We start from the raw sequence: 57671 nt of genomic DNA, 5'->3' as shown, positions 1-57671 counted from the left end.
CGGACGCTTTACGCGTTCCTCACTGAGCCTCGGCTGATCGCCTGAACGGAGCTTACCCGCGATGAAACTTGCCAAGCCCTTGTTCGCACCGCATACGTCGATGGTTGAACGCGTGTGGTATTTCGCGCTGCGCGCGCTTGCCGTGCTCACGCTGCTGTATCTGATCCTGCCGGTGCTGGCGATTGTGCCGTTGTCGTTTTCGTCGAGCACGTTTCTGGTGTATCCGATTCCGGGATGGTCGCTGCGCTGGTATCAGAACCTGATTGCGTCCGACGAATGGCGTATGGCGGCGAAGAATAGCTTTATCGTGGCGCCGTCGGCGACGGTGGTCGCGACGGTGCTCGGCACGTTGGCCGCGATTGGCTTGACCAAAGCGAACTTCCGCGGCAAGGCACTGCTAATGGCGATTCTGATTTCGCCGATGATCGTGCCAGTGGTAGTGGTCGGCGTCGGCATGTATCTGTTCTTTGCGCCGCTTGGATTGGCGAATACGTATATCGGGCTGATTCTTGCGCACGCGTCGCTGGGCGTGCCGTTTGTTGTGACGACGGTGGCAGCGACGTTGCAAGGCTTCAACTACAACCTCGTGCGCGCCAGTTTGTCGTTGGGTGCGAATCCGGTAAAGACGTTCTTTCGCATCACGTTGCCGGTGATTGCGCCGGGTGTGATATCGGGTGCGTTGTTTGCGTTCGCGACATCGTTCGATGAAGTGGTCGTGACGCTCTTCCTGGCAGGAGCGGATCAGACGACGTTGCCGCGTCAGATGTTTACCGGTATTCGCGAGAACATCAGCCCGACGATTGCGGCGCTGGCGACGATTCTGATCGTATTTTCCACCAGCCTGTTGCTGGCGCTCGAGTGGCTGCGAGGCAGGAATGCGGCGCGGGCGGTGAAGGCGTGACTTTCGCACCGGATGACAGCCGTTATGCCACCTGAATGTCAACGCGTAGATTTTCCGACATGATTCTAAGAATGTTCCCATTCCGTCACCGTCTGCGTCTCTTCATACTCAGAGCCTTCTCAAAGAAGATGCGCTCGGCGCAGAAAAGCAATGAAATTTCAGCTAACGGTGCTAGCGATTGCCCTGGCCTTGTCATGCTGCGCGGACCACGCCGCGCGTGAGCGTCTCGGTATTGAAGATGCCACGGTCTTGAAAACGGGAATCGGGGCATCGCAGGACGAAGCAGCAGGCGCGGCAAACGCGCAATGGGTCGGCGCCTACGCGCCGATCGTCAGTAGTGGCACTGCGCTGGTATCGTTGCAACAGCGGCTCGATCAATTGCCGGGCGACAAGGCTGGCTACTTTCAAGCAAAGGCCCAGTGCTGGATCGACGCCGGTCAGCAGGCACGGCAGGCTAACGATCACTGGGGCTTCGTTGAAGAAGCGATCGGCCAGGCTGCGATGATCACAATGAGTCTCGAAAACTGCACGCCGTTGTCCGCTGCTAACCCGGTTTTGCGAACCGTGTCGACGGTGCGTCCTGATCTGTGGGAAATCGTCAATACCATCAAGGCCGATCCTGCCACCGCTCAATGTCCTTAGGCGCAACAGCCTCTCGCGTGTGCCGAAGTCGAACTGATTCAGGCCGGGCACGAGGCATGGGCGCGTAGTTTCACCTCTGCTGAAAAGCGTTTGCCAGAAATCCAGGGGAAATTGCGCAAGTCGGCAGAAACGGCGTTGCAATGCGTGCAAGCGCCTGGTCAACAAGTCGCTGGTGATATGGGCCGACGAAGGTTGCGGCGACCAGACACGCACGAAAAAAAGCCCGGCCAAAGCCGGGCTTCAAATCGGCTGCGTCCTTCCACAAGGACGCAGCACCTGCAAAACTACATTCGCGTCTGCTTAACGCATCAAGCCTTAACTTAAGCAGCCAGCAGCGAACGCAGCACGAACGGCAGAATCCCGCCGTGCTTGTAGTAGTCCACTTCGATCGGCGTATCGATACGCAGCAGCACGGCGACACGCTTCTCCTTGCCGTCCTTGCCGCGAATCACCAGCGTCACTTCTTGCTGCGGCTTGAAGTCAGCGCCAAGGCCTTCGATGTCGAACGTTTCTTCGCCGGTAATACCGAGCGATTGCACGCTATCCGAGCCCTTGAACTGCAGCGGCAGCACGCCCATGCCGACCAGGTTCGAACGGTGAATCCGCTCGAAGCTGCGTGCGACCACGGCCTTCACGCCCAGCAGTTGCGTACCCTTCGCAGCCCAGTCACGCGACGAGCCCGTACCGTACTCTTCACCAGCAAACACAACAGTCGGCGTGCCGGCGTCGATGTACTTCATCGCTGCGTCATAGATCGACTCTTGTTCGCCGCTCGGCTGGTGAATCGTCAGGCCGCCTTCCACGCGCGAGCCGTCTGCCTTCGCCGGGATCATCAGGTTCTTGATCCGGACGTTGGCGAACGTGCCGCGCATCATCACGTCGTGGTTGCCGCGGCGCGAGCCGTAGCTGTTGAAGTCGGCCTTCTGCACGCCGTTTGCCTTCAGCCACTTGCCTGCCGGCGAATCTTCCTTGATCGAGCCTGCCGGGCTGATGTGGTCGGTCGTGACCGAGTCACCGAAGATGCCCAGTGCGCGTGCGTCCTTCACAGCCGCGATGCTGTCGGCCGGCGTCATCGAGAAGTCCTTGCCGAAGAACGGCGGCTCTGCGATGTAGGTCGACTTCGGCCAGTCGTAGACTTGACCTTCTTCGCCTTCGATCTTGCTCCACAGGTCGCCCTTCTTGGTCAGCGACGAGTAGTTCTTGCGGAACGCATCTGCGTCCAGCGCGAACTTGAGCAGGGCGTCGACTTCTTCGCTGGTCGGCCAGATGTCGCCCAGGTAGATGTCCTTGCCGCCCTTACCCTTGCCGACCGGTTCGGTCATCAGGTCGCGCGTGATGTTGCCGGCGATCGCGTAAGCCACAACCAGCGGCGGCGAAGCCAGGAAGTTCGCGCGGATGTTCGGGTGAATACGCGCTTCGAAGTTACGGTTGCCCGACAGAACCGCTGCCGCGACGATGTCGTTCTTCGTAATCGCTTCGTTCAGTTCCGGCGTCAGGTCGCCTGCGTTACCGATACAGGTCGTGCAACCGTAAGCGGCCAGCGTGAAACCGAGCTTGTCGAGGTACTTCATCAAGTCGGTCTTCGTCAGGTATTCCGTGACGATACGCGATCCCGGAGCCAGCGACGTCTTGATGTGCGGAGCGACCGTCAGACCGGCTTCCACCGCCTTCTTGGCCAGCAGGCCGGCGGCCAGTAGCACGCTCGGGTTCGACGTGTTCGTGCACGACGTGATGGCGGCGATCAGGATGTCGCCGTTCTTCACGTCGACGCCGTTGCTCGTCGTGTATTGCGCGTCCAGATCGGCTTCCTTCTTCGCAAAGCCGTTTTCTGCAACCGGCTTCGAGAACAGGTCGCTGAAGGTCGACTTCACGTGACCGATTTCGATACGGTCTTGCGGGCGCTTCGGACCTGCCAGCGACGGCGTCACCGTGCCGAGATCCAGCGTGACGACCTTTGTGTAGTCGATCTGGCCAGCCTTCGGAATACCGAACAGACCCTGCGCTTTGAAGTAGTTTTCGAAGGCGGAGATTTCTGCGTCAGTGCGGCCTGTGCCCTTGAAGTAGTCGATGGTTTTTTCGTCGACCGGGAAGAAGCCCATGGTTGCGCCGTATTCCGGCGCCATGTTGCCGATCGTTGCGCGATCCGGCAGCGACAGCGACTTCGTGCCTTCGCCGAAGAACTCAACGAACTTGCCGACAACCTTTTCCTTGCGCAGCAGTTCGGTCACCGTCAGAACCAGGTCGGTCGCAGTCAGACCTTCGCGCAGCTTGCCCTTCAGTTCAACGCCCACCACGTCCGGCGTCAGGAAGTACACCGGCTGGCCGAGCATGCCGGCTTCAGCTTCAATACCGCCCACGCCCCAGCCCACCACGCCAATACCGTTAATCATCGTGGTGTGGCTGTCGGTGCCGACCAGCGAATCCGGGTAGTAGACCGTGTCCGAGCCTTCGGCCTTCTTGTGCACGCCGCGTGCGAGATATTCCAGGTTCACCTGGTGAACGATACCGACGCCCGGCGGCACGACCTTGAACGTGTCGAATGCCTGCATGCCCCACTTCATGAACTGGTAGCGCTCGTTGTTGCGCTGGAATTCCAGTTTCATGTTCAGATCGAGCGCGTTCTTTTCACGGAAGTGATCGATCTGCACCGAGTGGTCGACCACGAGATCGACCGGGACCAGCGGTTCGATCGACTTCGGATCCTTGCCCATGTGTTTCGCGACACCGCGCATTGCAGCGATGTCGGCGAGCAGCGGCACGCCGGTAAAGTCTTGCAGCACGACGCGCGACACGACGAACGGGATTTCGTCGACGCGTGCAGCCGTCGGCTTCCAGTTCGCGAGTTGCTCGATGTGTTCTTCGGCGATCTTCTTGCCGTCGTAGTTACGCAGCACCGATTCCAGCACGATACGGATCGAAACCGGCAGGCGGTCGATCTTGATGTTCAGTGCCTTGCCGAGTTGCGGCAGGGAGTAGAACTTGCCTTTGCCGGAACCGCTGTCGAATTCCTTGAGCGTTTTGTGGAGGTTGTGGGCCATGGTGTTTTCCTTGGTTTGATCGCGGAACTACAGTACTTAACTTGACTAGATGACGTACAGATCGACGTATTCATTGACCGGCATGGCTTCAAGCCTTGCCTGATCCAGCGACACGTCGAGAATCGCCAGTTGTTGCTTGACCGGAAAGCGGCGCGCGAGGTTGGTCTTGAACTTCTCGACCAGCAACGGAATCCCGTCTTCGCGACGACGCTTGTGACCGATCGGGTATTCGACTACAACTTCGTCGAACTTCGAGCCGTCGTTGAATTCGATCGTCAGTGCATTGGCGATCGAACGCTTCTCCGGATCGTGGTAATCCTTCGTGAACCGCGCGTCTTCGACACATGCCATTTTGGCGCGCAGCACATCGATACGCGCGTCCTGCGCGATCGAATCTTCATAATCCATGGCCGTCAGACGGCCATGGATCAACGGCACGGCGATCATGTACTGGATGCAATGATCGCGGTCGGCCGGATTGTTCAGGGGGCCTTTCTTGTCGATGATGCGGAGCGCGGCTTCGTGGGTGCGGATCGTGATCTTGCTGATGTCTTCGACGCGCTTGCCTTGAGCGGCGAGCTGCGCGTGCAGCTTCATGGCCGCTTCCACCGCCGTTTGCGCATGGAATTCTGCCGGAAACGAAATTTTGAAGAGCACGTTTTCCATCACGTACGAGCCGTACGGACGCTGAAACTTGAACGCATTGCCCTTGAACAGGACATCGTAAAAGCCCCACGTCTTCGCGGTGAGCACCGACGGATAGCCCATCTCGCCGGTCCTCGCGATAAGCGCGAGCCGCACCGCGCGCGAAGTTGCATCGCCCGCCGCCCACGACTTGCGCGAGCCGGTATTCGGTGCGTGACGATACGTGCGCAACGCATGCCCATCGACAAACGCCTGCGATACCGCATTGATCAACTCGTCGCGGGTCAAACCAATCAGCTGGCCGACCACGGCGGTGGAAGCCAGCTTCACCAGCAGCACGTGATCGAGCCCGACCTTGTTGAACGAGTTTTCGAGCGCGATACAGCCTTGAATTTCGTGCGCCTTGATCATGGCGATCAACACGTCTTTCATCGTCAGCGGCTGTTTGCCCGCTGCGATGGCACTGCGCGAGAGCCAGTCGGCCGTTGCCAGAATCCCGCCGAGGTTATCCGACGGATGACCCCATTCGGCGGCCAGCCAGGTGTCGTTGAAGTCCAGCCAGCGGATCATCGCGCCGATGTTGAAGGCGGCCTGAACCGGGTCCAGCTGGAACGACGTGCCCGGCACCTTCGCGCCGTTGGGGACGATCGTGCCAGGCACGATCGGTCCCATCAGCTTGGTGCAGGCCGGGTAGGTGAGCGCCTCGAGTCCGCAACCGAGCGTATCGATCATGCAGTTACGCGCGGTGTCCAGCGCGAGCGTGCTGTCGATCGGGAAATCCAGCACGTAATCGACGATATCGACCAGGACTGGGTCCGGATCGGGTCGTACGTTGGAAATCGGAGCGGACATCGGGGTGCTTTCCTGATGTAACGGATTAGTTGGTCTTGTTGATCGCGTTCGATTGCGTCGGAGCCGGTGCGCCTTGAGTCATGGCGGCCGTCTTGCATTCGTCGGCCAGACGCGAGCTGTCCTTATCCGAGAACAACATTGCCTTCGTCGGGATCACGACCAGGTCCATACCCGATGCGGCGTCGTGGAAACGGTCTGCGCCCGTGGTGGTCGCTTCGCGCGGCAGATTGTAGTTTTTGTTCGCCCAGTGAACCGTGACGATCTGGTCACGCTTCATGTCGCCCTTCAGGTCGAATGCCAGACCTTCGTTGCACGACCACTTTTCCGAGCCTTCCGGCACCGGATCGACCTTCGCTTCCTTGGCCGGATTCGCCTTGCGCTTGATCAGGCGCTTCGGTTGCGGGCGCTTCGCCACAGCCTTGGTAGCGGGCTTTGCGGTGGTGGTCGCCGTTTGTGCGACTGCGTCAGTCGCGACGGACAGCATCGTCGTGGACAGGGCGCCAATCACGGCGGCGATCATCAGCTTCTTCATGGTGGAGAACCTTTCTATCTAATTTCAGTGAACAGCACGCGGGCTACCGGTCCTGGCAACCGCGAGGGTTGAACTGCACGCGCTTCGAAAGCGCACAGCGACCGCTATTTTCTCCTATTTAGCGGCACGAACTTCAAATTCTCGGGACCGGTGTAATTTGCGCTCGGACGAATGATCTTGTTGTCGATCCGCTGCTCGATAATGTGCGCGCTCCAGCCAGCCGTGCGGGCGATCACGAACAACGGCGTGAACATCGCCGTCGGCACGCCCATCATGTGATACGAAACCGCGCTGAACCAGTCGAGATTTGGAAACATCTTTTTCACATCTGCCATCACTGTTTCAAGTCGTTCGGCGATGTTGAACAGCTTCAGGTTGCCCGCTTCCTTCGAGAGCTGCTTCGCGACGTCCTTGATGACCTTGTTGCGCGGGTCCGAAATCGTGTACACCGGGTGACCGAAACCGATCACCACGTCCTTGTTTTCAACGCGACGGCGGATGTCGGCTTCAGCCTCATCTGGCGTCTGATAACGCGACTGGATCTCGAACGCGGCTTCGTTCGCGCCGCCGTGCTTCGGGCCGCGCAACGCGCCGATCGCGCCGGTGATCGCCGAGTAGATGTCCGAGCCCGTGCCCGCGATCACGCGGCCGGTGAACGTCGAAGCGTTGAATTCATGCTCGGCGTACAGGTTCAGCGACACATGCATCGCGTCGACCCATGCTTTCGACGGCGCCACACCGTGCAGCAGGTGCAGGAAGTGGCCGCCGATCGAGTCGTCGTCGGTTTCGACTTCGATGCGCTTGCCGTTGTGCGAATAGTGGTACCAGTACAGCAGCATCGAGCCGAGCGAGGCCATCAGCTTGTCGGCGATGTCGCGTGCGCCCGCCAGGTTGTGGTCGTCCTTCTCCGGCAGCACGGTGCCGAGCACCGATACGCCGGTACGCATCACATCCATCGGGTGAGCGGCGGCCGGAATCCATTCCAGCGCGGCCTTGACGTTCGCGGGCAGGCCGCGCAGCGCCTTGAGCTTCGTCTTGTAGGCCGTCAGTTCGGCTTGCGTGGGCAGCTTTTCGTGGACCAGCAGATACGCGATCTCTTCGAATTCGCATGCACCGGCGATGTCGAGAATGTCGTAGCCGCGGTAGTGCAGGTCGTTGCCGGTCTTGCCGACCGTGCAGAGCGCAGTGTTGCCCGCCGTCACGCCGGACAGCGCAACGGATTTCTTCGGTTTGAAGCCGCTTTTAAGTTCGTTCTCGCCTTGTGCACCGGCGGTTTGCGTCGTCTCGCTCATCTCCCGCAATCTCCTTTGTGCCTGCTCATTGCTTCTGACTGAACCGTGCATTCAACGTCTGTTTCCTGCGCACGACGCCACACGTGGGCACCGGCCAGCGCTGCCACACCGGCTGCTGCGTTAGCTTTCGCGCTCATGATGCGGCTTGCCCGTTAGCGCCCACTTTCGTGAAGAGCGGCGCGGCGTCTTGCGGGACGGCGCGGCCAGTGGATTGCGCGCGACGCAACACTGACCAGTAATAGCGATAGCTTGCCCGGTCGTGCAACGTGTCGTGATGGCGCGTCGGTCCCCATTGCGCCGACTGCGCAGCCAGCAGAATTTCAGTAGCGGTGGCGATTTCTTCGTCGCGCGGGGCAAACGCGGCCACGATCGCCTCGATCTGCGCCGGATGGATGCTCCACATGCGCGTGTAGCCAAACTCGTTGCGGGCGCGCGCCGCGTCGCTCGCGACCACGCTCATGTCGCGCACTTCCGTGCTGACGTTATGCGAGGGCACCTTGCCGTGCGCGTGACAGGCCGCGGAGATCTCGAGCTTCGCGCGCCGCACCAGCGGGTGATCGAACTGACCGGGCGAGCGCATGGCGGTATCAGGAATCGCGCCGTCGTGCGCGGAAACGAAGTCCATCAGGCCGAAGCTCAGCGCCTCGACGCCGGGCAGCGCGGCCAGATCGAAAGCATGCGCCAACGCGCCATGCGTTTCGACCAGCAGTTGCACCGGCACCGGCTGTGCGATGCCGAGTTCGCGTCTCGTAGCCTCGATGAACGCGACCATCTCGGCGGCATCGGGGACGTTGCGGATCTTCGGCAAGGTGATGTAAGCGGGTGCTCGCTTCGCGGCCCGCAGAATGAGACGGACATCGTCACGCCAGTGCGCGTGATCGAAGTCGTGAATCCGCACGCCGACGCGGCCGAAGCGGTCATGCTCGCTGCCCAGCAGCGAGGCGACCAGCTCCGCGTGTTCGGCTTCCCGGCCGACCTGCGCGCCGTCTTCGCAATCGAGTGTGACGTCGAACACCGGGCCGAGTTGCTGCTGCAAGGCCAGTGATTTCAGCATCAGCTTCTCGCTGCCGGCGTAGTGGTCGCAGGCAGGCAGCACAGCGGGCGGCACTTCGCCGTCAAACAGCACTTCGGCGGGTGTGAGGGCGCGCATCTTCGGCGTCAGGAGCGTGGGTGGTCGTTAGGGGAATCTGATGCGGATGCGCTCTATTCGGCCATCGTCAGGCAGCCGCACAAAACGCGTTCGGATCAGATGCGAATGCTGGCATTCGCATGCAAATTCGCACGTAAAAAACCGGAACCCGCCGCGATACTGCTTCGGAGTTCCGGTTTGTTTGCATCTAGCCGCTTAGCCGAGCAGGTGTTGAACGCCTTCGCGTTCTTCGAGCAGCTCGTTCAGCGTGCCGTCCATCTTTTCGCGCGAGAACGCGTCGATTGCCAGACCTTCAACGCGCTTGTACTCGCCGTTTTCGCACGTAACCGGCACACCGTAGATGATGTCTTCCGGAATGCCATACGAACCGTCCGACGGAATACCCATCGTGACCCACTTGCCGTTCGTGCCGAGCACCCAGTCACGCACGTGGTCGATTGCAGCGTTAGCCGCCGACGCTGCCGACGAGAGGCCGCGCGCTTCGATGATCGCGGCGCCGCGCTTGCCGACCGTCGGGATGAACGTGTTGCGATTCCATTCTTCGTCGTTGATCAGCTTGGTCAGGTCTTGACCTTCTGCCGTTGCAACGCGGAAATCCGGGTACATAGTCGGCGAGTGGTTGCCCCACACTGCCAGCTTTTCGATCGAAGCAACCGGCTTGCCCGACTTGGCGGCCAGTTGCGACAGCGCGCGGTTGTGGTCCAGGCGCAGCATGGCGGTGAAGTTCTTCTTCGGCAGATCCGGTGCCGACTTCATGGCGATGTAGGCATTCGTGTTGGCCGGGTTGCCGACCACCAGCACCTTCACGTCGCGGCTTGCGACTTCGTTCAGCGCCTTGCCCTGAACCGTGAAGATTTCAGCGTTTGCCGACAGCAGGTCCTTGCGCTCCATGCCTTTCGAACGCGGGCGTGCGCCGACCAGCAGGGCAACGTCTGCATCCTTGAATGCAACCTTCGGGTCGTCGGTGATCACGACACCCGACAGCAGCGGGAATGCGCAATCATCCAGTTCCATCACGACGCCTTTGACGGCGCCTTGCGCTTGCGGCAGGTCGAGCAGTTGCAGGATGACCGGTTGATCCTTGCCGAGCAGATCGCCATTGGCGATGCGGAACAGCAGGGAGTAAGCGATTTGACCTGCGGCGCCGGTGACGGCAACGCGCTTTGCGGGCTTAGCCATTGAGAAATCTCCAGGACGATGCGTTAGACGCTAGGGAAAACGCCATTCTATATGCGCGTTCAGCGAAGCGTTGTGAAACACGGCGGAATTCACTGTTCGCGTACGGCCTCGGAATGTGCCGAGGCTGCGCGGCGCGTTGCGGCAAAACCGCCATGCCGGAAACCTGTACTGCCGAGCGGGGAGCGGAACACCAGGCGCCGGGTAGCCACTGCACGGTGCGGGCTCCTGCAAACAGCGCGTTTCGGCAAGCGTCTGACCAGACAATGGCGGCGAATCGAAACCTGGACTGCGTGGGAACAGCATGGTGCAGAGTGGCTGCCGGTGCGTGGCGACGCTGTACAACACAGTGAAAAACAGCCGTCGAAAAACCTGCAAACCCTTGCTCGACAAGGAGTGTAGGAGTCAGCTGGCACAAAGTCAACATTATCTTATGTCTTATATAAGACATATCTATTGAGGGGAAAATCCTAGACGCGGCCCAGCCCTTTATGATGAAATGCGCGGATGAATTCGAACCCGGCGAACACCACGAATCCGAGCGGCCAAACGGCTGCGGGAGAGGGTGTATCCGCTGCCGCTCCCTCTGCGTCGCCTACTTTCAGTCCTTTGTATCAGCAGATCAAGGGCTTGATTACGCAGAGTCTGGAAAATGGCGAATGGAAACCTGGCGAGATCATTCCTAGTGAAGTCGAATTGGCGGCAAGATACAAGGTCAGTCAGGGCACGGTGCGCAAAGCGATCGACGAACTTGCCGCTGACAACCTGCTGGTGCGTCGCCAGGGCAAGGGCACGTTTGTTGCAACGCACAATGAAGACCGCGCCCAGTTTCGCTTCCTCAGATTACTGGCCGATGACGGCGCGGAGCATCCGCACGTCAGCCGCCTGCTTGAATGCCGGCGCTTGCGCGCTTCGGCGGACATCGCCCGGCAACTCGATCTCAAGCCCGCCGATCCGGTGGTGCTGATCAAGCGTTTGCTGCAGTTCGACGGCGAAGTCACCGTACTCGACGAAATCTGGTTACCCGGCGCGGTGTTCCGCGGGCTCACGCTGGAGCGGCTGTCGGAGTATAAAGGTCCCCTTTACGCCATGTTCGAGACTGAATTCGGCACACGCATGATCCGCGCAACGGAGAAGATCCGGGCGGTTGCGGCTGAGCCTTCAGTGGCTGACCTGCTGAATGTGCCGGCGGGATTTCCACTGCTCTCGGTCGAGCGCGTGTCCTATACATATGGAGACCGGCCGGTCGAGGTGCGCCGCGGTTGGTATGTCACAACCGGGTATTACTATCAGAACGATCTGAGCTGAATCAGGATGAAAGAAGGCGCCGCGTCCCACGCGTGCGCCTGTTTGAAGGCGTCTTTATCGCGCGTGCTGTAACGGACCTGTCGTCGTTTTCGCTGCAGCGCGATATAAAAAGGCGCTAAAATCGCGGATTAGTGTGACTACATAGTAGGGGTCTAGCATGGCTGAAGCCGTAAAAAAACCGAGGCCGGAATTCCGGAACATCGGTATCGGGCAGATTTTGACGGCATACCGTCTCCCGCTAGCGGGGCGTGTGTCGATCTTGCACCGCTTAAGCGGTGGGCTGCTTTTTGTTTTTCTTCCGTTCCTGCTGTACCTCTTCGATCAGAGCCTGACTTCCGAACTGAGTTTCGAAGTCTTCAAGGGCTTCCTCTCCAACATCATTGTCAAGCTCATCACGCTCGTTCTCGCGTGGGCCTTCCTGTTCCACTTCTGTGCAGGCGTGCGTCACCTGTTCATGGACACAAGCCACGGCCTCACGACTAAAGAGAAGGGCAAGCAAACCTCCATCGTGGTGCTGGTCGTTTCGTCGCTTCTGACGATTGCCTTTGCGCTCAAACTCTTCGGAGCATTCTAAAAAAATGGCAGCTAATAACCGAATCGGTCCGAAGCGTCTCGTCGTCGGCGCTCACTACGGTCTGCGCGACTGGCTCGCCCAGCGCATTACCGCCTGCATCATGGCGGTCTACACGGTCATCCTGCTCGCCTGGTTCTTCGGCGCGCGCGATTTCTCGTATGACGGCTGGGCCTCGATCTTCGCCACGCAATGGATGAAGCTCGCCACGTTTGTCACGCTGCTCTCGCTGTTCTATCACGCGTGGGTTGGTATCCGCGATATCTGGATGGACTATGTGAAGCCCGTTGGCATGCGCCTGTTTCTTCAGGCACTGACGATCGTCTGGCTGCTCGCATGTGCGGGCTACGCTGCGCAGATTCTCTGGAGAGTGTAAAAGAATGGCTGCAATCAAGAATTCTCTGCCGCGTCGCAAATTTGACGTGGTTATCGTCGGCGCAGGCGGCTCGGGGATGCGCGCTTCGCTGCAACTCGCGCGCGCCGGTCTGTCGGTTTGCGTGCTGTCCAAGGTGTTCCCGACGCGTTCGCACACGGTTGCTGCCCAGGGCGGCATCGGCGCATCGCTCGGTAACATGAGCGAAGACAATTGGCACTATCACTTCTACGACACGATCAAGGGTTCCGACTGGCTCGGCGACCAGGATGCGATCGAATTCATGTGCCGTGAAGCACCACATGCTGTCTACGAACTCGAACACATGGGCATGCCGTTCGACCGTAACGCTGACGGCACGATTTACCAACGCCCGTTCGGCGGCCACACGGCCAACTACGGCGAGAAGCCGGTGCAACGCGCTTGCGCGGCGGCTGACCGTACCGGTCACGCGCTGCTGCACACGCTGTACCAGCAAAACGTGGCGGCCAAGACGCAGTTCTTCGTCGAATGGATGGCGCTGGATCTGATCCGCGACGCCGACGGCGACGTGCTCGGCGTGACCGCGCTGGAAATGGAAACCGGCGACGTTTATATCCTCGAAGGCAAGACCACGCTGTTCGCTACGGGCGGCGCGGGCCGGATCTTCGCGGCATCCACGAACGCGTTCATCAACACCGGTGACGGCCTGGGCATGGCGGCGCGTTCGGGTATCGCGCTGCAAGACATGGAATTCTGGCAATTCCACCCCACCGGCGTGGCCGGCGCGGGCGTGCTGATTACCGAAGGCGTGCGCGGCGAAGGCGGTATTCTGCGTAACTCGAACGGCGAGCGTTTCATGGAACGCTACGCGCCGACGCTGAAGGATCTGGCGCCGCGCGACTTCGTTTCGCGTTCGATGGACCAGGAAATCAAGGAAGGCCGCGGCGTGGGTCCGAACAAGGATCACGTGCTGCTCGACCTGTCGCACATCGGCGCCGAGACGATCATGAAGCGTCTGCCGTCGATCCGCGAAATCGCAATGAAGTTCGCGAACGTCGATTGCATTAAAGAGCCGATTCCGGTTGTGCCGACCATCCACTACCAGATGGGTGGCATCCCGACGAACATCAACGGCCAGGTCGTTGGCACGTCGAGGGATCACAAGGAAGCCGTCAACGGTTTCTACGCAGTGGGCGAATGCTCGTGCGTGTCGGTGCACGGCGCAAACCGTCTCGGCACGAACTCGCTGCTCGACCTGGTGGTGTTCGGCCGCGCGGCCGGTAACCACATCGTCAAGCACGTGAAGGAAGTCAAGGAACACAAGCCGCTGCCGGCCGACGCGGGTGATTTCTCGCTGGCTCGTCTGAACAAGCTGGACAAATCCACCTCGGGCGAATATTCGCAAACCGTCGCGGGCGACATCCGCTCCACGATGCAGGCCCACGCCGGCGTGTTCCGCACGTCGAAGCTGCTGGCAGAAGGCGTCGAGCGGATTCGCGAAGTGGCCGAACGGGTCGGCAACATCTACCTGAAAGACAAGTCGAAGGTGTTCAACACGGCACGTATTGAAGCGCTGGAAGTGGAGAACCTGATCGAAGTGGCACGCGCCACGATGATTTCCGCTGAAGCGCGCAAGGAAAGCCGCGGCGCGCATGCGCAAAACGACTTCGAACATCGCGACGACGAAAACTGGCTGCGCCATACGCTGTGGTTCAGCGAAGGCGATCGCCTCGACTACAAGCCGGTTCAGATGCAACCGCTGACCGTCGAATCGGTGCCGCCGAAAGCGCGTACCTTCTAAGGCACAAGTCAAAGGAATTCAGAAATGGCCAAGCGTACATTTGAAATTTACCGCTACGACCCGGATAAGGACGCGGCACCGCGCATGCAAACGTACGAGATCGAAATCGACTCGCACGAACGCATGCTGCTCGACGCGCTGCTCAAGCTGAAAGCGATGGACGAAACCTTGTCGTTCCGCCGTTCGTGCCGCGAAGGCGTGTGCGGTTCGGACGCCATGAACATCAACGGCAAGAACGGTCTGGCCTGCTTGCAGAACATGAACGACCTGCCGCAAAAGATCGTGCTGCGTCCGCTGCCGGGCCTGCCGGTCGTGCGCGACCTGATCTGCGACTTCACGCAGTTCTTCAACCAGTATCACTCGATCAAGCCGTACCTGATCAACGATACGCCGCCGCCGGAAAAGGAACGTCTGCAGTCGCCGGAAGAACGCGACGAGCTCGACGGCCTGTACGAATGTATTCTGTGCGCTAGCTGCTCCACGTCGTGCCCGAGCTTCTGGTGGAATCCGGACAAGTTCGTCGGCCCGGCTGGCCTGTTGCAAGCCTATCGTTTCATCGCGGACAGCCGTGATGAAGCGACGGGTGAACGCCTCGACAACCTGGAAGATCCGTACCGTCTGTTCCGTTGCCATACCATCATGAATTGCGTCGACGTCTGCCCGAAGGGCTTGAACCCGACCAAGGCGATTGGCAAGATCAAGGAATTGATGGTTCGCCGCGCGGTTTGAGATGGACGCAACACTGCATCAGTCCGACCCTCTTCGCCGCGCGCGCCTTCGCTGGCGCGCGCGGCGCGGCTTGCTGGAAAACGATCTGATCTTTGAACGTTTTTTCAGCCGATATGAGCATGACCTCAGCGATGCCGATGTGGGCGCTCTCACGCGCCTGCTCGAGCTGAGCGATAACGACCTGATGGACTTGCTGCTTGTCCGCAAGGAACCAGCAGGCGACCTTGCCGACCCGGATGTGATCCGGGTGCTGGAGCTGTTGCGCAACGCTTGAGCGTCGCAAACGCTTTGCGGCGCCGCTTGTCCGTTGCTCCCAGGCGTGCAAATTATCGAAACCCTGTTTCCATACTTCGATTGAGGATGTGCTATGACCCCGTCAGATGTTAAAGCCACGCTATCGTTCAGCGACAATTCGCCGAGCGTTGAAATGCCGATTTACAAGGGCACTCTCGGCCCGGACGTGATCGACATCCGCAAACTGTACGGCCAGACTGGCAAGTTCACGTACGACCCGGGCTTCATGTCGACGGCGGCGTGCAATTCGGCGATCACCTACATCGACGGCGACAAGGGCGAGTTGCTGTATCGCGGCTACCCGATCGACGACCTCGCGCAAAACGCCGACTTCCTCGAAACCTGCTATCTGCTGCTGAAGGGCGAACTGCCGAACGCACAGCAGAACGAAGAGTTCGTGAACACCGTCACGAAGCACACGATGGTGCATGAGCAAATGCACTTCTTCTTCCGTGGCTTCCGCCGTGACGCGCACCCGATGGCGATTCTGGTCGCGGCGGTCGGCGCTCTGTCGGCGTTCTATCACGACTCGCTCGACATCAACAATCCGCGTCACCGTGAAGTGTCGGCCATTCGCATGATCGCGAAGCTGCCCACGCTGGTCGCGATGGCGTACAAGTACAGCATCGGCCAGCCGTTTGCTTACCCGAAGAACGACCTGTCGTACAGCGCGAACTTCATGCGCATGATGTTCTCGAACCCGTGCGAAGAGTACAAGGTCAACGACGTGCTGGTTCGCGCACTCGACCGTATCCTGATCCTGCATGCTGACCACGAGCAGAATGCCTCGACCTCGACGGTTCGTCTGGCGGGTTCGTCGGGCGCTAACCCGTTCGCATGTATCGCGGCTGGTATCGCTTGCTTGTGGGGCCCGGCGCACGGTGGTGCGAACGAAGCCGCGCTGAACATGCTGGAAGAAATCGGCTCGGTCGACAACATTCCTGAGTTCATCAAGCAGGTGAAGGACAAGAACTCGGGCGTGAAGCTGATGGGCTTCGGTCACCGCGTCTACAAGAACTACGATCCGCGTGCGAAGCTGATGCGCGAAACCTGCCACGAAGTGCTGGAAGAGCTGGGCCTGCACGACGACCCGCTGTTCAAGCTGGCCATGGCACTGGAAAAGATCGCGCTGGAAGACGAGTACTTCGTGTCGCGCAAGCTGTACCCGAATGTCGACTTCTACTCGGGCATCGTGCAGCGCGCGCTGGGCATCCCGACGTCGATGTTCACGTGTATCTTCGCGATGGCACGTACGGTCGGCTGGATTGCACAGTGGAACGAAATGATTGCGGATCCGGAACAGAAGATTGGCCGTCCGCGTCAGCTGTTTGTTGGCGATACGCCGCGTGATGCGAAGCCGATTGGGCAACGTTGATTGGGTTTGAGTCCGAGTTGTTCGCAATAGCTGGTTACGTTGCGGGCTAGCGCGGAGTCTGACTGGTAAGAAATGCCCCAACGGGTTCTCCGTCGGGGCATTTTGTTTTTGGCTTCGATCGCGTGCGCCGAGCATGCAGTCACGCGGCGGTGCAGCAAGTGGCAAGCGCGTGCGGACTTGCCGGGTAACACCCATACAGGTATCGCCACTACCACCCAACTCCCTGTTTTTTATCGGTTTTTCCCCTGATTCATGGACCCTAAGCGGGGTTCAGCGTGGCATAATCGACCGACACAGTCAGCCCGCAGTCATTACTACCCCGCATACCATGGCACAGACTCTCTACGACAAATTGTGGAACACACACGTGATCCACACGGAAGAAGACGGTACGACGATTCTCTATATCGACCGTCACCTGCTGCACGAAGTCACCAGCCCTCAGGCGTTCGAAGGCCTGAAACTGGCTGAACGCCCGGTGTGGCGTATCAGCGCGAATCTGGCGGTGTCGGACCACAACGTCCCCACCACGGATCGCAGCCACGGCATCGCCGATCCCATCTCGAAGCTGCAGGTCGATACGCTCGACAGCAACTGCGACACGTACGGCATCACGCAGTTCAAGATGAACGATCTGCGCCAGGGCATCGTGCACATCATCGGGCCGGAGCAGGGCGCCACGCTGCCGGGCATGACCATCGTCTGCGGCGACTCGCACACGTCCACGCACGGCGCGTTCGGTGCGCTGGCGCACGGCATCGGCACGTCGGAAGTCGAACACGTGCTGGCCACGCAAACGCTCTTGCAGAAGAAGAGCAAGAACATGCTGGTGAAGGTCGAAGGCCCGTTGCCGCGCGGCTGCACCGCGAAAGACATCGTGCTCGCCATCATCGGCAAGATCGGCACGGCAGGCGGCACCGGCTACGCAATCGAATTCGGCGGTTCGACGATTCGCGCGCTGTCCATGGAAGGCCGTATGACGGTCTGCAACATGGCGATCGAAGCAGGCGCGCGCGCCGGCATGGTCGCCGTGGACGACACCACCATCGAATACCTGAAGGGCCGTCCGTTCTCGCCCTCGGGCATCGAGTGGGATCACGCGGTTGAGTACTGGAAGCAGTTCAAGTCGGACGAAGGCGCGCAATTCGATCGCGTGGTCGAGCTGAACGCCGCGGAAATCGTGCCGCAAGTCACATGGGGCACGTCGCCGGAAATGGTTACGGCCGTCGACGGCCGCGTGCCGGATCCGGAGCGCGAAAAAGACCCGGTCAAGCGCGATGCAATGGAGCGCGCGCTGAAGTATATGGCGCTTGAACCGAATGCGCCGATCGAATCCATCAAGCCGGATAAAATCTTCATCGGGTCGTGCACCAACGCGCGCATTGAAGACATTCGCGCTGCGGCATACGTCGTGAAGAAGCTCGGCCGCCGCGTCGCCCCGAGCATCCGTCTGGCCATGGTCGTGCCGGGTTCGGGTCTGGTGAAGGCGCAAGCGGAACGCGAAGGCCTCGACAAGGTCTTTACCGATGCCGGTTTCGAATGGCGTGAGCCCGGTTGCTCGATGTGTCTCGCGATGAACGCCGACCGGTTGGATCCGGGCGAGCGTTGCGCGTCCACGTCGAATCGTAATTTCGAAGGTCGTCAGGGCGCCGGTGGCCGTACCCACCTCGTGAGCCCCGCGATGGCTGCCGCCGCGGCCATCGAAGGGCATTTCGTCGATATTCGCAAGCTTGGATAAACACGCATGATGAAGAACATGAATCGCACCACTCTATTGCGCCGCTTCGCACTCGGTACCCTGGCCGCGCTACTGCTCGGTCTGACCGGCTGCAATACGGTGCACGGATTTGGCGAGGACATGTCGCACCTCGGCAATTCGATCAGCAATCACGCTGACAAATAAGCGGTTTTTGATTTTTGCCGGCAATGCAGCGAGCGGCTTTCCGGCCGCCACGCGCATCGCCCGGTCTTGAAACAGGCGCAAGCGTCATGGATAAATTCATCGTACATACCGGCGTCGTGGCGCCGCTCGATCGCGAGAACGTCGACACGGACGCGATCATTCCGAAGCAATTCCTGAAGTCGATCAAGCGCACGGGTTTCGGTCCGAACGCGTTCGACGAATGGCGATACCTCGACCACGGCGAGCCGGGTCAAGACAACTCGAAGCGTCCGCTGAATCCGGATTTCGTGCTGAATCAGCCGCGCTATCAGGGCGCGTCGGTGCTGTTGGCGCGCAAGAACTTCGGTTGCGGCAGCTCGCGTGAGCACGCGCCATGGGCGTTGGAGCAATACGGCTTCCGCGCGATTATCGCGCCGAGCTTCGCCGATATCTTCTACAACAACTGTTTCAAGAACGGCCTGCTGCCGATCGTGCTGACCGAACAGCAAGTCGATCATTTGTTCAACGAAACCTACGCGTTCAACGGCTTCAAGCTGACCGTCGACCTGGATGCGCAAGTTGTCCGCACGTCGGACGGTGGTGCCGAATATCCGTTCGAAGTGGCTGCGTTCCGCAAGTACTGCCTGTTGAATGGCTTCGACGATATCGGCCTCACGCTGCGTCACGCTGACAAGATTCGCCAGTTCGAAGCCGAGCGGATCGCAAAGCAGCCGTGGCTGAATCACCGCATCGTTGGATAAAGGCTGACAGGCCTGAGAGCCCGATGGCTCGCTGAATCATCTCGAAGAAAATCATCAAGGAAATTCGCATGAAGATCGCAGTCTTGCCGGGCGACGGCATCGGTCCCGAAATCGTCAAGGAGGCCGTCAAGGTCCTGAACGTGCTCGGCGAAAAGTTCGAACTCGAAGAAGCGCCGGTTGGCGGCGCGGGCTACGAAGCGAAGGGTCATCCGCTGCCCGATTCGACGCTGGCGCTGGCGAAAGAAGCCGATGCAATCCTGTTCGGCGCCGTCGGCGACTGGAAGTACGACTCGCTCGAACGCGCGCTGCGCCCGGAGCAGGCCATTCTCGGTCTGCGCAAGCACCTGCAATTGTTCGCGAACTTCCGTCCGGCAATCTGCTATCCGCAACTGACGGGCGCTTCGTCGTTGAAGGAAGAGATCGTTTCGGGTCTCAACATCCTGATCGTGCGCGAGTTGAACGGCGATATTTATTTCGGTGCGCCGCGCGGCGTGCGTTCGTCACCGGATGGCCTGTTCGAAGGCGCGAAAGAAGGCTTCGACACGATGCGTTATTCGGAACCCGAAGTGCGCCGCATTGCGCATGTCGCGTTTCAGGCCGCGCAAAAGCGGCAGAAGAAGCTGACGAGCGTGGATAAGGCCAATGTGCTCGAAACGTCGCAGTTCTGGCGCGACGTGATGATCGACGTGTCGAAGGAATACGCGGACGTCGAGCTGTCGCACATGTATGTGGATAACGCGGCGATGCAGTTGGTGAAGGCGCCGAAGGCGTTCGACGTGGTGGTGACCGGCAACATGTTCGGCGACATCCTCTCTGACGAAGCCGCCATGCTCACGGGTTCGATTGGCATGCTGCCGTCGGCTTCGCTCGACAAGAACAACAAGGGCCTGTACGAGCCGTCGCACGGTTCGGCGCCGGATATCGCCGGCAAGGGCGTGGCCAATCCGCTGGCAACGATCCTGTCGGCCGCGATGATGTTGCGTTATTCGCTGAACAAGGCGGAACAGGCGGATCGTATCGAAAGCGCGGTCAAGAAGGTGCTGGAACAGGGCTTCCGCACCGGCGACATTCTGACGCCGGGTTGCAAGCAGGTTGGCACCGTGGCAATGGGCGATGCTGTTGTCGCCGCGCTGTAAAGTACCGAGAAGTTAAGCAGTAGTTAGGTCTTCAAAGCGGCCTTTAAAACGCGAAATAGCCTCGAAACAGGCCATTTCGCGCGTAATACGGGCGATAGCGGCGGATGACGTCGCCAGATTCCGGTTTTCGTGTATATTGTAGCAATGGCGCAGACAGCTCAAATCTCCTCGATTTCGAAACTGCACGGCAAAACGGCCCGTGTGGTTGAGCTCGCCATTACTACCACCAAAACGATTACCCCGAAAACGATCACGAAACGCTGATCGTCCGTCGTGCCCGCTCATCTTCCCCGCGCGGTCACTGCGGGCAAAGATGCGGGGAAGTTTCCATTCGAAGGGTATGAAGTCATGAACGTAGGTCTCGTAGGTTGGCGCGGTATGGTCGGCAGCGTCCTGATGCAACGTATGCAGCAGGAAGGCGATTTCGACTTGATCGAACCGGTGTTTTTCAGCACCAGCAACGCGGGCGGCAACGCGCCGTCGTTCGCCAAAAACGAGACCAAGCTCAAAGATGCGACAAGCATCGAAGACCTGAAGAAGTGCGAAGCGATCATCTCCTGCCAGGGCGGCGATTACACGAATGAAGTGTTCCCGAAGCTGCGCGCAGCGGGCTGGAACGGCTACTGGATCGACGCGGCTTCGTCGCTGCGCATGAAAGACGACGCGGTCATCATTCTCGATCCGGTCAACCTCGACGTGATCAAGAACGCGCTGGTCAAGGGCCAGAAGAATTTCATCGGCGGCAACTGCACGGTCAGCCTGATGCTGATGGCGCTGGGCGGTCTGCTCCGCGAAAACCTCGTCGACTGGATGACGGCCATGACGTATCAGGCCGCTTCGGGCGCGGGCGCGCAAAACATGCGCGAACTGCTGCAGCAAATGGGCACGCTGTACGGCGCGGCCAAGGAAGACCTGGCGGATCCGTCGTCGGCGATTCTCGACATCGACCGCCGCGTGCTGAGCGCAATGAACAGCGACCGCATGCCGACCGACAACTTCGGCGTGCCGCTCGCCGGCTCGCTGATTCCGTGGATCGACAAGGATCTCGGTAACGGCATGTCGAAGGAAGAGTGGAAGGGCGGCGCGGAAACCAACAAGATTCTCGGCAAGCCGGCCATGGGCACGCCGGGTTCGATCCCGGTAGATGGTCTATGCGTGCGGATCGGCGCAATGCGCTGCCACTCGCAGGCGTTGACCATCAAGCTGAACAAGGACGTGCCGCTGGACGAAGTGAACAGCATCCTCGCATCGGGCAACGACTGGGTGAAGGTTGTGCCGAACGAACGCGAAGCGTCGATGCGCGATCTGTCCCCGGCGGTGGTGACGGGCACGTTGACCGTGCCGGTCGGCCGTGTACGCAAACTGGCGATGGGCGGCGAATATCTGTCGGCCTTCACGGTCGGCGATCAGTTGCTGTGGGGCGCGGCGGAACCGCTGCGTCGCATGCTTCGCATTGTGCTCGACAAGTAAAGTAAACTACGCGCTCACGACGCGTAGAAAACTCAAGAAGCGTCGCGCTTGCGCGGCGCTTTTTTCATTGTGTGCTCCGATTATCTTGTCTCTTTCCAACCGCAAAAAAGGGCTGCGCGCTGACGCGCCAGGGGTCCCGATGAACCTTCGACTCTCATCCCTTCGGGCTATGTCTATGCATCAAGGTACGGGCCGGCTGATGGCCGCAGCCGTTTTGGCGCTCGCGCTGGCCGGCGCCGGCGTTGGCAGCGCGGTGGCCGCGCCGGGCGACGCCGCGAGCGCGCCGGAAGGCGCCTCCGTTTCTTACGCTGCCGGGAGTCAATATACGGTGCGGCCCGGGCAATCGTTGAACGACGTGGCGATTGCCGTCACGCAATCGCACGACCGGGGGACGCTCGCCCGCGCATCGCGCGCGCTGTTCGATGCGAATCCGAATGCGTTCATGAGTCATGACCCGAGCCGGATGCGCGTAGGCGCGCTGTTGACGGTTCCGGCACTGGATGCGTCGGGTGCGCCGGCGGCTTCTGCGCCGGTTGCGGGGTCTGCGCCTACCGCGTCATCGGCCGCTGCGGCTACAGCTACTGCCGCACCTGCCTCCGCGCCGGCCGCGGCGGCAGTCGTTGCCGCGAGCGCCGTGGCGCAGGTCAATGCCGCTGCTGCGAGTGCCGCAGCGCCGGCCACGCCTGCGGTGTCGGGGGCGGCCAGTTCAACGGCTGAAGCAAGTGCGGCGATGCCGGGTAGCTCGGCAGCCGCCGGCGCGGTTGCGACGGCGCCCGTAGCGGGCTCACAGGCTGCAGGCGCATTGTCGGGCAGCGAGGCCCACGTCTGGTCGGGCGCGATCCAGCCTTCGGCCAGCGAGTCTGCCGAAGGTGCGTCGGGAGCTGTCACCGCACAGCCGGCATCGCAACCGCGTGCGCAGGTATCCAGTTTGCAGCAATTGCTTGCGCTGAAAAACCGCGTGCTGATGGAGTTGCAGAAACATGGCATCGGCGGTTCGCCGGCCGCGACGGTCAAGCCTTCGACGAACGGCGCGCAGCCGGCTGCCAGCGCTTCGTCTGCAGCGACCGTTGCCGGTCATGGCGGCGCTGCAAATTCCACGTCGAATGACATCGGCATCTCGCAGACGAATTTGAGCATTGCGGCGGCGATCGGTGCGGCGTTGGTCGTGCTGCTGGGCGCTTGGCGTCTGCGTCGGCGCAAGCGCGCCGGTGTTGCCGCGGCTGAAGGCTCGCTGGCAAGGGACGCAGCAGCAGCCGCCGCGCGAGCGGCCGGGACGCAGGATATCGATTCGACGCCGGAAGCTGTATCTGTGCGTGAAGCGTCCGACGTGAGCGACGAAGCGGCAGCGCGGCATGCGGCGGCTGACCGCGAGGCCGTAGAGGGTGACGCGGCGGCGCGGGAAGTGGCCGAACGCGTGGCGGCGGAACGTGAAGCGGAAATTCGCCGGGCGGCGGAGCGTGAAGCAGCAGAAGGTACAGAGCACGTAGCGCCGGAACAGGCAGCAACGGCACGCGAAGCCGCAGAACGTGAACAGGCGGAACGTGAGGCAGCAGAACAAGCCGCGGCTGAACATGAAGCCGCTGCCCGCCAACCGCACGCAGACTTGCCCGCTCAGGATCACGACGCGTCACAGCACGCCGGGCAGGGAAGCCATCCGGCACCCGCACCGTTCGAACCCGTGCAACTGAGCCCGGAGGTCGAGCCGGCCGCCCAAAGCGGATTCGCGTCGGAACCTCTTCCCGCCGCTCATCACGAAAACCTCGACGGAGCGACCACGGCTGCAAGCCTTGCTGCCGCGGCGGAACTCGGCGCCGAGGCATTGCCGCGCACGTCGCTTGAACCGGTCAACGAGAGCTTGCCGGAAGAGGTGCCTCCGCATCGTCTGCAATGGGACGACGAACCGGCTCCGACCGCGCCGTTGGCAGCACCGACGAACGAATCTTTCGCTGAGCCGCAGAGCCATCTCGACACCCCGTCGCCGGTTATCGATTTCACGCAGCAGCGGGTCGAGCCGCACACGACTTCGCCGTTCGGTCAACCGCACAGCGAAACCCCAGTGCCCACGGCCCAGCAGGACACGGCTCACATCGAGCCGACGTACCAGCCGTCCTATGAGCCGCAACCGCAGTCACATCAGCAAGCCGAAACCGCGACGCCCGGCGGCGCGCCGAATCTCGAGCCGGTCGCCCCCGCTGCGCCAATCCAGCCGGCACTGTCCGTCCCGACCGAGTTCCCGCGCGATGCTGTCGATGCATTCAGCAGTCTGGACATGCCTTTGCCGCCGCGCCTCGAATCGACTGACGCAGCAGCAGCGGCGAGCGCACCAGGATCACTGGCGACACAACCGGTTGCCTCCCCGGAAAGCACCGCGCAGCAAGCCGTTGCGCCGCACGATCCGGATGACTTCCCGCACATCGCCGATGAAATCGCCAGCGGCACCGCAGGCCATGCAGCCGTCGCGGGCCTGGGCGCGGCGGGCTTCGGCGCGTTGAAGCTCGATTTCGACCTCGAATTGCCGCCGAGTCCGGCTCAGCCGTTGCCCGCCTTCACGCGCGCCGATCTCACCCGCATCGCCCGCAACAAGCTCGATCTGGCCGCGGAATATATCGACCTCGGCGATCTGTCCGGCGCGCGCGTGCTCATTAACGAAGTGATCGAAGCGAACGATCCGGCCACGCGCACCGAAGCCCGCGCGCTGCTTTCGACGCTCGCGCCGTTGTCGTGAAGCGTATTGCGCTGGGCGTCCAGTACGACGGTTCGGCGTTCTGCGGCTGGCAGTCGCAGACGCACGGCAAGACCGTACAGGACGAGCTCGAACGGGCGTTGCGCGAGTTCGCGCAAACGCCCGTGCAAACCGTTGTGGCGGGCCGTACGGATACCGGCGTGCACGGCCTCGGCCAGGTCGTGCACTTCGACACCGAACTCGATCGCACGGATTTTTCGTGGATTCGCGGCACCAACGCCTTCCTGCCGAAGACAATCGCCGTGCAATGGGCCAAGCCGATGCCCGATGAGTTTCACGCGCGTTTCTCGGCGTTCGAGCGAACCTATTACTACGTTCTGTACGTCCATCCGTTCCGCTCGCCGATGCAGGCTGCGCGGGCCGGCTGGGTGCACACACCGCTCGACGTCGACGCGATGCGGACCGCCGCCGCTCACCTGATCGGCGCGCACGATTTTTCGGCGTTTCGTTCGTCGCAATGCCAGGCGAAAACACCGGTCAAGCACCTCTATCAGATCGACATACTGCAACAGGGCGACTTCATTCATTTCCGCTTTAGGGCGAACGCGTTCCTGCACCATATGGTGCGTAATCTGATGGGATGTCTCGTCAATATCGGCCAGGGACGCCATCCGGCCGAATGGATGGCCGAGGTTCTCGCGAGCCGCGATCGCGACTGTGCCGCGCCGACTTTCATGCCTGATGGCCTGTACCTGGCGCAGGTGGGCTATCCTGAGCAATTCGCCGTGCCCGCGCCGCAAACAGGCAGCGTGCCGTGGAGTACCGTATGGACCGAGCAAGCGCAAACATGAAATCAACCGAAAATCTGGCAACCGAAGCTCACGCGGACGCATCGCAGCACGCCGTGCCGCATCGCACGCGGATCAAACTGTGCGGCCTGTCGAAACCGGAAGACGTGGCTCAGGCGATCGACCTCGGCGCCGACGCGATCGGCCTCGTGTTCTATCCGCCGAGCCCGCGCTCGGTGAGCGTCGCGCAGGCCGTCGAGCTGGTGCACGATGTGCCGCCGTTCGTGTCGGTCGTCGGCTTGTTCGTGAACGCAACGCAGGACTGGATTCGCGAAGTCGTCAGCAATGTCGGGCTTACGCTGCTGCAGTTCCACGGCGACGAGACCCCGGAGCAGTGCGAATCCCTTGCCGGCATTGCGGGTTTGCCTTGGTTGCGCGCCTTGCGAATCGCGGCGGATACTCAACCGGCAGATTTGGTAAAATCAGCGCTTAACTATTCAGCAGCCAGCGCCCTTCTGTTCGACACCCATGTCGAAGGCTATGGCGGCGGCGGGAAGGTTTTCGATTGGTCACTTATTCCAGCAGAGCTCGCGCGTCGGGCCGTTTTGAGTGGTGGGTTGAACGCGCAAAACGTCAGTGATGCGATCCATCGCGTGCGCCCGTACGCGGTCGATGTCTCGAGCGGCATCGAAGTGCCGGGCGCCAGGGGCGTGAAAGATCACGCCCGGATGGCGGCGTTCGTACGCGCGGTGCGCGCAGCGGACGCTGAATGATTCAGGCGGCACGGTTTTCTCATATGGAAGCCGTGCGCCACACTGAGAAGAGCGATCACCATGTATAACTTGCCTGACGAAAGAGGCCATTTCGGCCCATATGGCGGCGTGTTTGTCGCTGAAACGCTGGTTCACGCACTCAACGAGCTGCGTGCCGCGTATGAGAAATATCAGAAAGACCCGGAATTCGTCGCCGAATACGAGCGCGAACTGAAGCATTTCGTGGGTCGTCCGTCGCCGATTTATCACGCCCAGCGCTGGAGCGAAATGCTCGGCGGCGCGCAGATTTTCCTCAAGCGCGAAGACCTGAATCACACCGGCGCGCACAAGATCAATAACGTGATCGGACAGGCGCTGCTCGCCAAGCGCATGGGCAAGCCGCGCGTGATCGCGGAAACCGGCGCGGGACAGCACGGCGTGGCGACCGCAACCATCGCGGCGCGCTTCGGCATGGAATGCGTGGTCTACATGGGCGAAGAAGACGTGCGTCGCCAGGCCGCGAACGTGTACCGGATGAAGCTGCTCGGCGCGACTGTCGTACCCGTGCAGTCTGGCTCGCGCACGCTGAAGGACGCGCTCAATGAAGCGATGCGCGACTGGGTGACCAATGTCGAAAACACCTTCTACATCATCGGCACGGTGGCGGGACCGCATCCGTATCCGATGATGGTGCGGGACTTCCAGCGCGTGATCGGCGACGAGTGCAAGGTGCAGATGCCTGAACTGGTCGGTCGCCAGCCGGACGCCGTGATTGCGTGCGTTGGCGGCGGCTCGAACGCAATGGGGATCTTTTACCCATACATTGACGACACTTCGGTGCAGCTGATCGGTGTCGAGCCAGCGGGCGACGGGATCGAAACCGGCCGGCACGCAGCCTCGCTGATCGCCGGCACGCCGGGTGTGCTGCACGGCAACCGCACGTATCTCCTGCAGGACGAAAACGGTCAGATCATCGAGACACATTCGATCTCGGCCGGCTTGGACTATCCGGGCGTGGGTCCCGAGCATGCGTGGCTAAAAGACAGCAATCGCGCGCAATACGTCAGCATCGACGACGGAGAAGCGCTCAAGGGGTTCCACGATTGCTGCCGTATCGAAGGCATTATTCCGGCGCTGGAATCCAGCCACGCGCTGGCCTATGCCGCGAAACTCGCGCCGACGCTGCCCAAGGACAAAGTCCTTCTGGTCAATCTGTCGGGTCGAGGCGACAAGGACATGCACACGGTCGCTGAGCGATCGGGTATCCAGTTCTGAGCGCCGCGACGATGCGCGACGAGTTCGACGAGCCGCAACCGGCGCTTGAAGCCAGCCCGGTCGCCGAAGTACCGGCGGCCGAGGCGCCTGCACTCCTGTTGCCGCAGGTGCCCGCCGGTATCCGGCTGTTGAACCGCGATTTTCTGTCCGATGTGGCGAACATCCCCGACGGGTCGATCGACCTGATCCTTTGCGATCCGCCTTACGGGCTCGGCAAGGATTACGGCAACGACTCCGACATGCGCTCCGGTGAGGATTTCCTCGCCTGGACGCGTGGCTGGCTCGAACTGGCTATTCCGAAGCTCAAGCCGTCGGGTTCGCTCTATATCTTCTGCACGTGGCAGTACGCACCGGAAATATTCAGCTTCCTGAAGACAAAACTCACGATGATCAACGAAATCATCTGGGACCGGCGCGTGCCGAGCATGGGCGGAACGGTGCGCCGTTTCACCTCGGTGCATGACAACATCGGCTTTTTCGCGGTGTCGAAAGATTATTTTTTCGATCTCGATCCCGTCCGCATCCCGTACGATGCCGTCACGAAGAAGGCGCGATCGCGTAAATTGTTCGAAGGGAGCAAGTGGCTGGAGCTTGGCTATAATCCGAAAGACGTCTGGTCGGTATCGCGACTGCATCGGCAACACGCCGAACGCGTCGATCACCCGACCCAGAAGCCTCTGGAAATCGTCGAGCGGATGGTGCTGGCAAGTTGTCCAAAGGGCGGGCGCGTGCTCGACCCGTTCATGGGCAGCGGCACCACCGCAGTCGCTTGCGCCCGGCAGCAGCGCGAATTCGTCGGCTATGAGATCAATGAAAGTTACTGCGCAATAGCGCGCGAACGCGTTAGCGCGGCCGCGTCGGCGCCCACTGCTGCTCGCAAAACCCGCAAAGTTGCGGCCAAAGCCGAGCAGCAAACCGAGACGCAATAAGCGCGCAGTAGCTTAAAAATCCGAGAATATTCCATGTCCCGTATCAAGAACACGTTTGCCGCGTTGTCTGCCCAGGGTAAGAAAGGCCTGATTCCGTTCATGACGGCCGGCGACCCGGATCCGGCGCGCACGGTCGAATTCATGCACGCGCTCGCCGCGGGCGGTGCCGATGTGATCGAACTCGGCGTGCCGTTTTCCGACCCGATGGCCGATGGCCCGGTGATCCAGCAATCGTCCGAACGCGCGTTGGCGCATGGTGTGTCGCTGCGTCACGTGCTGGCCGATGTGAAGCGCTTCCGCGAAACCGACGACAAGACGCCGGTGGTGCTGATGGGCTACGCCAATCCGATCGAGCGCATGGGCACTGAAGCGTTCGCCAAAGCGGCCAAGGAAGCCGGAGTGGACGGCGTGTTGGTTGTCGACTACCCGCCTGAAGAGTGTGTTAACTTCGCCGAACAGATGCGATCCGCCGGCATCGATCCGATCTTTTTGCTTGCGCCCACGTCCACGGACGAGCGCATCGCGGAAGTCGGCAAAATTGCCAGCGGCTACGTCTATTATGTGTCGTTGAAAGGCGTGACCGGCGCGGCAAATCTGGACGTTTCCAGCATCGCGAGTAAAATCCCGGCCATCAAGTCGCGCGTACCCCTGCCGGTGGGCGTCGGTTTCGGCATCCGTGACGCGCAAACGGCGCGTTCGGTGGCGGAAGTTTCCGATGCCGTCGTGATCGGCAGCCGTATCGTGCAATTGCTCGAACAAGCGGCCCCCGAAACCGCCGCCGAGACGCTCACGCGCTTCATTGCTGAAGTGCGCGAGGCGCTCGATAGCGTCGCGAGTGCCCGATAACAGTTATTTATGTCGTCTGTAGTGTGAACGGCGGGTTCATCCCCGCCGTTTGCGCAACCGCTGACCCCAGAAGGATTCAATATGAGCTGGCTCGATAAGCTGCTGCCGCCGAAAATCAAACAAACCGACCCGAAGAGCCGCAAGGGGATTCCGGAAGGCCTGTGGATCAAGTGCCCGTCGTGCGAAGCCGTGCTGTACCGCAATGACGTCGAGGCCAATCTGCACGTTTGTCCGAAGTGCGACCATCACATGCGCATCGGCGCGCGTGAGCGGCTCGACGGCCTGCTCGATCCGGAAGGCCGCTATGAAATCGGCCAGGAAATCGTGCCGGTCGACGCGCTCAAGTTCAAAGACAGCCGCAAGTACCCGGATCGCCTGAAAGAGGCGATGGACGAGACCGACGAAACCGACGCGATGGTCGTGATGGGCGGCGCCATCCACACGCTGCCGGTGGTGGTCGCGTGCTTCGAGTTCTCGTTCATGGGCGGCTCGATGGGTTCGGTGGTCGGCGAGCGTTTCGCGCGCGGCGCACAGAACGCGCTCGAACAGAAAGTGCCGTTTATCTGCTTCACCGCTTCGGGCGGCGCGCGGATGCAGGAAAGCCTGCTCTCGCTAATGCAAATGGCGAAGACCACCGCCATGCTGACCAAGCTCGCCGAAGCCAAGCTGCCGTTCATTTCCGTGCTGACCGATCCGACCATGGGCGGCGTGTCGGCGAGTTTCGCGTTCCTCGGCGACGTCGTGATTGCCGAGCCGAAGGCGTTGATCGGCTTTGCCGGCCCGCGCGTGATCGAACAAACCGTGCGTGAAAAGCTGCCGGAAGGCTTCCAGCGCGCCGAGTTCCTGCTGACGAAGGGCGCGGTCGACATGATCGTCGACCGTCGCAAGCTGCGTGAAGAGATTGCGCAATTGATGGCGCTGCTGAGCCATCAGCCGGCGGACGCAGTGGCGTAAGCCTTCGCGTTACTGCCGCCGCACACCCCGTCGGGCGTGGCAGTCGGCAAAAACCAGCCAATAAAGCAGTCAAAAAAATAGCGCGCCGCGAGAGTCATCAAGCGGCGCGCTGTCATTTCCGGGATAATCACGGTCTCGCAACGCAGCACAGATTCACTCGATGACCACATTCCCCACCCTCGACGCGTGGCTCACGCATCTTGAATCCGCGCATCCGGTCGGCATCGACATGGGATTGGGCCGTATCAGCCAGGTACGTGACGCGATGCAATTGTCGTTCGCGTGCCCGATCATCACGGTCGGCGGCACGAACGGCAAGGGTTCGACCTGCGCGATTCTCGAATCGATTTTGCTGCGCGCGGGTTTCACGGTCGGCTGCCACACGTCGCCGCATCTGCTGTCGTTCAATGAGCGGGCGCGCGTGAACGGTGAAATGGCGAGCGACACCGATCTGCTGCCGCATTTCGAAGCCGTCGAAGCCGCTCGCCTGAGCCTCGCCGAACCGGTCACGCTGACCTACTTCGAATTCACGACGCTGGCGATCATGAGCCTGTTCGCCTCGCGCGGACTGGACGCGGTGATCTTCGAGGTCGGCCTGGGCGGTCGTCTCGACGCGGTCAACATCCTCGACGCGGACTGCGCGATCATCACCAGCATCGATATCGACCACACGGAATATCTCGGCGATACCCGGGAGAAAATCGGCTTCGAAAAAGCCGGCATTTTCCGTCCGGGCAAGCCGGCGATCTGCGCCGATCCGGTGCCGCCGCAAAGCCTGATCGATTACGCCGAAAAGATCGGCGCCGAACTGTGGCTATTCGGGCGCGATTTCCGCTATGAGGGGCAGGCAGGCAGCGAGCGCCAGCAGTGGAGCTACGTGGGCCCGACCATGCGCCGTTCCGCGCTCGCCTATCCGGCGTTGCGCGGCGCGAATCAGTTGATCAACACGTCGGCGGCACTGGCCGGTCTTGAAGCGCTGCGCGACCGTTTGCCTGTGTCGGCGCAAGACATACGGCTTGGTCTCGCCAACGTCGAATTGCCGGGGCGCTTTCAGGTGTTGCCCGGCAAGCCGGCCATCGTGCTCGACGTCGGCCATAACCCGCATGCCGCAGCGGTGTTGACGCAAAACCTCGGCAACATGGGCTTTTTCCCGTACACCTACGCCGTGTTCGGCGCGATGCGCGACAAGGACATTGCCGGCGTGCTGACGCACCTGAAAGGCGAAATCGACCACTGGTGCGTGACCGATTTGCCGACCCCGCGTGCGGCTTCGGCGGAAGAACTCGAAGCGGCTTTACGCGAGCAGGGCGTAAGTGACGGCAACGACAGCAGCGTGACGCGTTACGCAACACCGGCAGAAGCATTCCAAGACGCGCTAAAACGGGCGTCAGAGAATGATAGAATTGTGGTTTTCGGCAGTTTCTATACGGTAGCAGGCGTTATCGCCTACCGTAAATCGCAGCAACACTGAACGGGCACCAGGCTCGAACCAAGCGATTCATGGGAATTTTCTCGTTCGGCAAGAAAGACGACGCGCCCAGCCGGCGCGGCGCAAACACCAGTTCCACCCGGGCCGCCCGTGGCGAGCGCGTGGAGCGGCGAACCCGCCGCACGGAGCGCACCGTGGATGCCGATGCGATGCTGCTCGACCCTACGTTGCCTGAAAAGCAGCGTGCGCGGCGCAGGCTCGTCGGCGCGGTCGCGCTGGTCGTCGCGGCGGTGGTGATCCTGCCCATGGTGCTGGATTCACACCCGAAGCCGGTCACAGACGACATCTCGATCGACATTCCGAGCCGTCCCGCACCGAAGCTCGCCAAGACCGACGAAGACACGCAGGCCGGCGTAGCACCGGATAACCCAGCGCCCGACGCGGCACTTGCCGCTTCCGGCCTTGCGCCGACAACGGCAGCCACGCAAGGCCAGTCCGGCGCCGCTCAGCAGCAGAGCGCGGCTACGGACACAGCACCCGCAGCCAAGCCGGCTGTGAAACCGCAAGCGCCCGCCATTGCCGCCAATACGGCACCTGCAGCGCCTGTAACGGCCGCCAAACCGGCCAAGCCAACAAACACGGCCAAACCGACCAACGCACCCGCCACGCAAAGCGTGGCGAACGCTCCAGCACCGAGCGAAGACAGCGCGAATACTGCCGCCGCAAGCGCGGATGGCAATTCCGGCACGCCAGCATCGCCCCCGGGCAGCCGTTTCGCCGTCCAGCTGGGCGCATTTGCGAACGACGCCAACGCACGTAATTGGGCCGCCAAGTTGAAAGCGGCGGGAGTGCCCGCATATACCGAACATCGGAAGCAGGCCGACGGCTCGACACTCACCCTATTGCGCGCCGGCCCGTTCGCCGACCGTGCAGCGGCCAGCGCCGCGATTGCGAAGGTTCGTGAGGCCGGCTTGACGTCGGGCGCGAACGGCGGCGCTGCACAGTAAGCGAGCGATGTTCACTGCCTTCGACTACGCTGTAATGGCGGTGATCGGTTTGTCGGCCTTGCGTGGCACATGGCGCGGGTTTTTGTCCGAGATATTTGGGCTGATCGGCTGGATCGCGGCGTTTTTCATTGCGTGCCGCTTCGTCGGTTATGTTGTGCCGTTGATTCCCGCCATGTGGCCGGGTGGCGCGCTGACCCAGTGGCTCCTGGCGTTCGCGCTGGTGGTGATCGGCGTGGTGCTGGTGGCAAGCGTGCTGAACGCGTTGCTGAGCCGCGTTGTGCAGGCAACCGGCTTGAGCGGCGTGGACCGCTCGCTCGGTTTGATGTTTGGCCTCGTGCGCGGGGTCATTCTGGTGCTGATTCTGGTCGCCCTCGCAGGCTTGACTGAACTGCCCCAACAGGAATTCTGGCGCAACGCCTTGCTTCGGCCCTATGCGGTCGAGGGCGTGCACGTAATGAAACCGCTGCTTCCCGAGACGCTCGCTGCCTACGTCCGCGTGTGACGATCAGGCGGGTGGCCACGGGAAGTTCGCAGGACTCCGGCGCAATCCGGTTGCCTCTACATACCGTCGCGTACCCACGCGCTGCATCGCAGGCACCGGCCGCCGTTACGAATTTCGTACCTTTGAAGGACATGCCATGTGCGGCATCGTAGGCGTAGTTTCCCACTCTCCGGTCAATCAGCTGATCTATGACAGCCTGCTGCTTCTGCAGCACCGCGGTCAGGACGCCGCCGGTATCGCGACAGCGAACGGCAGCAACTTCCACATGCACAAGGCCAACGGCATGGTGCGCGACGTGTTCCGCACGCGCAACATGCGCAGTCTGCCCGGCACCACCGGGATCGGCCAGGTCCGTTACCCGACCGCCGGTTCGGCCTCGAGCGAAGAAGAAGCCCAGCCGTTCTACGTGAACGCGCCGTTCGGCATCATCCTCGCGCACAACGGCAATCTGACCAACTGGCAGCAACTGAAAGATGAGATGTTCCGCATCGATCGCCGCCATATCAACACCAACTCCGACACTGAAGTAATGCTCAACGTGCTCGCGCACGAATTGCAGCTCTCCAGTTCGAGTCTGCAACTCGATCCGGCCGCGCTGTTCAAGGCGGTGTCGGGCGTGCATCGCCGGGTGCGAGGTTCGTACGCGATCGTGTCGCTGATCGCCGGCTACGGTTTGCTCGGTTTCCGCGACCCGTTCGGCATTCGCCCGCTGTGCCTCGGCAAGCAGGAAACATCGGAAGGCGTTGAGTGGATCCTGGCGTCGGAATCGGTCGCGATTGAAGGTATCGGTTTCGAATTTGTGCGCGACATTGCGCCGGGCGAAGCGATTTTCATCGACCTCGAAGGCAATCTGCACTCGCAGCAATGTGCGACGAATCCGAGCCTGAACCCGTGCATTTTCGAACTCGTGTACCTCGCGCGTCCGGACTCGGTGCTCGACGGCGTGCCGGTCTACAACGTGCGTTTGCGCATGGGCGATTACCTCGCCGAGAAGATCAAGCGCGAATTGCCCGACGTCCCAATCGACGTCGTGATGCCGATTCCCGATTCGTCCCGTCCGGCCGCGATGCAGGTCGCGAAGAAACTGGGTGTGGAGTATCGCGAAGGCTTCTTCAAGAACCGTTACGTGGGCCGCACCTTCATCATGCCGGGCCAGGCGATGCGCAAGAAGTCGGTGCGCCAGAAGCTGAACGCAATGGGCATCGAGTTCAAGGGCAAGAACGTGCTGATCGTCGACGATTCGATCGTGCGCGGCACCACTTCGCACGAAATCGTGCAGATGGCGCGCGACGCCGGCGCGAACAAGGTGATCTTCGCTTCGGCGGCGCCGCCGGTGAAGTACCCGAACGTCTACGGTATCGACATGCCGACCCGCGGTGAACTCGTCGCCCATGGCCGCACGGATGATGAAGTCGCGCGCATGATCGGCGCCGACCATCTCGTTTATCAGGACGTCGACGCGCTCAAGCAGGCGGTGCGCGACATCAACCCGGCGCTGAAGGAATTCGAAGCCTCGTGCTTCGACGGCAACTATGTGACCGGCGACGTGACCACCGAGTATCTCGACCGCATTGAAACCGCGCGCCTCGCACCGTCCTCGCAATCGGACCGCGACGCCGCGAGCGAAGCGGCCGAAGGCGGCCCGGCACGTTCGCAACTGCATCTGCAATTGTCGGTCGGTTGAGTGATAACGCTCACGGCGTGGCCCGCTGCACGCCACGCCGCGAGCGTGTTAGCATGACGGCTTGCGTCGATTTGATCTCAGCTTGCGGACGCGGGGCAACCCAAAACAGCTAAAGCGAATGGTGGAAAAGCCGCAGTCATCCGCCTCCGCTCCAGCTTTCCCCGCACATGAAGCCCGCTTATGCCGACGCAAAAGCGGGCTTTTTTGTTGTTGCCGTTTGGCGTGATGCGCGCTTTTCACGTGAATCACGTGAGCCGTAGACGCCGAACCCAGCCATGGAACATTGGAAACCAGAACTAACATGGACGACTCCCTGAACTTCGACACGCTGGCAGTCCGCTCGGGCACAGTGCGCAGCGACTTCAACGAACATTCGGAAGCGATTTTCCTGACGTCGAGCTTCGTCTTCGCGAGTGCCGCGGACGCCGCCGAAAAATTCAAGAATTCCGAAGACAACTACACCTATTCGCGCTTCACGAACCCGACCGTTTCGATGTTCCAGGACCGTCTGGCGGTGCTCGAAGGCGGCGAAGCGTGCATGGCGACGGCTTCGGGGATGGCCGCGATCATGTCGGTGGTGATGTGCACGCTGCAGGCCGGCGACCATCTGGTCAGCTCGCAGGCGCTGTTCGGTTCGACGCTCGGCATGTTCTCGCAGATCTTCAGCAAGTTCGGCATCACGACAACCTTTGTCGATCCGACCGATCTGGATGCGTGGAAAAACGCCGTGCGCCCGGAGACGAAGATGTTCTTCCTCGAAACGCCGTCGAACCCACTGACCGAAGTCGCCGATATCGAAGCGATCAGCAAGATCGCGAAGGCGGCCAATGCGATATTCGTGGTCGACAACTGCTTCTGTAGCCCGGCGTTGCAGCAGCCGCTGAAGCTCGGCGCGGACGTCGTGATGCATTCGGCCACCAAGTTCCTCGACGGCCAGGGGCGTGTGCTTGGCGGCGCGCTGGTCGGCTCGAAGCAATTCATCATGGAAAAGGTGTTTCCGTTCGTGCGCAGTGCCGGGCCGACGCTATCCGCGTTCAATGCCTGGGTGCTGCTCAAGGGCATGGAAACGTTGTCGCTGCGGGTTGAAAAGCAGTCGGCGAATGCGCTCGACATCGCGCGCTGGCTGGAAACGCATCCGGCGGTGAACCGCGTGTTCTATCCGGGGCTCGAATCGCATCCGCAGCATGCGCTGGCCATGCGTCAGCAGAAGGCGGGTGGCGCGATCCTGTCGTTCGAACTGAAGGGCGATACGCCTGAGCAGATGCGCGCGAACGCCTGGCGCGTGATCGACAGCACGAAGATCTGCTCGATCACCGGCAACCTTGGCGATACGCGTACCACCATCACGCATCCGGCGACCACCACGCATGCTCGCGTGACGCCGGAAGCGCGCGCGGCTGCGGGCATTAGCGAAGGCCTGATCCGGCTTGCGGTGGGTCTGGAAAACGCCGGCGATATCCGCGGCGATCTGGAGCGCGGTCTGGTAGGTTGATCACGCCGGGCACGTGCAGCAGGAGAGCACCAAGAAGCGCGGGCCGCCTTTCAGGTGGCTCGCGGACTGCACGAACTCAATGGCGCAACGCGCGCCATTGACCGGGCGCCAGCCCGAAACGCCGCGTAAATGCGTGAGTGAAGGCGCTCTGATCGCCAAAGCCGATTTCCAGCGCGATGTCGCTGAGCGATAGACGTGGATCGGACAGCAAGTCAAGAGACGTATCGAGCCGCAGGCGCTGCAAATAGCGATGTGGTGTTTCGCCGAAGGCGTCGATAAAAAGCTGATGAAAGCGGCGCATGCCGAAGCCGCAGTGCGCGGCAAGGTCGGCGATACGCAGCGGTTCCGACAGATGCGCGCGCAGCCAGCGGTCGATGCGCGCGAAGTCCAAGCCGGCGCCGTACGCCTGCGCTCCGGCCACCGTGCCGGTATCGGCCACCAACGCCGCGCCCAATCGTGCGGCAGCGTCCCATTGAAAACGCCGGGTGTCCAGATCGTCGGCTTGCGCACCGCCTGTGGCGCGCGCGGCAATCCGATGCACGAGTTGCGTGAGTGAGACATCCACCGTCACTGCCCGTGCGCGGTCGAACAGACGCTCCGGCACGGCCAGCGAGGCGGCCGGCAAATCCAGCACCAATTGCCGGTTCTCGCCGATGCCCGCGTAATCGTGCCGCGCCCCGGCCGGGATGAGCCAGGCGGAGCCGGCGTCGATCTGATGCGCAACGCCGTCTACCGCCATCACCATCGCGCCGTCGAGCCCGAGCACGACCTGGTGAAAGTCGTGCACGTCCGACGCCTCGATCGCGCCGTAGCGGCGCAACGAAACGCTAGGTGCGATGACGGCGGGGTGACTCATTGGCGCAGCGCGATGGCGAAACAGTAAAAACTTAGACGTCGAGCAGTTCGACTTCGAACACGAGCGTTGCATTCGGCGGAATCACGCCGCCTGCGCCACGCACGCCGTAGCCGAGTTGCGGCGGAATCGTCAGCTTGCGCGTGCCGCCAACCTTCATGCCTTGCACGCCTTCGTCCCAGCCCTTGATGACCATGCCGCCGCCCAGCACGAACGCGAACGGGTCGTTGCGGTCCTTGCTCGAGTCAAACTTCTGGCCATCGGTCAGCCAGCCCGTGTAGTGCACGCTGACGGTCTTGCCGGCAACCGCTTCGGCGCCGCTGCCTTCAACGATATCTTCGTATTTCAGGCCGGATTCGGTAGTCACAGTCGACATGTGTTGCTCCTTAGGTCACGTCGTAAAAACCGACATTGTAGGCGTGTTGGCGCCGCATCGCCGAGGATTCCCAGGTGGCATCCCGTTTGCGTCCACGTTAGCCGTTCGGCCAGGCTGGTGGCGCCGGGCAGCATGCCTATAATGGGGTTTCGCTCACTATTTCATGTACTGCCTGAGAGGGCTCGATCGTGACAACGTCTTCCACCGGAACCGTCGGTGCAAATCCGGTTCTTTCCGGCTTCGCCGTCTCCGAACGCACCGCCCATCTGCGCGCGGAGACCGCGCTGTTCATGCGCGACCACGTGCTGTCGCTGGTGTCGCATGACCTGCGGGGGCCGCTCAACGCCATCCATAGCTGGGCGTACGTGCTCGAGCGCAAGCTCGATGCGAACGACCCTAACTCGCAGCGCGCCGTCACCGGGATTCGCAATGGCGTGGACCAGCAGGTGAAGTTGCTGGAGACGATTGTCGATGCCACGCGTGCCGAGACCAAATCGCTGCCGCTGGCTTTGGCGTCGTTTCCGCTGCATCCGCTACTTGATGAAACCGTTGACGAGGTCCGCTCCGGGTTGGCGCGCGCGCGTGGCGTCGAGGTCGCGGTCGAGTCGCAACTCGCTACCGAGCAGCTCAACGGTGATCGTGAGCGCCTGGCCGCCGCGCTTTGGGTGATGCTCACGTTTGCTGTCGAAGCGAGCACGGAGGGCGCCGTCGTCACGCTGGCCACACGTGCGGACGCCACCAGGTGGTACGCCACCGCCACCTTCAAGCAGAGCGCCGCTGCACTAGACAACCCTTCGGTGCCGCATTTGCTGGAAGCTTTTGCCCGCAAACAGGCGCGCGAACCGCGCGAAGCCAAACGGATCGCGTGGGTGTTCGCGCTGTGCAAGCGCGTTGCCGAAGCACACGGCGGCAGTTTCGAGCAAAGCGACGCACCCGAAAGTGAAACTGTTACGCTCGCGCTGCATGTGCCGCTGGCCGCGTCGACGTCAACGTGAGCGGCGGCTTCCGGCACGCGTTCCTGTATTCGATTAACTTTCATCTCGCTTTCGCCCTCTATACTGACAACTTTTGTTGCCGGAGCCCTTCGCTTTGATCCAGGTTGTCGCCCTCATCGGTGCAATGTTTCTCGTTGCCCTCAACGGTTTTTTTGTCGCCGCCGAATTCGGTCTGGTGAAGCTGCGGCAAACCCGCGTGCAGAGCCTTGCCGCCAAACACGGCATGCGCGGGCGTTTGCTGGCGAAGGTGCACGGGCGGCTCGACGCGTATCTGTCCGCCTGCCAGCTCGGCATTACGCTGGCGTCGCTCGGACTCGGCTGGATCGGCGAGCCGGCGTTCGCGGAACTGCTCAACCCGGTCTTCAGCCTGCTTGGCGTGGAATCGGAGAAGCTGATTCACGGCATCTCGTTGTTCTTCGCGTTCTCGTGCATTTCGTTCCTGCATATCGTGGTGGGCGAACTGGCGCCGAAGTCGCTGGCGATTCGTGAAGCGGAAAAGGTTTCGTTGTGGGCCGCCACGCCGCTGTACGGTTTCTACTGGGCGATGTATCCAGCGATCTGGGTGCTCAACACGAGCGCCAATGCCGTGTTGAAACTCGCAGGCCTCGACGCGGACCACGGCCACGATTCGCATTACTCGACCGACGAACTCAAGCTGATCCTGCGCGGCCGCCACGCCAATGTCGCGACTGGGCTCGGTGTCGGCGCGACGGACGGCGCCTACAGCCAGGACGAATGGAACACGATTGCGCATTCGCTGGATTTTTCGCGCATGACCGTCTCGGACCTGATGCGTCCGTCGTATGAAATGGTCGGGATGCGGCGCGATTTGCCGTTGCGCGAAAACATGCAAGTGGTGGCGCGGCACCGTTTCAGCCGCTATCCGTTGTTCGAAGATGCGTCCGGCGAGCGCGTGGCCGGCATGATCCATCTGAAGGATTTGCTGCTGGCGCGGCACGCGGGCAGCACGCTCGACGACCTCTCCAAATATGCGCGGCCCGTGCAGTATGTGAAGCCGGACATGCCGGCGCTCGAACTGTTTCGCCGCTTCCGCAAGGGCGCGCCGCATTTCGCGCTAGTGGGCCATAAGAACTCGAAGCCGATCGGCTTTCTGACGCTGGACAACCTGCTCGGCGCACTGGTGGGGCAGATCCACGACGAATTCCGTCAGGGCGACGCCGACTGGACGCGCATGGACGACGGCACGTTGATGGGCAAGGGCAGCTTGCCCGTGGTGTCGTTGGAACGCGCGCTCGGGATCGACATTGACGAAGGCAACGCGGAATCGGTCGGCGGCCTAGTGATTCAGGCGCTCAACGATCTGCCGAACGAAGGGCAGCGCATTGAGTTCGATCGCTTCGACGTGGTGGTCAAGAAAATGAAGGGCCCTCGCATCGTTCTTGTGCGCGTTTATCCGAAGGTCTTCGACGACGAAGGCGGTTAAAGCACAGGTGCTTAAATCGACCACGACCCACTAAAAATCTCGATCAACTGCGTGGCACACCGTCTTCCACCAACACTGCGATAGGCATTGCACCCAACGCATCGCGCAGATAAAGCAAGCCGTCTTCATCGACCTTAGGCGCCGCCGGGCTCAACCAGTCGAACAGCGCCCGCGCGGCCAGATCCGCAGGCATCTCGATTGCCGTATCGCCCCATTTAGCTGGATCGACCATCGGCAGATCACCGCTTTCACCGAGCAAGCCGGCAGCAAGCCGGCTCGCCACCACCACGGCCCATGCATTCCCGTGCCGCCGTGCAAACGCGATCACATTCGACGCATGCGCACCCCGCACCTCAAGCGGCAGATATTCACTCTGACTCAGTAACTCCGGCAAATGCGCGCGCAACGCCAGCACGCGTTGCACCATCGCGAGCTTCACTCGGCCGTCGCGCCAGCTCGCCAGGAATTCCGAAGGCGGTGTCTGTGCCAGCCACGCCTCACGTTTGGCAAAATCGACGGGCCGGCGATTGTCAGGATCGACCAGACTGAAATCCCACAACTCAGTGCCCTGATAAAGATCGGGAATCCCAGGCGATGTCAGGCGCAACACCGTTTGCTGCAAGCTATTGAGCGCACCGGCACGCCCAATCCGCGCGACGAACGCGGACAACTCGCGCAAGAAACCGTCGCGCCGCTGCGGCGCCAGGATGTCGAACAGGAAATCGCGGCAGCCGGCCTCATAGGCTTCGTCCGGTGCGAGCCAGTTGGTTTGCAGCTTGGCTTCCCGCAGCGCCTTCAACTGCCATTGCGCGACCCGCTCGGCCAGTGCCTTGACGCCGGTTGCATCGTCCGGCTTTAAATCAGGCGGCCAGCAGCCCACCAGCGTCTGATACAGCATCGCCTCGGCGGCGGAGCCCGGCGCCCAATCGTAGCTTGTATCCTCGCCGGCACTGCTGATCGGCTTACCGTCGACGGCACGGCGAAGCGGCGCGTTCAGTGTCGACCACGCGCGCAACCTCGCGCTCCATTCATCCGGGATTTCGCTCAACACGGCAAGCCGCGCGCGCACGTCTTCGCCACGCTTGTGATCATGGGTCGCCGTGGCGAGCATCGCGTGAGGAAAGCGTTGCGAGCGCGCGAGATTCGCCGCATGAAAATGTTCGACCGACAACGCAAACTCGCCCGGGTCCGAGCCGACTTCGTTGCGCGACAGCAAACGCCCATAGCGATAGCACGCTGTATCTTCAATCGCTTTCGCCGCGACCGGCGCGGTCAATTGCGCAAACAGCGTCTGCGCGGTGCGTCGCGCGGAACCTGCATGACTCGGCGCTGCACCATTCGGGCCCTGCTGTTGCGAAGGGGCATTGCCCCGTGCATTCGGCACGTCTTCGGCGCTGCCGCCCAGCCACGCATCCGCGCGGTCGAGCACCTCATAGTCCGCGCGCGAAAGCGTCTGTCTCGCCCCTGCCAGCGCCTGTTCGAAATACACGTTATCGGCAGCGCTGCGCAGCCCGTTCTGTGGATAGATCCGATACACCGGAAAATGCACGACCAGTTCGGTCAGCACGCGCCGCAGCGCGGTGAAGGTGAAATCGCGCGTTGTCAGCGAATCGCGGGCAATACGATGCAACGCGCGCGCTGCGCGGTCCAGTTCCGCCGCGAGATTCTCCGCGAGAATCTTGCGGCGCGCGGCCAGGGCTTCGTGGGCGAAGCGCGGGCTGCGGCCGGTGAGTTCGGCCCACGTCTCCGCGAGCGGCTCGGCGCCGGCCGGATCGTGCAGCAGCGCGCCCACGTCGTTCATGAAATCGTAGCCGGTGGTGCCGTCAATGGGCCAATCGTCGCGCAGCGGTTCGTCGCGGCCGAGAATTTTTTCGACGACCACATACGGCGCGGTGTCGCGCAATTCGGTGAGGCGTTGCCGTAGACGCTGACAGTACTCACGCGGTTCGGCGAGACCATCTATGTGGTCGATCCGCAAACCGTCCACTACGCCTTCCTGATACAGACGGAAAATCAGCGCATGCACGGCCTCGAACACTTCGGGCCGCTCCACGCGCACACCGGCCAGCGTGGAGATGTCGAAGAAACGCCGCCAGTTCACTTCGTCCGACGCGGTGCGCCACCATGCGAGGCGGAAGTGCTGCCGTTCGATCAGCCGATGCAAACGGTCACGCGCTACCGGATCCGCGGGCGCATACGCTTCCAGCACCGATTCGATCGCTGCGGCTCCGGTCTGCGCGACGAACTCGCGCAGCATGTCGCGTCCTTCGGCGGCGCGCGGCTGATCGGCCGGTTGCGTCGTCAGGCCCTGGAAACGTTCGGCCAGTGCGCTGAGATCGGCACGGTCGCCGCTTTGCAGAATCGTCGCGTAGTCGATTGGGCACACCGGTAGCACATGCGGCCCATAGCCGATATAAAAGCGCCCGCTGTCAGCCGCAAAATGCAGCGCAATCCGGGACGCCGCGAGTTCATCTCCGTACGGCGCGCCGAGTGTCGGCACCAGCACCTTGCCGCGCAGCGCCGGATCGGGCGAGTGCCAGTCGACATCGAAATGGCGCGCGTACGTGCTGTGCCGGCCCCATTCGAGGATATCGAGCCACCACGCGTTGCTCGAGCCGCCAACGCCCATATGGTTCGGCACCACGTCGACGATCAGCCCCATGCTGTGCGCGTGCAGTTGATCGGCGAGGCGTTTCAGGCCCGCCTCGCCGCCGCATTCGGCGCTGACCGGGGTGTAGTCGACGGTGTCGTAGCCGTGCAACGAGCCTGGCTCGGCGGTGGTGATCGGCGACGCGTACAGGTGGCTGATGCCGAGCCCGGCGAAGTAGTCGACATGCTTTGCGGCATCGTCGAAGGTAAAGCCTCGATGGAACTGGAGGCGAAGCGTGGAGCGCGGAACGGTCATGGCGTATCAGGCTCCGAAGAAGCGCTGGCAGAGGAAGCAGGAGCGGCTGTTGCACCGCGGCGCGCGCGATCGACGGCCAGCAGACGGTCGCTGAAGGTGTCGTCCTGGAACAATGCGTCGACGGGCAAGGTCACACGGCGGCGCCAGTTCGGATGCTCGTCGATCGAGCCGGGCAGATTCGGCTGCTCGACGAGCGCGAGCAAATCTTCGAGCGGGAACGTGACGAGCGGCCCGGGCGTGGCGGCGACGAAGGCAAGCGCTTCGTCCACGGGCGCTTCGTCGGGCGGCGGCGCGGCCACGTCCGGCACGGCGACGCCGGCGTCCTGGAACGCGCGCCATAACAGCGCGCGATCGGCAGCGCGTTCTGCCTGCGCCACTTCCTCCGCGTCGCGGCCGTCGGCGCGCGCCATCGTCTGACCGATCCGGTTGCGCCACGTGATGTCGCTGCCGCGCCACCAGCCCGCCACGGTCGGCAAATCATGGGTGGTCGTGGTGCCGACCGCGTTACGGTCCCACGCGGACGGTGGCCTGAAACCGTTGCCATCTTCCGCGCCTTCGAACCACAGCACGCGAATGCCGGCGAGACCGTGCTCATCGAGCCGCTCGCGAAAACCGTGCGGCACGGTGCCAAGGTCTTCGCCGATCACGATCGCGCGATGCCGCCACGATTCGAGCGCGATCAGCCGCAGCAGGTCTTCGAGCGGATAGCGCAGATAGGCACCGTGGCGCGCGCTCTCGCCTTCGGGCACGAGCCACAGGCGCCGCAAACCAAGAATGTGGTCGATGCGGATGCCGCCCGCATGCGCGAACGCCGCGCGCAACATGTCGATGAAAGCGGAGAAGCCCTGCGTGCGCATTGCACGCGGCGAGAAGGTAGTGAGCCCCCACGCCTGACCGGCCTGGTTGAACAGATCGGGCGGTGCGCCCACCGAAATACCTTGCAGCATGTCTTCGCGATACGACCATGCATGACTGCCGGCGCTATCGCACCCGACGGCGAGGTCGGCGATCAGGCCGACGGCCATCCCGGCGTCGGTCGCGGCATGTTGCGCGTGCGACAAACCCTTGGCGGCAAGCCACTGCAAAAACAGATGAAAATCGACTTCATGGCGATGCGCTTCGGCAAAGGCTTCAACTTCAGGGCTGCGCGGATCGCGCAACGCTTCAGGCCAATCGCGCCAGTGGCCATGACCGTCCTTTTGAGCCAACTGCACGGCTTGCAGCGCTTCGAAACGTGCGTGATCTTCGAGCGCACGGCCGGCACGTTCGCAGAAACCATGAAATTCGAGTGCGCACGGCGTGTCTCGCGTGCGTTCCTGTGTGCAGAAATTCTCGTATAGCGCGCGTAAAACCTTCAGCTTCAGCACGACCGCGTTCGGCCAATCGATCAGCGGCAAGTCTTCGAGTATCGACCATGCTTCGGTAGCCTGAACGGTCTCGAGCGCGGCGCGCGCGGCATCCGCGCCGAACACCGCGGCGGGATCGATATGCGTGACGTTCAGCCACAAACGCGACGACGGCGAATACGGACTGAAGCGATTCGGCTCGGCGCTGAACATCGCGTGCGTCGGGCTCACCGCGAGCGCATGCGCGCCACGTTTCGCGCTTTCAATCGCCATTTGCGCGAGGGCCGTATAGTCGCCGATGCCGCCATCGCCCGTGCGGCGCAAGCCGTATAACTGCGCGGCAATGCCCCACAGCGGCGGCGCATGTGTCGTGTGTGCCGTGGCGCCGTCGTGCAGCGTGTGCCATGCATCGGCGATGGTGTAGCAACTCGACGGCGCCACGGCCAAGGTCACGCGTTGCTCGTTGATCACCAGCGTGTGATAGCCGGGTTCGTCGATTGGGGTGAGCAATGCTTCCTCGCCTTTAGGCGCGGTGAAGCGCCCGTCGATGATCGAGCCGCTTTCGAGTTCGATCCGGTAGTGACTGCCGGATTTGATCGCCGCGGCCGGCAGCGCGATGCCGCGCTCGACCTCCGCGGTCATCAGCAAAGGCAGTTTGCGGCCGGACAGTTCGGCTTCGAGCGTGGCCGAACTGTGGCGGATTTGCGTGGCGTTTCCGCAAGGCAAACCCATTCGGTCAAGCAGCACGGCGAGCGTGCTTTCCGGCACATGCTGCGTCGTATGGTGCGCATCGCGCCACTCGACCTCGAAGCCGGCGCGAGTGGCAAGGATATCGATCGTATCGGTCGGGCGTCGGGTACTCACGCGTGGTGCTCCTGTTGGCTCGCGATGCGCGCATCGTGGCCGATCGCATAGTCGCTGACGTCTCCGGTCACCCATGCGACAAACGCGTACGACGGCAACACTTTGGCGTCGACCTGCTCGCGCACGCGCGGGGGCGTTTCAAAAATAACTTTGCCCGCAGGCAGATCGGGGAACGCCACGTTTTCCTTCGAGAGATTCAACGCGATCGACAAGGTTTCGCCGTCGCCGAGTTTCCAGCGGCCGATCAGCGCGTTGGCATCGCCGCCGTTTGCAGCGGCTAACACGGTCGAACCGAGCGCCTTGGAATGCTTCAGGCGCGGCGTGATCAGCTTCGCCCGCACGGCGAGCGCGGACATGTAGAAGTGCATCCAGTCGAGGCGGTCTTTCGCGTTGTCATCCGCGGCGGTGCCTTGAACAGGCTCGGGCGGCGACGAGGCCGCGAAGGTTTTCGCGTCGTTCGGATCGGGAATCTGCGCGCGACGCTTTTCGTCGCTGAATGCAGAAAAGCGTGCGAATTCGCGGCGCCGTCCTTCGCGCACGGCGTCCGCCAGTTCGCCGGTGTAGTCGGTGAAAAACAGGAACGGCTGGGTCGAGCCGTATTCCTCGTCCATGAACAGCAGGGGTATTTGCGGCGAGAGCAGCAGCAAACCGGTGACGGCGCGCAAGGCATCGTCCGAGGTCAGTTTGCGCAGACGCTCTCCCAATGCGCGATTGCCGATCTGATCGTGATTCTGCAAGAACATCACGAATGACGTCGTCGGCAGGTGCCGGCTCGGTTCGCCGCGCGGCGCGCCGTCGTGAATCGGCGACGGGTCGCCCTGATACGCAAAGCCCTCCGACAACACGCGCGCGAGACGGCGGATCGGCTGATCTTCGTAGGCGTGGTAATAGCCTTCGGTTTCGCCCGTCAGCAAAACATGCAGCGTGTTGTGCGCATCGTCGTTCCATTGCGCGTCGAAATGCGTTTCCAGCAGGCTCGCACTGTTGTGCTCGTTTTCCAGCACCAGATGCACATGCCGCCCATGCTGCACTTTCGCGCGGATATGGTCGGACAATTCGCGCAGCCACGCAGGATTGTCAATGGCATGCACCGCGTCGAAGCGCAGGCCGTCGAGCCGATATTCGTTGATCCAGTAGACGGCGTTGTCCGTGAAGAAGTCGCTCACTTCACTGCGGCTAAAATCGATCGCGGGGCCCCAGGGCGTGGGCGTGTCCTCGCGGAAAAACGAGCGGGCGTACTCGTGCAGATAATTGCCGTCCGGGCCGAAGTGGTTGTAGACCACGTCGAGAAACACCATCAGGCCGAGACCGTGCGCGGCGTCGATCAGCGCTTTCAGTTCTTCGGGGCGGCCGTACGCGGAATCGGGTGCGTACGGCAGCACGCCGTCGTAGCCCCAATTGTGCTTGCCGGGAAAGTCGTTCAACGGCATCAATTCGATGGCCGTGACGCCGAGCGCGACCAGCGCGGGCAGACGTTTCTGCACGCCCGCGTAGCCGCCCAACGCGCCGACGTGCAACTCGTACAAGACCGTTTCTTCCCACGGGCGGCCGTGCCAGTTCGTATGTTCCCAGTGATACGCGCGCGGGTCGATCACCTCGCTCGGGCCGTGCACGTCTTGCGGTTGGAAGCGCGACGCGGGATCGGGTACCGCATGTTCGCCGTCGAGCCGGAAGCGATACAGCGTGCCGGCGCCGCAGTCGACGGTTGCGTCGAACCAGCCGTTGCCGGTGAATGTCATGTCATGCGCGCCCTGGGCCGGTCCGTTTTCGATGTCCACCTGTACCGTCTTGCACGAAGGCGCCCAGAAACGGAAGCGCGTGCGCGGCTTCGCGCCCGTAGCGCCCAGTAATTGCGCGCTGAACGGCAGGCAATGCGCGTGATGATGCGCGTGAGGATCAATCGGACTTTCGGACATGATTCATCACCATTCGGTTTTGCTTTCCGCCTACGTGGTCGGCGACGTATCGCTGCCCGGCGGATGCGCGCCCGGATCGGGCGGCAGGGCGGTCAACAGCCGCGGCCCATACTGCGCACCGGCCTTCCAACCCGCCTGCCAATCCGCTTCGCCGACGGGTTGCGCCGCCAGCATCACGAGGCTATGCGCGGCCACTTCGACCTCGGGCAGCGCCAACCGGTGCGGCGCGCTTTCCGGCTCAGCCGTGTCGAGCAGCACATGCCATTCCAGATGGGGCGCGGGCGGCGTGAAACGCAGCGTTTCCGCCGCGGCGTTGAGCATCATCAACAATACTTCGGTTTCGCCGTTCAAGCCGGGACCCGCGCGACGCAGCGTGAACGCGCGGCCTTGGGGGTCCTGCCAGGCTTCGATGGTCAGCGGATCGCCGTGCTCATCGAACCAGCCGACGTCGAACAGGCCCGGCAACACTTCGCGGTCGCCGAACAGAAAACGCGTTTCGCGTAGCAGCGGATGCTGTTTGCGCAGCGCGATCACGCGCGCGACGAACGCGGTCATCTGGCGGCCGTCGCGCGATTCCGCGCGCTCCCAGTCGAGCCATGATAGTTCGTTATCCTGGCAGTACGCATTGTTGTTGCCATTCTGCGTGCGCAGCGCTTCGTCGCCCGCCAGCATCATGGGTGTGCCGAGCGCCATCAGCAGCGTGGCGATCAGCGAGCGGGCCACGCGCTTGCGGGTGTCGAGAATGGCCGGATCGTCGGTGGGGCCTTCCACGCCCCAATTGCGGCTGCAGTTTTCGTTGTGGCCGTCGTTGTTGTCTTCGCGATTTGCCTCGTTGTGCTTGTGCTCGTACGCGGTCGTATCGATGAGCGTAAAACCGTCGTGCGACGTTACAAAATTGACCGATGCCCACGGTTTCCTGAAACGCCGGTTGAACAGATCGGCGGAACCGGTCAGACGCGCGGCGAGGTCGGGGCGCAGGCCCGCGTCACCGCGCCAGAAGCGGCGCACCGTGTCGCGGAAACGGTCGTTCCATTCGGCGAACCCCGGCGGATGATTGCCGAGTTGATAGCCGCCCGGGCCGATGTCCCACGGTTCGGAAATCAGCTTGCGTTGCGACAGGAGCGGGTCCTGGCGTAATGCGTCGAAGAAACCGGAGCCGGGATCGAACCCGTGTTGCTCGCGGCCGAGCGTCACGCCGAGATCGAAACGGAAGCCGTCGATATTGAATTTCGTCGACCAGTAACGCAGCGAATCCATCACCATCTGCAGGACACGGGGATGCTGCAGGTTCACAGTATTACCGCAGCCGGTGTCGTTGATCTGGTGGCGTTCGTCGCCGGGAATCAGACGGTAGTAGCTCGCGTTGTCGAGGCCGCGCCATGAGACGGTCGGCCCCATCTCGTTGCCCTCGCAGGTGTGGTTGTAGACCACGTCGAGAATCACTTCGATGCCGGCCGCGTGCAACTGACGCACGGCGATGCGCATTTCGTCGAGCCGGTGTGTGCTCAGATACGACGGTTCCGGGGCAAAAAATGCCGCAGTGTTGTAACCCCAGTAATTGCGCAGGCCGCGTTCCACCAGAAAGCGGTCGTTCAGAAACGCGTGCACGGGCAGCAATTCGACAGCGGTCACGCCGAGCTTCAGCAAATGCTCGATGAATTCCGGCGAAGCCAGCGCGGCGAACGTGCCGCGTTCGTGCTGGCGCAAATCGGCACGCAACATCGATACGCCGCGCACATGCGCCTCGTAGATGACGGTTTCGCCCCACGGCACATTCGGGCGTTTATCGTGCGACCAGTCGAAGGCTTCGTCGATCACGACGCACTTCGGCATGGCCGGCGCCGAATCGCGGCGGTCGATCGACAGGTCGGCACGATTCGAATGCACGCGATAGCTGAACAGCGCGTCGGACCAGCGAAATTGCCCGACCAGTTTGCGTGCATACGGATCGAGCAGGAGCTTGTGCGGATTGAAGCGATGCCCATGCTGCGGCTGATAGGACCCGTGCGCGCGAAAGCCGTAGGCCGTGCCGGGGTGCGCGTTGGGCAAATAGCCGTGCCAGACTTCGTCGGTACATTCGGGCAACGTGAAGCGTCTCATCTCCTTGCGGCCGGTGGGATCGAACAGGCAAAGCTCGATTTTCTGCGCATTTGCCGAGAACACCGCAAAGTTGACACCGAGGCCATCCCAGCTGGCGCCGAGCGGATAGGGCGAGCCGGGCAGAAGCCGGTCGGGCAGTGCATGCGACATGATTCCCCTTCCTTGTTCTGTTTTATGAGCGCTATCGTGGGACTTCATGCGACGAGCGCGCGGTCGCCAGGCCGCGCGCTCGCCTTACAACCCATCCATCAATCCGCGCGTAAAACGATCGTCGCCAAAGGCGGCAGCGTCAGCGCAGCGGAATGCGGCCAGCCGTGGCTCGAGATGGTGTCGGTATGAATCAGCCCGCCGTTGCCCATGTTCGAGCCGCCATACACGCCGGCATCGGTATTCAGCACTTCCACCCAGCGGCCGCCGCGCGGCACGCCGATCCGGTATCCGACCCGCGGCACCGGCGTCATATTGCACACGACGACGATTTCGCGGCCCTCGGCATCGGCGCGGCGGTAGGCGTACACGCTGTTGCCGCTGTCGTCGCCGATCAGCCATTGGAAGCCGCCCGGCTCGCTATCGAGCCGATGGAGTGCGGGCTCCTCGTTGTACAGACGGTTCAGATCGCGCACCAGCTTCTGCACGCCGTGATGGTCCGGATCGTCGAGCAGATGCCAGTGCGGCGACGTGTCGTGATCGAATTCGGCCATCTGGCCAAATTCGCCGCCCATGAACAGCAGCTTCTTGCCCGGATGCGTCCACATGAAGCCGAAGTACGCGCGCAGGTTGGCGAACTTCTGCCAGCGGTCGCCGGGCATCTTGCCGAGCAGCGAGCCTTTGCCGTGCACCACCTCGTCGTGCGAGAGCGGCAGCACGAAGCGCTCGGAATACGCGTACACCATCCCGAAGGTCATCATGTGGTGATGGTATTGGCGGTAGACCGGGTTCTCCGTCATGTAGTGCAGCGTGTCGTGCATCCAGCCCATGTTCCATTTGAACTGGAAGCCGAGGCCGCCGTCTTCGACGCGCGCCGTCACGCCGGGCCACGCGGTCGATTCCTCGGCGATCGTGATCGCGCCCGGCACGCCCGGCACATAGCCGACTTCATGATTCAACCGTTTCAGAAACGCGATCGATTCGAGGTTTTCGCGCCCGCCGTAGATATTTGGCACCCACTCACCGGGCTCGCGCGAATAGTCGCGATACAGCATCGAGGCGACCGCATCCACGCGCAGGCCGTCGACGTGATAACGCTTCAACCATGCCAGACCCGATGCCACCAGGAACGCGCTCACCTCGTTGCGGCCGAGGTTGTAGATCATCGTGTTCCAGTCCTGGTGATAGCCTTCGCGCGGATCGGCGTGCTCGTAGAGCGGCGTGCCGTCGAAGTCGACGAGGCCATGCGCGTCGTTCGGAAAGTGCGCGGGCACCCAGTCGAGAATCACGCCGAGGCCGGCCGCGTGCGCCTTATCGACGAAGCTGGCGAACTGCTCGGGTTTGCCGAAGCGCGCGGACGGCGCGAACTGTCCGAGCGGCTGATAGCCCCACGAACCGCCGAACGGATGCTCGGCAATCGGCATGAACTCCACATGCGTGAAGCCCATGCCTTTCACGTAAGGAATCAGCCGTTCGGCGAGCTCTTCCCAGACGAGGCCGCGCTGACCTTCTTCGGCGACGCGCAGCCACGACTCGGCATGCACTTCGTAGATTGAGATCGGCGCGCGCGGGGTTTGTCTGGCGGCGCGCGACTGAATCCAGTCATGGTCGGTCCATGCAAACTGTTCAATCTCGTCGACATGCGCGACCACCGACGCGGTGCCCGGCGGCCGTTCCGTTTCCATGGCGCACGGATCGGCTTTTAGCGGCAACGGATGGCCGTCGCGCGAGAGTAATTCGTACTTGTAGCGCGTGCCGTGCCCCACGCGTGGCACGAACAGTTCCCATACACCGGCCTGATGACGCAGCCGCATCGGATGACGGCGCCCGTCCCACGAATTGAAGTCGCCGACCACCGACACGCGCCGCGCATTCGGCGCCCATAAGGCAAAACGCACGCCTGGCACACCGGCTATTTCCATCGGGCGTGAACCGAGGCATTCGAGTACGGCGTACGGGTCGCCTCCGGCGAGACGGCCCAATGGCTCGTCGCCGAGTACGGGGCCGAACGAGTACGTGTCCTCGATTTCCTGCACGGTGCCGTGCCAGTCGATGCGCAGGCGATAGGGCACCACAGACGTGACGCGACCGGCAAACAGCCCCGGCCTGAGTGGCTGGAGCTCGCCGAGCGTGGAGCCATCCGCGCGGGAAATCACGGTGACGTGCGAGGCGTTGGGCAACAGCGCGCGCACCACCGGACCGGAGTCCGTCGGATGCATGCCGAGCTGCGAGAAAGGATCGGGGTGTCGCGCTTCAACGAGCGCGTCGATATCGAGCGGTTGGAGGCCGGCGGCCGGATCATGCTCACTCATAGTCGCCCTCGGCCGGGTTAGGCGATGCGGAGGCGTCTGGCGCCTCAGTGGATGGATCGTGCTGTGGGTTACCGGTGTCGCCGAGCAACCGGCTGGTGAGCGCGGCAAGGCCGCGTACGGGCAAACTGAGCCACGTCGGACGGTTGGCCGCTTCGTAACGGATTTCGTACGCGGCTTTCTCGATCAGGAACAGATCGAGCAAGGCCTGTTCGGCTTCGGGCGCCGCCAGCGGCACAGGCGAATCCGCGACGGCCGCGCGGTATTCCGTCAGGAACGTTTCGGTGGCGTGTGCGCGGAAACGCTCGAAGAGGATGCGCTTGCGATCGGCGGTTTGTTGCGGCGCGCTTTCCATGGTGGACTGCGCCGCGGCGCTCGCATACGACAGTGAGCGCATCAAACCGGCCACGTCGCGCAACGGGCTCGACTTCTGGCGCCGTTCCTCCAACGTGCGCGCGGGCTCGCCTTCGAAGTCGATCAGATACGCGTCGCCTTGCGCGACCAGCACCTGACCCAGATGGAAGTCGCCGTGAATGCGCGAGCGCAACGCCCCCGCATTGCGCGTGACCAGCTTGTCGACGGCTTGAACGAGCGCGGCGCGACGGTCGATCAGGCTTTGCGCCAATGCCTTGGTGTCCGGGTCGCTCATCTGCTCGATGCGCGGCGCGAGCAGATCGAGCGCGCTGGCGAGCACGGATTGCGTGCCGTCGACCCACGCCTTCACCTGTTCGGCGCTGGCGGGTTCCGGTGCGAACGCCGGGTCGTCGGAAGGCGACGCGAGCACCACGTGCAATTCGCCTAGCCGCTTGCCGATGATGCCGGCGAGCGTACTGTAGCCTTCCATGAGAATCGCTTCGTTATCGCGGTCCAGCGATTGCGCATCCGTATCGACGGCGATGGCGAGCTCGTCCACTGAGCGGCGCAGGTAGTCGAGCGACCAGTTCCAGGCGTCGCCCTGATTGTCGATATAGCCTTGCAAGATCGCGAGTGTATGCGGCACGCCTTCGGGATCGACGCGCACCACTTCACCATATAGCGGCGCGGTGTTCGCGTAGCCGAGCTGGGTCAAATAGCGGCTGATTTCCGCTTCCGGATGAATACCGCTCACCAGACGTCGCACCAGCTTCAGCACGGCGGCGTCGGCGATGATCAGCGAGCTGTTGCTTTGCTCGGCCGCCAGCCAGCGGATCTCGGGCCGCTCATCGAGATGGTCGAGTTCGGAGAAACGCTCGGTCGGGATGAACCTGATTTCGCTCTTCTGCACGGTTGGAAAAACGGCGCGCTCGCGCAGCTTGCGCAGAACGCCGTGAGCGAAGATCGGCAGGGCGAACGCGTCGGTCAGGTGACCGACGTTGCGACCGCGGCGAACGCGTGCCAGCGCCAGCTGAAGGAACAGCGGCGTGGTGGTTTCGCCGCCCCACGTGATGGCGATCGGCACCACGTAGCGTTCGGTGTGATTGCCGACGTCTGCTTCGATTTCGGTGAACGCGAAGCCGCCATTCGGGATCGTGGTCAGCGCGGCGAGGCGCACAGCATGCATCTTCTGATCCTTCGAGGCAAACCAGCGGCGCCGGCTCAGCCATGACGGCAGCACTTCGGATTCGAGCAGCCGGACGTTTTCCGGCGTCGGGCCGACCTGACCCTCGCGAATCACGATCGTGACGAATTCGGGCAGCGGTTCGGAATGCGCCTGCGCCCATGTCGGGCGCTGGTCGCCCGAGCACAGCATGAACCACAGGAAACCGTACGGCGGGAAGGTCAGCAGATAAGTGAGTTGACCGATCGCGGGGAACACGGAATCCGCGGTCATTTCGATTGGCACAGAGCCGTTGAACTCGGAGAGATCGAGTTCAACCGCTTGCGGCGCGCGCGACAGATTCGCCACGCACAGGATCGGCGGTTCGTCCGGGATTTCGCGCAGATACGCAAGAATCTTGCGGTTTTCCGGCTTCAGGAAACGGATGGTGCCGCGTCCGAAGGTTTGTTTCGCGCGGCGCGTGGAGAGCATGCGCCGGGTCCAGTTCAACAGCGAATGCGGGTCGCGGCTTTGCGCTTCGACATTGACGGCGTCGAAGCCGTATAACGAGCCCATCACCGGCGGCAGCACCAGTTGTTCCGGATCGGCGCGCGAGAAACCGCCGTTGCGGTCCGACGACCATTGCATCGGCGTGCGTACGCCGTCACGGTCGCCGAGGTGGATGTTGTCGCCCATGCCGAGCTCGTCGCCGTAATAGATCACGGGTGTGCCGGGCATCGAGAGCAGCAGCGAATTGATCAGCTCGATGCGGCGGCGGTCGCGCTCCATTAGCGGCGCAAGGCGGCGGCGAATGCCGAGATTCAGGCGCGCGCGGCGATCGCTCGCATACGTGTTCCATAGATAATCGCGCTCGGAATCCGTCACCATTTCGAGCGTCAGCTCGTCGTGATTACGCAGGAAAATCGCCCACTGGTTGGTTGCCGCGAGGTCCGGCGTCTGCCGCATGATGTCGGTGATCGGGAAGCGGTCTTCGCTCGCAATCGACATATAGATGCGCGGCATCAGCGGGAAGTGGAACGCCATATGGCATTCGTCTTCGTCGCCGAAGTATTCCTTCACGTCTTCCGGCCACTGGTTCGCTTCGGCGAGCAGCATGCGGTTCGGATACTCGGCGTCGATGGTCGCGCGGATCTTCTTCAGTACTGCGTGCGTTTCCGGCAGGTTCTCGTTGTTGGTGCCTTCGCGTTCGACGAGATACGGCACCGCGTCGAGCCGCAGCCCGTCGATACCCATGTCGAGCCAGAAGCGCATCACCTGCAGCACTTCCTTCAGCACGGCCGGATTGTCGAAGTTCAGATCGGGCTGATGCGAATAGAAGCGGTGCCAGAAGTAGGCGCCCGCGACCGGATCATGCGTCCAGTTCGACGGCTCCGAATCGATAAAGATGATGCGTGTTTCCTGGTACTTCTGATCGGTATCGGACCACACATAGTAGTTGCGATGATTCGACCCCGGCTTTGCGCGACGGGCGCGTTGAAACCACGGGTGCTGATCCGAGGTGTGGTTGATCACTAGCTCCGTAATCACGCGAATGCCGCGTGCGTGCGCTTCCTGAATGAAGCGCTTCACGTCGGCAAGCTGGCCGTAGTCCGGATGCACATTGCGATAGTCGGCGATGTCGTAGCCGTCGTCGCGACGCGGCGAGGGATAGAACGGCAGCAGCCAGATCGCATTCACACCGAGCTCGGCGATGTAATCGAGCTTCGCGATCAAGCCGGGAAAATCGCCCACGCCGTCATTGTTCGCGTCGAAGAACGACTTGATGTGCACCTGATAAATGATCGCGTCTTTGTACCAGAGCGGATCGTCGCTCAAGGCGGCGGGCTTGCCGCGCCGATGCGAACGTGCTTTGACGGCGCTGCCGGTGGCCGCGCCCGTATGGGCCTGCGACGTGGTTTGGGCTGGATCGTCACGCTTCATGTCGCACCTTCCGCTTCAGTGAAGATTGGGTTGCCGGCGTGGTCTGCGTGATAGTCGTTATCGGCATCGTCCGGGCGGTCGGCGGGTAGGCCGCCGAGCGGCGCGATGCGCCAGATCGAAAACGGCTGACCCGAACCGAGCCGGACGTGCTGCCAGCGGCCGTGCCATTCGAAACGCGCACCGGTCATCTGATCGGTCACTTCCAGCGCGCCATGGTCGTGCAGATTCCATCGCCTGAAAGTGTCCCACGACAATTCGATGTCCGCGCCCTGTTCGTTGAACGGGTCGAGATTGATCGCCACCAGGATGACGTTGTCGCGCGAGTCGGTCGCTTTTTCGAAGAACAGGATGTTGTCGTTGTGCGCGGTGAGGAACGTGAGACCAAGATGCGTTTGCAAGGCCGGGTTCGCGCGGCGAATCCGGTTCAATGCACTGATTTCGCCGACGATGTTGCCTGGCCGATTCCAGTCCCACGCGCGCAGCTGATACTTTTCGGAGTCGAGATATTCCTCGCTGTTCGGCAGCGCGGCGGCCTCGCACAATTCAAACCCGCTATACACGCCCCATAAACCGGCGAGCGTGGAGGCGAGCGCCGCTCGGATCAGAAAGCCCGAACGCCCCGACGACTGCAAATGCCGCGGGTTGATGTCCGGCGTGTTGACAAAGAAATTCGGCCGGTAGAAATCACGCGCGCCGGTTTGCGTGAGTTCGGTCATGTACTCGATGAAATCGCGCTTCGACTCGCGCCACGTGAAATACGTGTACGACTGCGAAAAACCGATCTTGCCGAGGCGGTTCATCATGCGCGGCCGCGTGAAGGCTTCGGCGAGGAAGATCGTGTCGGGGTAGCGCGAGCGCACGTCGTCGATCACCCATTCCCAGAACGGCAGCGGCTTGGTGTGCGGATTGTCCACCCGGAAAATATGCACGCCGGCTTCGATCCAGAACAGGAAGACGTCGCGCAGCGCGAGCCACAAATCGGGCTTGGCGTCGTGCGCATAGAAGTCGGGGTTGACGATGTCCTGATACTTCTTCGGTGGATTTTCCGCGTAACGCAACGTGCCGTCCGGACGCCAGGCGAACCACGTCGGATGCTCCTTTAGCCACGGGTGATCCGGCGAGCACTGAATCGCGAAGTCGAGCGCGATTTCGAGGCCGTGCGCGTGGGCGGCCGCCAGCATTTGCTTGAAGTCGGCGAGCGTGCCGAGTTCGGGATGCACGGCGGTGTGGCCGCCTTCGGCCGCGCCGATCGCATAGGGGCTGCCGACATCGCCCGGTTGTGCGTTCAGCGTGTTGTTGCGGCCTTTGCGGTTCGCGAGGCCGATCGGGTGGATTGGCGGGAAGTACAGCACGTCGAAACCCATGTCGCGGATGCGTGGCAGTTTCGTGACGACGTCGGCGAAGGTGCCGTGACGCGATTCGTCATCGCTCATCGAACGCGGGAAGATCTCGTACCAGCTGGCGAAACGCGCGGCGGTTCGTTCGGCGTCGATCCTGTAGACGATCGGATCGCGGCTCAGGAACGGGCGGTGGCGCGCGGCGCGCATCGCCCCCGCGGTGGCCGGTTCGAGCAGCAGCGCGAGCTTCGCTTCGGCGTCGGCCTTGGTGAAGCGTTTGACGATGTCTTCGAGCGGCTTCGTCACCGTACCTGCCGAGGCCTCCGCGGTTTCCACTTCGGCGAGCACCAAAGCGAACAGATGAGCGGCTTCGTCGAGTTCGAGTTCGACGGTTTGACCCGCTTTCCGCTTCTTCTCGATATGCTCGACGAGTGACGCAAAGTCGTCGCGCCATGCGATGACCGTGAATTCATGACGGCCAAGGCGCTCCAGCGGAATGCGCGCTTTCCAGATATCGAGGCCGGCCGGCTGGGCGGGGCTCATCGGTACTTCGTGCCAGGCGGTTTCGTCGGCGGCGCGCCAGACAACGGCGGCGGCGATCTTGTCATGGCCTTCCGCGAAGATTGCGGCGGTGATTTCGGCGCGCTCGCCCACTGTGCGCTTGGCGGGGAAGCGTCCATTGTCGACCGAGGGTGTCACGCTCTCGATCGCCACGCGCGGCGCGGCGATCGCCTCCAACACGGTCTTGTGGCCGCTGCGCTTGCTGCTCGCCTTGTCGATCGGCGGCGCGAGACGGATCGGTTTATCGGCAACCCCGCGAAACAAACGGACTGCGCCGGGGGCGAGCGTGAAGGGCGTCAACCCGGCGGGCGTGTCATGCCCGGGCGCGTCGAGCGGGACGAAGCGCGTGACGTTGCCCGGCACGCCCGGCAGGAAACGGGCGGGATCGACGCGCACGGGCGCGCCGAGTTCAGGATTGATAGCGATCAGGATCGCTTCGCCGGCGTCGCGCAGATCAGGCGTGTCGGCGCGCAGCAACACCGCTGCGGGCGCGCCGGGCCCGCTTAGCGGGCGCAATTCGCCGTTGGCGTGCAGCGTCGTCGTATTGCGCACCATCTCGTTCGCATGGCTGATCCGTTCCGAAAGATCGAAGGGCTTCGACTGGCAGGCGAGAGCGAACTGCGCGGCATCGCCGCGTGTCTGCGACATCGGCTCGTGGACGCCGTACTCGAAGCCCATCGGCATCATCCAGCCCGTGCCGGTCGAAGCCGACGCGAGCAGCGCGCGCCGATAGGCCCGCTCGACGATGGCGGCGTCGTGCGCATCGCTGAGATCGGCGGCGAGGCGGGTGCCGTAAGGCGCTTCCGGAAA

General features: G+C 62.2%; 44 protein-coding genes (2 of these 44 running past the window's edge). 29 read left to right on the top strand and 15 right to left on the bottom strand.

The features are described 5' to 3' along the window. The 3 genes from B0G76_RS16565 to B0G76_RS16555 form a co-directional block, all read left to right on the top strand. Nucleotides 1–37, top strand: the 3' portion of a protein-coding gene (locus tag B0G76_RS16565) for an ABC transporter permease (RefSeq protein ID WP_183082211.1). 1232 nt of this gene lie to the left of the window's left edge; 37 of the gene's 1269 nt are visible here — the last part of the coding sequence; its start codon lies off the left edge, out of view; it ends in the stop codon at nt 35–37. A 24-nt stretch (nt 38–61) separates the two neighbouring features. Next, nucleotides 62–901 carry an ABC transporter permease gene (locus tag B0G76_RS16560; RefSeq protein WP_120293569.1) on the top strand — a complete coding sequence of 280 codons (840 nt, stop codon included), beginning with the start codon at nt 62–64 and terminating at the stop codon, nt 899–901. A 150-nt stretch (nt 902–1051) separates the two neighbouring features. After that, complete coding sequence (locus B0G76_RS16555; protein WP_259460601.1) at nt 1052–1543, top strand: hypothetical protein; 492 nt, start codon at nt 1052–1054, stop codon at nt 1541–1543. A 320-nt stretch (nt 1544–1863) separates the two neighbouring features. On the opposite strand, the gene acnA is transcribed toward B0G76_RS16555, so the two are convergent. The 6 genes from acnA to B0G76_RS16525 all read right to left on the bottom strand — a co-directional run bounded on the left by acnA (nt 1864) and on the right by B0G76_RS16525 (nt 10231). Next, the gene (gene acnA, locus B0G76_RS16550) at nt 1864–4581 is read right to left on the bottom strand and encodes an aconitate hydratase AcnA (protein ID WP_120293568.1); all 2718 of its coding nucleotides are present in this window, start codon (nt 4579–4581) and stop codon (nt 1864–1866) included. A 45-nt stretch (nt 4582–4626) separates the two neighbouring features. Continuing rightward, complete coding sequence (locus B0G76_RS16545) at nt 4627–6078, bottom strand: bifunctional 2-methylcitrate dehydratase/aconitate hydratase (RefSeq protein WP_120293567.1); 1452 nt, start codon at nt 6076–6078, stop codon at nt 4627–4629. Between the two features lie 25 nt (nt 6079–6103). After that, nucleotides 6104–6610, bottom strand: coding sequence for a hypothetical protein (locus B0G76_RS16540; protein WP_120293566.1), 507 nt, complete (start codon nt 6608–6610; stop codon nt 6104–6106). A gap of 104 nt (nt 6611–6714) precedes the next feature. After that, entirely contained in the window at nt 6715–7902 is a 1188-nt protein-coding gene (gene prpC, locus B0G76_RS16535; protein ID WP_120293565.1) for a 2-methylcitrate synthase, read from the bottom strand. A gap of 133 nt (nt 7903–8035) precedes the next feature. Next, a complete protein-coding gene (locus B0G76_RS16530; RefSeq protein ID WP_120293564.1) occupies nt 8036–9052 on the bottom strand; it encodes a CoA ester lyase in 1017 nt (338 codons plus the stop codon). Between the two features lie 195 nt (nt 9053–9247). Continuing rightward, nucleotides 9248–10231 (bottom strand): malate dehydrogenase, encoded by a 984-nt coding sequence (locus tag B0G76_RS16525; RefSeq protein WP_074289036.1) that lies wholly within the window; start codon nt 10229–10231, stop codon nt 9248–9250. Nucleotides 10232–10735: 504 nt separating this feature from the next. Between B0G76_RS16525 and B0G76_RS16520 the strand changes: the two genes are divergently transcribed. The 24 genes from B0G76_RS16520 (at nt 10736) to B0G76_RS16405 (ending at nt 36251) form a co-directional block, all read left to right on the top strand. Next, nucleotides 10736–11536, top strand: coding sequence for a GntR family transcriptional regulator (locus tag B0G76_RS16520; protein WP_120293563.1), 801 nt, complete (start codon nt 10736–10738; stop codon nt 11534–11536). A 157-nt stretch (nt 11537–11693) separates the two neighbouring features. Beyond that, complete coding sequence (sdhC, locus tag B0G76_RS16515; protein ID WP_054034790.1) at nt 11694–12110, top strand: succinate dehydrogenase, cytochrome b556 subunit; 417 nt, start codon at nt 11694–11696, stop codon at nt 12108–12110. Nucleotides 12111–12114: 4 nt separating this feature from the next. Then, nucleotides 12115–12483, top strand: coding sequence for a succinate dehydrogenase, hydrophobic membrane anchor protein (sdhD, locus tag B0G76_RS16510; RefSeq protein WP_063498406.1), 369 nt, complete (start codon nt 12115–12117; stop codon nt 12481–12483). Nucleotides 12484–12487: 4 nt separating this feature from the next. Beyond that, complete coding sequence (gene sdhA, locus B0G76_RS16505) at nt 12488–14263, top strand: succinate dehydrogenase flavoprotein subunit (RefSeq protein WP_120293562.1); 1776 nt, start codon at nt 12488–12490, stop codon at nt 14261–14263. 24 nt (nt 14264–14287) lie between these two features. Then, nucleotides 14288–14992, top strand: a complete 705-nt coding sequence (locus B0G76_RS16500; RefSeq protein ID WP_054034792.1) for a succinate dehydrogenase iron-sulfur subunit — start codon at nt 14288–14290, stop codon at nt 14990–14992. 1 nt (nt 14993) lies between these two features. Continuing rightward, complete coding sequence (locus B0G76_RS16495; RefSeq protein WP_120293561.1) at nt 14994–15266, top strand: succinate dehydrogenase assembly factor 2; 273 nt, start codon at nt 14994–14996, stop codon at nt 15264–15266. 93 nt (nt 15267–15359) lie between these two features. Continuing rightward, nucleotides 15360–16661: a citrate synthase gene (gene gltA / locus B0G76_RS16490; protein ID WP_120293560.1), complete on the top strand. Its 1302-nt coding sequence runs from the start codon at nt 15360–15362 to the stop codon at nt 16659–16661. A 328-nt stretch (nt 16662–16989) separates the two neighbouring features. Then, a complete protein-coding gene (gene leuC, locus B0G76_RS16485) occupies nt 16990–18399 on the top strand; it encodes a 3-isopropylmalate dehydratase large subunit (protein WP_120293559.1) in 1410 nt (469 codons plus the stop codon). 6 nt (nt 18400–18405) lie between these two features. Then, nucleotides 18406–18564, top strand: coding sequence for an entericidin A/B family lipoprotein (locus tag B0G76_RS16480; RefSeq protein WP_120293558.1), 159 nt, complete (start codon nt 18406–18408; stop codon nt 18562–18564). An 86-nt stretch (nt 18565–18650) separates the two neighbouring features. Beyond that, nucleotides 18651–19304 (top strand): 3-isopropylmalate dehydratase small subunit, encoded by a 654-nt coding sequence (gene leuD, locus B0G76_RS16475; RefSeq protein ID WP_120293557.1) that lies wholly within the window; start codon nt 18651–18653, stop codon nt 19302–19304. A 68-nt stretch (nt 19305–19372) separates the two neighbouring features. Then, nucleotides 19373–20440 carry a 3-isopropylmalate dehydrogenase gene (leuB, locus tag B0G76_RS16470; protein ID WP_120293556.1) on the top strand — a complete coding sequence of 356 codons (1068 nt, stop codon included), beginning with the start codon at nt 19373–19375 and terminating at the stop codon, nt 20438–20440. Between the two features lie 348 nt (nt 20441–20788). Next, a complete protein-coding gene (gene asd / locus B0G76_RS16465; protein WP_120293555.1) occupies nt 20789–21910 on the top strand; it encodes an aspartate-semialdehyde dehydrogenase in 1122 nt (373 codons plus the stop codon). Nucleotides 21911–22079: 169 nt separating this feature from the next. Continuing rightward, nucleotides 22080–24635, top strand: coding sequence for a FimV/HubP family polar landmark protein (locus tag B0G76_RS16460; protein WP_409076717.1), 2556 nt, complete (start codon nt 22080–22082; stop codon nt 24633–24635). Further along, nucleotides 24632–25444: a tRNA pseudouridine(38-40) synthase TruA gene (gene truA / locus B0G76_RS16455; RefSeq protein WP_120293553.1), complete on the top strand. Its 813-nt coding sequence runs from the start codon at nt 24632–24634 to the stop codon at nt 25442–25444. The genes B0G76_RS16460 and truA overlap by 4 nt, the downstream gene beginning before the upstream one ends. Beyond that, nucleotides 25441–26154: a phosphoribosylanthranilate isomerase gene (locus tag B0G76_RS16450; protein ID WP_120293552.1), complete on the top strand. Its 714-nt coding sequence runs from the start codon at nt 25441–25443 to the stop codon at nt 26152–26154. The genes truA and B0G76_RS16450 overlap by 4 nt, the downstream gene beginning before the upstream one ends. 60 nt (nt 26155–26214) lie before the next feature. Then, nucleotides 26215–27408 (top strand): tryptophan synthase subunit beta, encoded by a 1194-nt coding sequence (trpB, locus tag B0G76_RS16445; RefSeq protein WP_120293551.1) that lies wholly within the window; start codon nt 26215–26217, stop codon nt 27406–27408. Nucleotides 27409–27419: 11 nt separating this feature from the next. Further along, complete coding sequence (locus B0G76_RS16440) at nt 27420–28337, top strand: site-specific DNA-methyltransferase (protein WP_120293550.1); 918 nt, start codon at nt 27420–27422, stop codon at nt 28335–28337. 33 nt (nt 28338–28370) lie between these two features. Next, nucleotides 28371–29183 carry a tryptophan synthase subunit alpha gene (gene trpA, locus B0G76_RS16435; protein WP_120293549.1) on the top strand — a complete coding sequence of 271 codons (813 nt, stop codon included), beginning with the start codon at nt 28371–28373 and terminating at the stop codon, nt 29181–29183. Nucleotides 29184–29264: 81 nt separating this feature from the next. Next, nucleotides 29265–30137, top strand: a complete 873-nt coding sequence (gene accD / locus B0G76_RS16430; RefSeq protein ID WP_120293548.1) for an acetyl-CoA carboxylase, carboxyltransferase subunit beta — start codon at nt 29265–29267, stop codon at nt 30135–30137. A gap of 160 nt (nt 30138–30297) precedes the next feature. Beyond that, nucleotides 30298–31608, top strand: coding sequence for a bifunctional tetrahydrofolate synthase/dihydrofolate synthase (gene folC / locus B0G76_RS16425; protein WP_120293547.1), 1311 nt, complete (start codon nt 30298–30300; stop codon nt 31606–31608). Between the two features lie 29 nt (nt 31609–31637). Next, a complete protein-coding gene (locus tag B0G76_RS16420) occupies nt 31638–32573 on the top strand; it encodes an SPOR domain-containing protein (RefSeq protein WP_120293546.1) in 936 nt (311 codons plus the stop codon). A 7-nt stretch (nt 32574–32580) separates the two neighbouring features. Beyond that, on the top strand, nt 32581–33075 hold the full coding sequence (locus tag B0G76_RS16415) for a CvpA family protein (RefSeq protein ID WP_120293545.1): 495 nt from the start codon (nt 32581–32583) through the stop codon (nt 33073–33075). A gap of 136 nt (nt 33076–33211) precedes the next feature. Beyond that, nucleotides 33212–34759: an amidophosphoribosyltransferase gene (gene purF, locus B0G76_RS16410; RefSeq protein WP_120293544.1), complete on the top strand. Its 1548-nt coding sequence runs from the start codon at nt 33212–33214 to the stop codon at nt 34757–34759. Between the two features lie 301 nt (nt 34760–35060). Then, complete coding sequence (locus tag B0G76_RS16405; RefSeq protein ID WP_120293543.1) at nt 35061–36251, top strand: O-succinylhomoserine sulfhydrylase; 1191 nt, start codon at nt 35061–35063, stop codon at nt 36249–36251. A gap of 76 nt (nt 36252–36327) precedes the next feature. Here B0G76_RS16405 and B0G76_RS16400 read toward each other — a convergent pair whose 3' ends face one another. Both B0G76_RS16400 and B0G76_RS16395 read right to left on the bottom strand, forming a co-directional pair. Further along, a complete protein-coding gene (locus B0G76_RS16400) occupies nt 36328–37107 on the bottom strand; it encodes an AraC family transcriptional regulator (RefSeq protein WP_120293542.1) in 780 nt (259 codons plus the stop codon). Between the two features lie 31 nt (nt 37108–37138). Beyond that, nucleotides 37139–37480 (bottom strand): FKBP-type peptidyl-prolyl cis-trans isomerase, encoded by a 342-nt coding sequence (locus B0G76_RS16395; protein WP_074770998.1) that lies wholly within the window; start codon nt 37478–37480, stop codon nt 37139–37141. Between the two features lie 188 nt (nt 37481–37668). Between B0G76_RS16395 and B0G76_RS16390 the strand changes: the two genes are divergently transcribed. Together B0G76_RS16390 and B0G76_RS16385 are read left to right on the top strand one after the other, a co-directional pair. After that, a complete protein-coding gene (locus B0G76_RS16390) occupies nt 37669–38475 on the top strand; it encodes a sensor histidine kinase KdpD (RefSeq protein WP_120293541.1) in 807 nt (268 codons plus the stop codon). Between the two features lie 94 nt (nt 38476–38569). Further along, complete coding sequence (locus tag B0G76_RS16385; RefSeq protein ID WP_120296439.1) at nt 38570–39919, top strand: hemolysin family protein; 1350 nt, start codon at nt 38570–38572, stop codon at nt 39917–39919. A 43-nt stretch (nt 39920–39962) separates the two neighbouring features. Here the strand turns inward: B0G76_RS16385 and treY are convergent, their stop codons facing one another. The 7 genes from treY to B0G76_RS16350 all read right to left on the bottom strand — a co-directional run. Next, entirely contained in the window at nt 39963–42824 is a 2862-nt protein-coding gene (gene treY, locus B0G76_RS16380; RefSeq protein ID WP_120293540.1) for a malto-oligosyltrehalose synthase, read from the bottom strand. Further along, the gene (gene malQ, locus B0G76_RS16375) at nt 42821–45034 is read right to left on the bottom strand and encodes a 4-alpha-glucanotransferase (RefSeq protein WP_120293539.1); all 2214 of its coding nucleotides are present in this window, start codon (nt 45032–45034) and stop codon (nt 42821–42823) included. The genes treY and malQ overlap by 4 nt, the downstream gene beginning before the upstream one ends. Beyond that, the gene (gene treZ, locus B0G76_RS16370; RefSeq protein ID WP_120293538.1) at nt 45031–46950 is read right to left on the bottom strand and encodes a malto-oligosyltrehalose trehalohydrolase; all 1920 of its coding nucleotides are present in this window, start codon (nt 46948–46950) and stop codon (nt 45031–45033) included. Before treZ ends, malQ begins: the two co-directional genes overlap by 4 nt. Nucleotides 46951–46980: 30 nt before the next feature. Next, on the bottom strand, nt 46981–49200 hold the full coding sequence (glgX, locus tag B0G76_RS16365; RefSeq protein WP_120293537.1) for a glycogen debranching protein GlgX: 2220 nt from the start codon (nt 49198–49200) through the stop codon (nt 46981–46983). A gap of 98 nt (nt 49201–49298) precedes the next feature. Next, entirely contained in the window at nt 49299–51509 is a 2211-nt protein-coding gene (gene glgB / locus B0G76_RS16360; protein WP_120293536.1) for a 1,4-alpha-glucan branching protein GlgB, read from the bottom strand. After that, nucleotides 51502–54963, bottom strand: coding sequence for a maltose alpha-D-glucosyltransferase (treS, locus tag B0G76_RS16355; protein WP_120293535.1), 3462 nt, complete (start codon nt 54961–54963; stop codon nt 51502–51504). The genes glgB and treS overlap by 8 nt, the downstream gene beginning before the upstream one ends. Next, nucleotides 54960–57671 carry the 3' portion of an alpha-1,4-glucan--maltose-1-phosphate maltosyltransferase gene (locus B0G76_RS16350; protein ID WP_120293534.1) on the bottom strand. It continues 747 nt past the right edge of the window, so 2712 of the gene's 3459 nt are visible here — the last part of the coding sequence; its start codon lies beyond the right edge, outside the window — the gene reads right to left on this strand; its stop codon occupies nt 54960–54962. Before B0G76_RS16350 ends, treS begins: the two co-directional genes overlap by 4 nt.

Source organism: Paraburkholderia sp. BL23I1N1, from assembly GCF_003610295.1.
Taxonomy (GTDB): domain Bacteria; phylum Pseudomonadota; class Gammaproteobacteria; order Burkholderiales; family Burkholderiaceae; genus Paraburkholderia.
The sequence above is the reverse complement of the archived record's forward strand: the minus strand, read 5'-3'. Positions and strand labels throughout refer to the sequence as shown.

Coding starts and splice junctions, on each gene's coding strand:
- treS (WP_120293535.1), bottom strand. CDS start 54,963: ATGAAGCGTGACGATCCAGCCCAAACCACGTCGCAGGCCCATACGGGC.
- acnA (WP_120293568.1), bottom strand. CDS start 4,581: ATGGCCCACAACCTCCACAAAACGCTCAAGGAATTCGACAGCGGTTCC.
- B0G76_RS16450 (WP_120293552.1), top strand. CDS start 25,441: ATGAAATCAACCGAAAATCTGGCAACCGAAGCTCACGCGGACGCATCG.
- sdhD (WP_063498406.1), top strand. CDS start 12,115: ATGGCAGCTAATAACCGAATCGGTCCGAAGCGTCTCGTCGTCGGCGCT.
- B0G76_RS16540 (WP_120293566.1), bottom strand. CDS start 6,610: ATGAAGAAGCTGATGATCGCCGCCGTGATTGGCGCCCTGTCCACGACG.
- treY (WP_120293540.1), bottom strand. CDS start 42,824: ATGACCGTTCCGCGCTCCACGCTTCGCCTCCAGTTCCATCGAGGCTTT.
- leuD (WP_120293557.1), top strand. CDS start 18,651: ATGGATAAATTCATCGTACATACCGGCGTCGTGGCGCCGCTCGATCGC.
- B0G76_RS16525 (WP_074289036.1), bottom strand. CDS start 10,231: ATGGCTAAGCCCGCAAAGCGCGTTGCCGTCACCGGCGCCGCAGGTCAA.
- sdhA (WP_120293562.1), top strand. CDS start 12,488: ATGGCTGCAATCAAGAATTCTCTGCCGCGTCGCAAATTTGACGTGGTT.
- trpB (WP_120293551.1), top strand. CDS start 26,215: ATGTATAACTTGCCTGACGAAAGAGGCCATTTCGGCCCATATGGCGGC.
- treZ (WP_120293538.1), bottom strand. CDS start 46,950: ATGTCCGAAAGTCCGATTGATCCTCACGCGCATCATCACGCGCATTGC.
- glgX (WP_120293537.1), bottom strand. CDS start 49,200: ATGTCGCATGCACTGCCCGACCGGCTTCTGCCCGGCTCGCCCTATCCG.
- trpA (WP_120293549.1), top strand. CDS start 28,371: ATGTCCCGTATCAAGAACACGTTTGCCGCGTTGTCTGCCCAGGGTAAG.
- B0G76_RS16520 (WP_120293563.1), top strand. CDS start 10,736: ATGAATTCGAACCCGGCGAACACCACGAATCCGAGCGGCCAAACGGCT.
- B0G76_RS16460 (WP_409076717.1), top strand. CDS start 22,080: ATGTCTATGCATCAAGGTACGGGCCGGCTGATGGCCGCAGCCGTTTTG.
- B0G76_RS16420 (WP_120293546.1), top strand. CDS start 31,638: ATGGGAATTTTCTCGTTCGGCAAGAAAGACGACGCGCCCAGCCGGCGC.
- B0G76_RS16400 (WP_120293542.1), bottom strand. CDS start 37,107: ATGAGTCACCCCGCCGTCATCGCACCTAGCGTTTCGTTGCGCCGCTAC.
- gltA (WP_120293560.1), top strand. CDS start 15,360: ATGACCCCGTCAGATGTTAAAGCCACGCTATCGTTCAGCGACAATTCG.
- B0G76_RS16395 (WP_074770998.1), bottom strand. CDS start 37,480: ATGTCGACTGTGACTACCGAATCCGGCCTGAAATACGAAGATATCGTT.
- folC (WP_120293547.1), top strand. CDS start 30,298: ATGACCACATTCCCCACCCTCGACGCGTGGCTCACGCATCTTGAATCC.
- leuB (WP_120293556.1), top strand. CDS start 19,373: ATGAAGATCGCAGTCTTGCCGGGCGACGGCATCGGTCCCGAAATCGTC.
- B0G76_RS16415 (WP_120293545.1), top strand. CDS start 32,581: ATGTTCACTGCCTTCGACTACGCTGTAATGGCGGTGATCGGTTTGTCG.
- purF (WP_120293544.1), top strand. CDS start 33,212: ATGTGCGGCATCGTAGGCGTAGTTTCCCACTCTCCGGTCAATCAGCTG.
- B0G76_RS16440 (WP_120293550.1), top strand. CDS start 27,420: ATGCGCGACGAGTTCGACGAGCCGCAACCGGCGCTTGAAGCCAGCCCG.
- accD (WP_120293548.1), top strand. CDS start 29,265: ATGAGCTGGCTCGATAAGCTGCTGCCGCCGAAAATCAAACAAACCGAC.
- B0G76_RS16555 (WP_259460601.1), top strand. CDS start 1,052: ATGAAATTTCAGCTAACGGTGCTAGCGATTGCCCTGGCCTTGTCATGC.
- prpC (WP_120293565.1), bottom strand. CDS start 7,902: ATGAGCGAGACGACGCAAACCGCCGGTGCACAAGGCGAGAACGAACTT.
- B0G76_RS16560 (WP_120293569.1), top strand. CDS start 62: ATGAAACTTGCCAAGCCCTTGTTCGCACCGCATACGTCGATGGTTGAA.
- B0G76_RS16500 (WP_054034792.1), top strand. CDS start 14,288: ATGGCCAAGCGTACATTTGAAATTTACCGCTACGACCCGGATAAGGAC.
- glgB (WP_120293536.1), bottom strand. CDS start 51,509: ATGAGTGAGCATGATCCGGCCGCCGGCCTCCAACCGCTCGATATCGAC.
- asd (WP_120293555.1), top strand. CDS start 20,789: ATGAACGTAGGTCTCGTAGGTTGGCGCGGTATGGTCGGCAGCGTCCTG.
- B0G76_RS16545 (WP_120293567.1), bottom strand. CDS start 6,078: ATGTCCGCTCCGATTTCCAACGTACGACCCGATCCGGACCCAGTCCTG.
- B0G76_RS16495 (WP_120293561.1), top strand. CDS start 14,994: ATGGACGCAACACTGCATCAGTCCGACCCTCTTCGCCGCGCGCGCCTT.
- leuC (WP_120293559.1), top strand. CDS start 16,990: ATGGCACAGACTCTCTACGACAAATTGTGGAACACACACGTGATCCAC.
- B0G76_RS16530 (WP_120293564.1), bottom strand. CDS start 9,052: ATGCGCGCCCTCACACCCGCCGAAGTGCTGTTTGACGGCGAAGTGCCG.
- B0G76_RS16405 (WP_120293543.1), top strand. CDS start 35,061: ATGGACGACTCCCTGAACTTCGACACGCTGGCAGTCCGCTCGGGCACA.
- B0G76_RS16480 (WP_120293558.1), top strand. CDS start 18,406: ATGATGAAGAACATGAATCGCACCACTCTATTGCGCCGCTTCGCACTC.
- sdhC (WP_054034790.1), top strand. CDS start 11,694: ATGGCTGAAGCCGTAAAAAAACCGAGGCCGGAATTCCGGAACATCGGT.